This is a genomic window from Nonomuraea typhae (genome assembly GCF_009760925.1).
Classification (GTDB): domain Bacteria; phylum Actinomycetota; class Actinomycetes; order Streptosporangiales; family Streptosporangiaceae; genus Nonomuraea; species Nonomuraea typhae.
This window is the reverse complement of sequence record NZ_VRLV01000001.1, coordinates 786783-841363: the sequence shown is the minus strand read 5'-3', so window position 1 is coordinate 841363 and position 54581 is coordinate 786783. Positions and strand designations below refer to the sequence as shown.

62 protein-coding genes (2 of these 62 cut by a window edge) are annotated in these 54581 nt (G+C 69.4%); 28 read left to right on the top strand and 34 right to left on the bottom strand.

Annotation, left to right across the window (positions count from 1 at the left end; all coding sequences use genetic code 11):
- The 5 genes from FVE25_RS04015 to FVE25_RS03995 form a co-directional block, all read right to left on the bottom strand.
- A protein-coding gene (locus tag FVE25_RS04015; protein WP_246266590.1) for a serine hydrolase domain-containing protein crosses the window boundary here: on the bottom strand, positions 1–909 show its 5' portion. It extends 339 nt beyond the left edge of the window; only the first 909 of its 1248 coding nucleotides appear in the window; it begins with the start codon at positions 907–909; its stop codon lies off the left edge, out of view.
- Between the two features lie 53 nt (positions 910–962).
- Entirely contained in the window at positions 963–2171 is a 1209-nt protein-coding gene (locus tag FVE25_RS04010; protein WP_157244982.1) for a cytochrome P450, read from the bottom strand.
- Between the two features lie 39 nt (positions 2172–2210).
- Positions 2211–2975 (bottom strand): ABC transporter permease, encoded by a 765-nt coding sequence (locus tag FVE25_RS04005; RefSeq protein ID WP_157244981.1) that lies wholly within the window; start codon positions 2973–2975, stop codon positions 2211–2213.
- Positions 2972–3790: an ABC transporter ATP-binding protein gene (locus FVE25_RS04000; protein ID WP_157244980.1), complete on the bottom strand. Its 819-nt coding sequence runs from the start codon at positions 3788–3790 to the stop codon at positions 2972–2974. The genes FVE25_RS04005 and FVE25_RS04000 overlap by 4 nt, the downstream gene beginning before the upstream one ends.
- Positions 3791–3990: 200 nt before the next feature.
- Complete coding sequence (locus FVE25_RS03995) at positions 3991–5265, bottom strand: serine hydrolase domain-containing protein (protein ID WP_157244979.1); 1275 nt, start codon at positions 5263–5265, stop codon at positions 3991–3993.
- Between the two features lie 421 nt (positions 5266–5686).
- Here FVE25_RS03995 and FVE25_RS03990 point away from each other — a divergent pair, with 421 nt between their 5' ends.
- From FVE25_RS03990 to FVE25_RS03980, 3 genes are read left to right on the top strand one after another with little or no spacing between them, the layout of a single operon-like run.
- Positions 5687–5881 carry a DUF5999 family protein gene (locus FVE25_RS03990; RefSeq protein WP_157244978.1) on the top strand — a complete coding sequence of 65 codons (195 nt, stop codon included), beginning with the start codon at positions 5687–5689 and terminating at the stop codon, positions 5879–5881.
- Complete coding sequence (locus FVE25_RS03985; RefSeq protein ID WP_157244977.1) at positions 5878–6270, top strand: ATP-binding protein; 393 nt, start codon at positions 5878–5880, stop codon at positions 6268–6270. Before FVE25_RS03990 ends, FVE25_RS03985 begins: the two co-directional genes overlap by 4 nt.
- Before the next feature lie 48 nt (positions 6271–6318).
- Positions 6319–6804, top strand: coding sequence for a hypothetical protein (locus FVE25_RS03980; RefSeq protein ID WP_157244976.1), 486 nt, complete (start codon positions 6319–6321; stop codon positions 6802–6804).
- Between the two features lie 470 nt (positions 6805–7274).
- On the opposite strand, the gene FVE25_RS03975 is transcribed toward FVE25_RS03980, so the two are convergent.
- Together FVE25_RS03975 and FVE25_RS03970 are read right to left on the bottom strand one after the other, a co-directional pair.
- Positions 7275–8279: a zinc-dependent alcohol dehydrogenase family protein gene (locus FVE25_RS03975; RefSeq protein ID WP_157244975.1), complete on the bottom strand. Its 1005-nt coding sequence runs from the start codon at positions 8277–8279 to the stop codon at positions 7275–7277.
- Positions 8272–8661 carry a nuclear transport factor 2 family protein gene (locus tag FVE25_RS03970; RefSeq protein ID WP_157244974.1) on the bottom strand — a complete coding sequence of 130 codons (390 nt, stop codon included), beginning with the start codon at positions 8659–8661 and terminating at the stop codon, positions 8272–8274. Before FVE25_RS03970 ends, FVE25_RS03975 begins: the two co-directional genes overlap by 8 nt.
- Before the next feature lie 95 nt (positions 8662–8756).
- On the opposite strand from FVE25_RS03970, the gene FVE25_RS03965 reads away from it, so the two are divergent.
- Complete coding sequence (locus FVE25_RS03965; protein ID WP_157244973.1) at positions 8757–9323, top strand: TetR/AcrR family transcriptional regulator; 567 nt, start codon at positions 8757–8759, stop codon at positions 9321–9323.
- On the opposite strand, the gene lgt is transcribed toward FVE25_RS03965, so the two are convergent.
- Positions 9320–10126 (bottom strand): prolipoprotein diacylglyceryl transferase, encoded by an 807-nt coding sequence (gene lgt, locus FVE25_RS03960; RefSeq protein WP_219825291.1) that lies wholly within the window; start codon positions 10124–10126, stop codon positions 9320–9322. The genes FVE25_RS03965 and lgt overlap by 4 nt on opposite strands.
- Before the next feature lie 172 nt (positions 10127–10298).
- Here lgt and FVE25_RS03955 point away from each other — a divergent pair, with 172 nt between their 5' ends.
- From FVE25_RS03955 to FVE25_RS03945, 3 genes are all read left to right on the top strand, one after another.
- Complete coding sequence (locus FVE25_RS03955) at positions 10299–11381, top strand: sensor histidine kinase (RefSeq protein WP_219825290.1); 1083 nt, start codon at positions 10299–10301, stop codon at positions 11379–11381.
- Positions 11378–12013 carry a response regulator gene (locus tag FVE25_RS03950; RefSeq protein ID WP_157244971.1) on the top strand — a complete coding sequence of 212 codons (636 nt, stop codon included), beginning with the start codon at positions 11378–11380 and terminating at the stop codon, positions 12011–12013. Before FVE25_RS03955 ends, FVE25_RS03950 begins: the two co-directional genes overlap by 4 nt.
- A gap of 142 nt (positions 12014–12155) precedes the next feature.
- The gene (locus FVE25_RS03945; RefSeq protein ID WP_157244970.1) at positions 12156–14927 is read left to right on the top strand and encodes a caspase, EACC1-associated type; all 2772 of its coding nucleotides are present in this window, start codon (positions 12156–12158) and stop codon (positions 14925–14927) included.
- Between the two features lie 448 nt (positions 14928–15375).
- On the opposite strand, the gene FVE25_RS03940 is transcribed toward FVE25_RS03945, so the two are convergent.
- The 5 genes from FVE25_RS03940 to FVE25_RS03920 form a co-directional block, all read right to left on the bottom strand.
- Complete coding sequence (locus FVE25_RS03940; RefSeq protein WP_157244969.1) at positions 15376–15672, bottom strand: hypothetical protein; 297 nt, start codon at positions 15670–15672, stop codon at positions 15376–15378.
- A 63-nt stretch (positions 15673–15735) separates the two neighbouring features.
- The gene (locus FVE25_RS03935) at positions 15736–17052 is read right to left on the bottom strand and encodes an RNA polymerase sigma factor (RefSeq protein ID WP_157244968.1); all 1317 of its coding nucleotides are present in this window, start codon (positions 17050–17052) and stop codon (positions 15736–15738) included.
- On the bottom strand, positions 17049–17387 hold the full coding sequence (locus FVE25_RS03930) for a YciI family protein (protein ID WP_181019434.1): 339 nt from the start codon (positions 17385–17387) through the stop codon (positions 17049–17051). The genes FVE25_RS03935 and FVE25_RS03930 overlap by 4 nt, the downstream gene beginning before the upstream one ends.
- Positions 17388–17430: 43 nt before the next feature.
- Entirely contained in the window at positions 17431–17829 is a 399-nt protein-coding gene (locus FVE25_RS03925) for a VOC family protein (RefSeq protein ID WP_157244967.1), read from the bottom strand.
- 168 nt (positions 17830–17997) lie between these two features.
- Entirely contained in the window at positions 17998–18963 is a 966-nt protein-coding gene (locus FVE25_RS03920) for a coiled-coil domain-containing protein (RefSeq protein ID WP_157244966.1), read from the bottom strand.
- Positions 18964–19090: 127 nt separating this feature from the next.
- Between FVE25_RS03920 and FVE25_RS03915 the strand changes: the two genes are divergently transcribed.
- The 9 genes from FVE25_RS03915 (at position 19091) to FVE25_RS03875 (ending at position 27136) form a co-directional block, all read left to right on the top strand.
- A complete protein-coding gene (locus FVE25_RS03915; protein ID WP_157244965.1) occupies positions 19091–19498 on the top strand; it encodes an ArsR/SmtB family transcription factor in 408 nt (135 codons plus the stop codon).
- 511 nt (positions 19499–20009) lie between these two features.
- A complete protein-coding gene (locus FVE25_RS03910) occupies positions 20010–20804 on the top strand; it encodes a transporter substrate-binding domain-containing protein (protein ID WP_219825289.1) in 795 nt (264 codons plus the stop codon).
- A 20-nt stretch (positions 20805–20824) separates the two neighbouring features.
- Entirely contained in the window at positions 20825–21472 is a 648-nt protein-coding gene (locus FVE25_RS03905) for an amino acid ABC transporter permease (protein ID WP_157244963.1), read from the top strand.
- Positions 21469–22266 (top strand): amino acid ABC transporter ATP-binding protein, encoded by a 798-nt coding sequence (locus FVE25_RS03900; protein WP_157244962.1) that lies wholly within the window; start codon positions 21469–21471, stop codon positions 22264–22266. Before FVE25_RS03905 ends, FVE25_RS03900 begins: the two co-directional genes overlap by 4 nt.
- 501 nt (positions 22267–22767) lie before the next feature.
- Entirely contained in the window at positions 22768–24282 is a 1515-nt protein-coding gene (locus FVE25_RS03895; protein ID WP_157244961.1) for a multicopper oxidase family protein, read from the top strand.
- 1 nt (position 24283) lies between these two features.
- Positions 24284–25129, top strand: coding sequence for a F510_1955 family glycosylhydrolase (locus FVE25_RS03890; RefSeq protein WP_157244960.1), 846 nt, complete (start codon positions 24284–24286; stop codon positions 25127–25129).
- A 260-nt stretch (positions 25130–25389) separates the two neighbouring features.
- Entirely contained in the window at positions 25390–26376 is a 987-nt protein-coding gene (locus tag FVE25_RS03885; protein WP_157244959.1) for a cation diffusion facilitator family transporter, read from the top strand.
- A gap of 34 nt (positions 26377–26410) precedes the next feature.
- The gene (locus tag FVE25_RS03880; RefSeq protein WP_157244958.1) at positions 26411–26557 is read left to right on the top strand and encodes a hypothetical protein; all 147 of its coding nucleotides are present in this window, start codon (positions 26411–26413) and stop codon (positions 26555–26557) included.
- 78 nt (positions 26558–26635) lie between these two features.
- Entirely contained in the window at positions 26636–27136 is a 501-nt protein-coding gene (locus FVE25_RS03875; RefSeq protein WP_219825288.1) for a signal peptidase II, read from the top strand.
- A gap of 48 nt (positions 27137–27184) precedes the next feature.
- Here the strand turns inward: FVE25_RS03875 and FVE25_RS03870 are convergent, their stop codons facing one another.
- Both FVE25_RS03870 and FVE25_RS03865 read right to left on the bottom strand, forming a co-directional pair.
- Positions 27185–27904: a cation efflux transmembrane domain-containing protein gene (locus FVE25_RS03870; RefSeq protein WP_157244956.1), complete on the bottom strand. Its 720-nt coding sequence runs from the start codon at positions 27902–27904 to the stop codon at positions 27185–27187.
- Positions 27901–28308, bottom strand: coding sequence for an ArsR/SmtB family transcription factor (locus tag FVE25_RS03865; protein WP_157244955.1), 408 nt, complete (start codon positions 28306–28308; stop codon positions 27901–27903). Before FVE25_RS03865 ends, FVE25_RS03870 begins: the two co-directional genes overlap by 4 nt.
- Before the next feature lie 184 nt (positions 28309–28492).
- Between FVE25_RS03865 and FVE25_RS03860 the strand changes: the two genes are divergently transcribed.
- Together FVE25_RS03860 and FVE25_RS03855 are read left to right on the top strand one after the other, a co-directional pair.
- Positions 28493–29176 carry a HemK2/MTQ2 family protein methyltransferase gene (locus tag FVE25_RS03860; RefSeq protein WP_157244954.1) on the top strand — a complete coding sequence of 228 codons (684 nt, stop codon included), beginning with the start codon at positions 28493–28495 and terminating at the stop codon, positions 29174–29176.
- Positions 29173–29727, top strand: coding sequence for a cysteine hydrolase family protein (locus FVE25_RS03855; RefSeq protein WP_157244953.1), 555 nt, complete (start codon positions 29173–29175; stop codon positions 29725–29727). Before FVE25_RS03860 ends, FVE25_RS03855 begins: the two co-directional genes overlap by 4 nt.
- A gap of 43 nt (positions 29728–29770) precedes the next feature.
- Here the strand turns inward: FVE25_RS03855 and FVE25_RS03850 are convergent, their stop codons facing one another.
- The 4 genes from FVE25_RS03850 to FVE25_RS03835 all read right to left on the bottom strand — a co-directional run bounded on the left by FVE25_RS03850 (position 29771) and on the right by FVE25_RS03835 (position 32634).
- Positions 29771–30190 (bottom strand): CBS domain-containing protein, encoded by a 420-nt coding sequence (locus tag FVE25_RS03850; RefSeq protein ID WP_157244952.1) that lies wholly within the window; start codon positions 30188–30190, stop codon positions 29771–29773.
- Between the two features lie 365 nt (positions 30191–30555).
- Positions 30556–31365 carry an STAS domain-containing protein gene (locus tag FVE25_RS03845; RefSeq protein ID WP_157244951.1) on the bottom strand — a complete coding sequence of 270 codons (810 nt, stop codon included), beginning with the start codon at positions 31363–31365 and terminating at the stop codon, positions 30556–30558.
- A 155-nt stretch (positions 31366–31520) separates the two neighbouring features.
- Complete coding sequence (locus tag FVE25_RS03840) at positions 31521–32204, bottom strand: STAS domain-containing protein (protein ID WP_157244950.1); 684 nt, start codon at positions 32202–32204, stop codon at positions 31521–31523.
- 22 nt (positions 32205–32226) lie between these two features.
- Positions 32227–32634, bottom strand: a complete 408-nt coding sequence (locus FVE25_RS03835; RefSeq protein ID WP_157244949.1) for an ATP-binding protein — start codon at positions 32632–32634, stop codon at positions 32227–32229.
- A 282-nt stretch (positions 32635–32916) separates the two neighbouring features.
- Between FVE25_RS03835 and FVE25_RS03830 the strand changes: the two genes are divergently transcribed.
- A complete protein-coding gene (locus tag FVE25_RS03830) occupies positions 32917–33924 on the top strand; it encodes a chemotaxis protein CheB (protein ID WP_157244948.1) in 1008 nt (335 codons plus the stop codon).
- Positions 33925–33954: 30 nt separating this feature from the next.
- Positions 33955–35811, top strand: a complete 1857-nt coding sequence (locus FVE25_RS03825) for a CheR family methyltransferase (protein ID WP_157244947.1) — start codon at positions 33955–33957, stop codon at positions 35809–35811.
- Positions 35812–35977: 166 nt separating this feature from the next.
- On the opposite strand, the gene FVE25_RS03820 is transcribed toward FVE25_RS03825, so the two are convergent.
- Positions 35978–36334 carry an STAS domain-containing protein gene (locus FVE25_RS03820; RefSeq protein WP_157244946.1) on the bottom strand — a complete coding sequence of 119 codons (357 nt, stop codon included), beginning with the start codon at positions 36332–36334 and terminating at the stop codon, positions 35978–35980.
- 224 nt (positions 36335–36558) lie between these two features.
- Here FVE25_RS03820 and FVE25_RS03815 point away from each other — a divergent pair, with 224 nt between their 5' ends.
- Complete coding sequence (locus FVE25_RS03815) at positions 36559–36726, top strand: hypothetical protein (protein ID WP_157244945.1); 168 nt, start codon at positions 36559–36561, stop codon at positions 36724–36726.
- Between the two features lie 442 nt (positions 36727–37168).
- Here the strand turns inward: FVE25_RS03815 and FVE25_RS03810 are convergent, their stop codons facing one another.
- On the bottom strand, positions 37169–37783 hold the full coding sequence (locus FVE25_RS03810) for a dihydrofolate reductase family protein (protein WP_157244944.1): 615 nt from the start codon (positions 37781–37783) through the stop codon (positions 37169–37171).
- 90 nt (positions 37784–37873) lie between these two features.
- Between FVE25_RS03810 and FVE25_RS03805 the strand changes: the two genes are divergently transcribed.
- From FVE25_RS03805 to FVE25_RS03795, 3 genes are read left to right on the top strand one after another with little or no spacing between them, the layout of a single operon-like run.
- Complete coding sequence (locus FVE25_RS03805) at positions 37874–38206, top strand: ArsR/SmtB family transcription factor (RefSeq protein WP_157245496.1); 333 nt, start codon at positions 37874–37876, stop codon at positions 38204–38206.
- On the top strand, positions 38203–38709 hold the full coding sequence (locus tag FVE25_RS03800) for an SRPBCC family protein (RefSeq protein ID WP_157244943.1): 507 nt from the start codon (positions 38203–38205) through the stop codon (positions 38707–38709). The genes FVE25_RS03805 and FVE25_RS03800 overlap by 4 nt, the downstream gene beginning before the upstream one ends.
- On the top strand, positions 38706–39146 hold the full coding sequence (locus FVE25_RS03795) for a VOC family protein (RefSeq protein WP_246266588.1): 441 nt from the start codon (positions 38706–38708) through the stop codon (positions 39144–39146). The genes FVE25_RS03800 and FVE25_RS03795 overlap by 4 nt, the downstream gene beginning before the upstream one ends.
- Before the next feature lie 166 nt (positions 39147–39312).
- On the opposite strand, the gene FVE25_RS03790 is transcribed toward FVE25_RS03795, so the two are convergent.
- The gene (locus FVE25_RS03790; protein WP_219825287.1) at positions 39313–39474 is read right to left on the bottom strand and encodes a hypothetical protein; all 162 of its coding nucleotides are present in this window, start codon (positions 39472–39474) and stop codon (positions 39313–39315) included.
- A 39-nt stretch (positions 39475–39513) separates the two neighbouring features.
- On the bottom strand, positions 39514–39678 hold the full coding sequence (locus tag FVE25_RS03785) for a hypothetical protein (RefSeq protein WP_157244942.1): 165 nt from the start codon (positions 39676–39678) through the stop codon (positions 39514–39516).
- Between the two features lie 481 nt (positions 39679–40159).
- Here FVE25_RS03785 and ppk2 point away from each other — a divergent pair, with 481 nt between their 5' ends.
- Positions 40160–41116: a polyphosphate kinase 2 gene (ppk2, locus tag FVE25_RS03780; protein WP_181019432.1), complete on the top strand. Its 957-nt coding sequence runs from the start codon at positions 40160–40162 to the stop codon at positions 41114–41116.
- Between the two features lie 118 nt (positions 41117–41234).
- On the top strand, positions 41235–41888 hold the full coding sequence (locus tag FVE25_RS03775; RefSeq protein WP_157244941.1) for a GPP34 family phosphoprotein: 654 nt from the start codon (positions 41235–41237) through the stop codon (positions 41886–41888).
- 267 nt (positions 41889–42155) lie between these two features.
- On the opposite strand, the gene FVE25_RS03770 is transcribed toward FVE25_RS03775, so the two are convergent.
- The 3 genes from FVE25_RS03770 to FVE25_RS03760 form a co-directional block, all read right to left on the bottom strand.
- Positions 42156–42389, bottom strand: a complete 234-nt coding sequence (locus FVE25_RS03770; protein WP_157244940.1) for a three-helix bundle dimerization domain-containing protein — start codon at positions 42387–42389, stop codon at positions 42156–42158.
- A gap of 72 nt (positions 42390–42461) precedes the next feature.
- On the bottom strand, positions 42462–42626 hold the full coding sequence (locus FVE25_RS54270; protein WP_219825286.1) for a helix-turn-helix domain-containing protein: 165 nt from the start codon (positions 42624–42626) through the stop codon (positions 42462–42464).
- Between the two features lie 85 nt (positions 42627–42711).
- The gene (locus tag FVE25_RS03760; RefSeq protein ID WP_157244938.1) at positions 42712–43257 is read right to left on the bottom strand and encodes a carboxymuconolactone decarboxylase family protein; all 546 of its coding nucleotides are present in this window, start codon (positions 43255–43257) and stop codon (positions 42712–42714) included.
- A gap of 86 nt (positions 43258–43343) precedes the next feature.
- On the opposite strand from FVE25_RS03760, the gene FVE25_RS03755 reads away from it, so the two are divergent.
- Both FVE25_RS03755 and FVE25_RS03750 read left to right on the top strand, forming a co-directional pair.
- Complete coding sequence (locus FVE25_RS03755) at positions 43344–44267, top strand: MmyB family transcriptional regulator (protein WP_157244937.1); 924 nt, start codon at positions 43344–43346, stop codon at positions 44265–44267.
- A gap of 182 nt (positions 44268–44449) precedes the next feature.
- Positions 44450–45220 carry a sulfite exporter TauE/SafE family protein gene (locus FVE25_RS03750; RefSeq protein WP_157244936.1) on the top strand — a complete coding sequence of 257 codons (771 nt, stop codon included), beginning with the start codon at positions 44450–44452 and terminating at the stop codon, positions 45218–45220.
- 36 nt (positions 45221–45256) lie between these two features.
- Here the strand turns inward: FVE25_RS03750 and FVE25_RS03745 are convergent, their stop codons facing one another.
- The 8 genes from FVE25_RS03745 to FVE25_RS03710 all read right to left on the bottom strand — a co-directional run.
- Positions 45257–45835, bottom strand: coding sequence for a TetR/AcrR family transcriptional regulator (locus tag FVE25_RS03745; protein WP_219825285.1), 579 nt, complete (start codon positions 45833–45835; stop codon positions 45257–45259).
- A gap of 96 nt (positions 45836–45931) precedes the next feature.
- A complete protein-coding gene (locus tag FVE25_RS03740; protein ID WP_157244935.1) occupies positions 45932–46252 on the bottom strand; it encodes a hypothetical protein in 321 nt (106 codons plus the stop codon).
- A gap of 43 nt (positions 46253–46295) precedes the next feature.
- Positions 46296–47906 carry a glycoside hydrolase family 13 protein gene (locus FVE25_RS03735; protein WP_157244934.1) on the bottom strand — a complete coding sequence of 537 codons (1611 nt, stop codon included), beginning with the start codon at positions 47904–47906 and terminating at the stop codon, positions 46296–46298.
- A complete protein-coding gene (locus FVE25_RS03730; RefSeq protein ID WP_157244933.1) occupies positions 47900–50302 on the bottom strand; it encodes a right-handed parallel beta-helix repeat-containing protein in 2403 nt (800 codons plus the stop codon). The genes FVE25_RS03735 and FVE25_RS03730 overlap by 7 nt, the downstream gene beginning before the upstream one ends.
- Before the next feature lie 3 nt (positions 50303–50305).
- Positions 50306–51259, bottom strand: coding sequence for a carbohydrate ABC transporter permease (locus FVE25_RS03725; protein WP_157244932.1), 954 nt, complete (start codon positions 51257–51259; stop codon positions 50306–50308).
- Positions 51259–52149 (bottom strand): carbohydrate ABC transporter permease, encoded by an 891-nt coding sequence (locus tag FVE25_RS03720; protein WP_157244931.1) that lies wholly within the window; start codon positions 52147–52149, stop codon positions 51259–51261. Before FVE25_RS03720 ends, FVE25_RS03725 begins: the two co-directional genes overlap by 1 nt.
- 2 nt (positions 52150–52151) lie before the next feature.
- Entirely contained in the window at positions 52152–53492 is a 1341-nt protein-coding gene (locus FVE25_RS03715; protein WP_157244930.1) for an ABC transporter substrate-binding protein, read from the bottom strand.
- Between the two features lie 104 nt (positions 53493–53596).
- Positions 53597–54581, bottom strand: the 3' portion of a protein-coding gene (locus tag FVE25_RS03710) for a LacI family DNA-binding transcriptional regulator (protein WP_157244929.1). 5 nt of this gene lie beyond the right edge of the window; only the last 985 of its 990 coding nucleotides appear in the window; its start codon lies beyond the right edge, outside the window; the stop codon is at positions 53597–53599.

Genomic DNA, 54581 nt, shown 5'->3' with positions numbered 1-54581 from the left:
CCGCTGACCGTTGTGCACTCCGCCGTTGAGCAGCATCCGGAAGTAGGCGTGGTAGTCGTCAACGGTCGACACCAGCCCGCCACCACCGGACTGGAACACCGGCGGCTTGCTGACCCGCCCGCCCACGGCCTCGTCCCACACCACGAGCTTGCCGCTGACCGGGTCAGGAGAATACAACGGCGGCAGCCGGTCGATCTTGCCCGCCGGCACGTGGAAGCCGGTGTCCTTCATCCCCAGCGGATCGAAGATCCGCTCCCGCAGGAACGTCTCGAACGGTTTGCCCGTCACCCGGGCCACCAGCACGCCGAGCACGTCATGGCTCATGTTGTACTGCCAGTGCTCGCCCGGCTGGTACATCAGCGGCAGCGTGCCCAGCCGGCGCATCCACTCGTCCGGGGCCAGGTTCGGCGCCCCCTCCTGCGGATACAGCCCCCGCTCCACCGGGTCATCCAGCCGGATCCTGCACTCATCCAGCAGGACCATCGCCGCCGCCATCGAGACCGGCTTGGTCGTCGAGGCCATCCGGAAGATCGTGTCCCGCCGCATCGGCGCGCCGCCCTCGGCCCGCATCGTGCCCAGCGCCTCGACGTGCGTCTGACCGCCCCGGCTGACCAGCGCGACCAGCCCGGGAATCCGCTTGGACGCCATGTGCCCGGCCAGAACCTCACGCAGCCTGCGCAGCCCCGCCTTGGAGATGGGGGCGTCTTTGGAGCTCGGGTTCCCGGGGCTCGAGACGGAGGCCCCCGAAGCGGTGGCGGTCGAGGCCGTGGTGCTCGCCTCGGCGGTTGACGAGGCGGCCACGAGGCCACCGGCCGCCAGCGGGACGGCGCTCAGCGCTCCGAGGACCGAACGGCGGGAAGGGCCGTGGCCCGGCGCGTCCGTGAAGCCGCTGCCGCTGTTTCCCATCATGGGTCTCCTTGAGTCGGTGTTCGCTCTTGCGGATCCCGCGCCCCGGAGCGGGGTCAGGCGTCCCAGGTGACGGGGAGGCTCTTGACGCCGTAGATGTCGGCGGTCTCCGGGCGCAGGGCGACCTCCTCAGCCGGTACGGCCAGCCGCAGCGTCGGGAAGCGCTTGACCAGCGCGGAGAAGGCGACCCGCATCTCGACGCGGGCCAGTTGCTGGCCCAGGCACTGGTGGATGCCGTGGCTGAAGCCCAGGTGACCGCCCTCCTGGCGGCGCAGGTCGAGCAGATGGGGGTCGGTGAAGCGTTCGGGGTCGCGGTTGGCGGTGTTGTAGGACAGGACGACCATCGAGCCGGCCTTGATGGTGTGGCCGCCGAGCTCGACGTCCTCCAGCGCGACTCTCTGGAAGCCCTTGGCGATGCCCAGGTACCGCATCAGTTCTTCCACGGCCGTGTCGATGAGCGCGGGGTCGTTGCGCAGCGCGGCCAGCTGGGCCGGGTTCTGCAGCAGGGCGAAGGTGCCCAGGCCCAGCATGTTCGCGGTGGTGTCGAACCCTGCCGACAGCAGGATCAGCGCGATCCCCTTCAGCTCCTCGTCGGTGAAGTCGCTGTCGAGCAGGTCGCTGAGCAGGTCGTCGGTGGGGTTGGCCCGCTTGGCCGCCACCAGCTCCGCGAGGTACGTCTGGGTGGCCAGGTAGGCCGCGATCAGCTCCTCGTCGCCGACCTCCCCGCTGAGGAACTTGTCGATGTTGTCCTGGAACCGGCCGCGGTCCCCGTACGGCACGCCCAGCAGCTCACAGATGATGACGGCGGGAATCGGCTTGGCGAAGGCGGTCACCAGATCCGTCCCCGGCCCCGCCTTCTCCATGGCGTCCAGGTGCTCGGCGGTCACCTGCTCCACGCGCTCGGTCAGCTGCCGCATCCGCCGGACCGTGAACTTGCCCACCAGCGGCTTGCGGTAGCGGCCGTGCTGCGGCTCGTCCATCAGCAGGAACTCACCCGGCGGTGGCGGCGGGATCTCCATGCCGGCCAGATCCATCGCCCAGTGGTGCCGCATGAGCTCCTTGCGCGAGCTGAACCGCTGGTCGGCCAGCACCGCCCGGAGCAGGTCGTAGCCGGTGACCAGCCAGCCCTGATGCCCGTCCGGGAAGGGGAAGCGGCTGATCGGGCCGTGCTCACGAGCCTCGAGCAGCTCCTTGGGCGGGTCGAACGGGCAACCGGGCTGACGCTCGGCCGGCATCGTGGTGAAGGTGTGGAGGGATTCACTCATGATCATTCCTTCGGGGAGTCGGGTGTGCGCAGGCGGTGCTCAGGAGATCTTGCGGCGGTAGGTGTTCATGGCGAAGACGTAGGCCACGAGGAGGATGCCCGCGCACCAGCCGAGGGCGATCCAGATGTCGGTGCCGACCGGCTGCTGGGTGAACAGGTTGCGGATGGCGTTGACGATGGAGGTCACCGGCTGGTGCTCGGCGAAGAAGCGCACCGGGCCGGGCATGGTGTCCGTGGGCACGAAGGCCGAGCTGAGGAAGGGCAGGAAGATGAGCGGGAAGGAGAACGCGCTCGCGCCATCGGACGTCTTGGCCGTCAGGCCGGGGATGATGGCCAGCCACGTCAGCGCCAGGGTGAACAGGAGCAGGATGCCGGCCACCGAGAGCCAGGCCAGCAGGCCCGCGCTCGAGCGGAAGCCCATCAGCAGGGCGACGAGCTGGACGACCACGAGCGAGATCACGTTGGCGATCAGCGAGGTCAGCACGTGCGCCCACAACACCGCCGAGCGCGCGGTCGGCATCGACTGGAAGCGCTCGAAGATGCCGCTCTTCAGATCCGAGAACAGCCGGAAGGCGGTGTAGGCGACGCCGGAGGCGACCGTGATGAGCAGGATGCCGGGCAGCATGTAGTTCACGTACGACGAGTCCGACCCTGTCTTGATGGCGCCGCCGAAGACGTAGACGAACATCAGCATCATGGCGACCGGCATGATCGCGGTCGTGATGATGGTGTCCGGGCTGCGCGAGATGTGGCGCAGGGATCGTCCCAGCAGGACGCCGGTGTCGCCGAAGAAGTGCTTGCTCATCGTGCTTCCTTGATTGTCTGGAGCGAGACGCGGTGCTTGCCCGCGTCGCTGTCGGGGCCGACGAGGGCGAGGAAGACGTCCTCCAGGGTCGGCTGCTTCTCGACGTATTCGACCCTGGCCGGCGGCAGGAGCTGCTTGAGCTCGGCCAGGGTGCCGTTGACGATGATCCGGCCCTGGTGGAGGATCGCGATCCGGTCGGCGAGTTGCTCGGCCTCGTCGAGGTACTGCGTGGTGAGCAGCACCGTCGTGCCCCGGCCGGCCAGTTCCCTGACGGTCTGCCACACTTCCAGGCGCGCCTGCGGGTCCAGTCCCGTCGTCGGCTCGTCGAGGAAGACGACCGGCGGGTTGCCGACCAGGCTCATCGCGATGTCGAGGCGTCGGCGCATGCCTCCCGAGTACGTCGACGCCTTGCGCGCGCCCGCCTCGGTCAGAGAGAAACGCCTGAGCAGGTCGTCGGCGATCGTGCCGGGATTCTTGAGGTGGCGCAGCTTGGCGACCAGCATCAGGTTCTCGCGGCCGGTGAGGATCTCGTCAATGGCGGCGAACTGCCCGGTCAGGCTGATCGACTCGCGCACGTCCGCGGCCCGCTGGGCGACGTCGAAGCCGTTGACCCGGGCCGTGCCCCCGTCTGCCTTGAGCAGCGTGGACAGGATTCTCACCGCCGTGGTCTTGCCCGCCCCGTTCGAGCCGAGCAGCGCGAAGACGCTGCCCCGCGCGACCTCGAAATCCACGCCACGCAGCACCTGCAGCGTCTTGTACGCCTTCTGGAGGCCCTGTACGCGGATCGCGGGCCCTTGCACTTGATGGACTGTCATCCGGATATCCGTTCTCTCTTCGTTCATGGCGTGTCGCCCACGGCGCGATCGACGCTGGTCAGCCGTGCCCGCTCTCCGGCTACTCGGTATTACCAGCTACCAGTAGAAAGTAACACTGACTACCAGTACATAGCAACACCGAATAGCAGAGAGCCGGCACGGCCTTGGCGCAGAACCGGATCAGGGGGCGGGAAAAGCCGTCAGCCGAGGCAGGACCGGACGGCCTTGATCAGCTCCGCCGCCCGCGGGTCGTCGGCCCGGAAGTTCCACAGGTTCGGGACGTAGCCGAAGCCGACCTCGGCATCGGGATCGGCGAAGCCGACCGATCCGCCGGAGCCCGCGTGACCGAACGACCCCGGCCCGGTCATCGGGCCCATGGGGCAGGCTCGCCAGAACCCGAGCGCCATATAGAAGGATCGGTCGGCCGGGATGTTCAGCCCCGGCGGCAGCCCGTGCATCTGCGTCTTGTCGGTCTGGACGGCCGTCGCCCTCTCCACCGTCGCCGGATTCAGCAGCCGCACGCCGTCGACGTCGCTGACCGTGGCGGCATACATCCGCGCCAGCGATCGCGCGTCCGCGATCATGTTCGCGGCCGGGAACTCGGCCGCCCGCCAGGCACGCGAAAGGGAATAGTCGCTCGTGTTGTCCAAGGCTCCGCCAAGCTCGTTGGCGCGCATCTGGACCGAACCCGGGGCCCAGATGGTGGCGATCCATTGGGTGACCGTGTCCGCGTCGAGCCCGGTCACCTTGATCATCCCGGCGATGAGCTCCTCCAGGCTGAACGGGGCGGCGAAGTGGAGCTTGGACACCCGCTTCTCGTGTTCCTCCGGCAGCCCGATCCAGGCGCTCAGCCCGAGCGGGGCGGCCACCTCCTCGGCGAAGAACGTGCCGAGCGACTTGCCGGTGATCCGGCGCACGACCTCTCCGACCAGGAACCCGTAGGTCATGCCGTGATACAGGTGCTCCGTCCCCGGCCGCCACAGCGGCGGCTGCGCCTCGAGCGCACGGATGACCGGGTGCCACGCGCACGCCTGCTCGAACGTCAGCGGCCCGTCGACGAGCGGCAGGCCGGCCTGGTGTGACAGCAGCCAGCGCACCTTGATGTGCTCCTTGCCGTTGGCGGCGAACTCCGGCCAGTACCGGGCCACCGGCGCATCCAGATCCAGCTCACCGCGTTCTGCCAGCATGTGGGCGCAGATCGCGGTCGCGCCCTTCGTCGTCGAGGCGACCTGGACGACGGTGTTCTTGCGCCAGGGCCGATTCGCCTCACGGTCGGCGAGGCCGTCCCACAGGTTGACGACGGGACGGCCGCCCACGTAGACACTGCACGCCGCGCCGACCTCGCCGGATGCCTCGAAGTTCGCGCGGAACACGTCGGCGACCTTGCCCCAGCCGTGCTCGACGTGGTCTCCGCCATCACTCTCGAAGGAGGTGCCACGCCCGGGCCCTACTGTCCCATTTGTCGCGTCTGTCATGTGATGACCCTTTCTTGGGCGAATCTCAGGGATCGGGGAAATCCGGAAAAGACCAGCTACGGGATCACGCGCCGTCGGCGCCGGATCGACCTCCGCAGGTTCGCGAGCGCCTGCTAGCCCATCGCCCGATCCGTCATATCTCAAGATATACCCGATAGATCTTAGATTTTTCAATGTAGATCTTGATTTTCTTAATCCGCACCCTCTGTACGCGCTCCGCCGGCCCGACAGCTCCCCAAACCGAACAAATCGGACTTTAGGCATGAAAGCTCTTGACACCCGAACACAATCGAACTTTCATGTGATGAAAGACGTTTGATTGTGGTGGATACATGCGAGCCGTGCATGAGCGAATCATCAGGATCCAACGCAAAACCAAGCACGGACTCCGTGGCACGTCCTACTGCAGGAGGTAGGGATCATGTGTCAGCACCGGCCGCAGTGTCCCTCCGCCGACGCGCGAGATCGCGAAGCGGCGCTGGTCGTCGCCTTCCACCCGGAACAGGGGTGGTGGCTGCTCTGCAACGGCGTCGTGATCTTCGACGACACCGGCGAGCTGCTCCCCGACGGACGCAGCGTCCCCGCCCGCCGCGCCCCTTCCCACCAGGCAGCATGAACCCGCGGCACCTCCGCTGGCTCAGCCGTACCAGACCGCCCGCGGCCCGGACCGGCTCCTGGCGGCTCACCCGCGGCCCGACCTCCGCCGGCAGAGCGCTCCACCTGGCCCACGACTGCCTGCACGCCTGGAAGCTGGGCGCCCACGGCCGGGTCTTCGAACTGCTCGTCGGCGAACTCGTCGCCGACGTACTGGAACACACCGGCGGAACCGTCCGGCTCACGCTCTTCTACGAGGAGGGGCTGCTCCGCTGCGCGATCGAGGAAGACGACCCGGGCCGGACCGGCGAGCGCGGGCTCTACCTGGTCGCCCAGCTGTCATGCTGCTGGGGAAGCACGTGCACGCCGGCGGGCAAGGCCACCTGGTTCGAACTGCCGGTGCGGTCCTGAGCCGGAGCGCGTTCAAGGAAGACGTGCGCCATCTGCACAATGGTCGCCATGGACGAGAACATCACGAACGAGGCCGCGTGGAAACGCAAAGCCGCCGCGCAGGTGGAATGGTGGCGCAAGCGCGCGGCGGGGCTGCAGGAGGAGTCCCTCCGGCAGAACAACCTGATGTACGGCGGGCTGATCGCCATCGGCATCGTCCTGGTGCAGCCGTTCCTGACCTCCGGAGCCGCCTCCCTGGATCTGTCCGCCCAGATCTGCGTGATCGCCTTCTCCCTGGCCATCCCGCTCTTGTCTGCCCTGATCGTGCTGAACCGCCAGGAAACCCTCCGCCGGCGCGAGTCGAGGTCCGTTTTCGTGCAGATCGCGAAACAAGTCTCGCTCGGGCTCGGGTACATCGGGGTGGTCGCCGGTTTCTGGCACATCATGCCGATCGCCGGGATCGCGATCCTGGTCGGCACGATCGTCGGCCTGGCCGTTCAGTCCGTGGGCTATGTCCGGGTGGAGGAGGACGACGACGCCCAGACCGCACCGTGATCAGGGAACCGGCCCGCGGCAGAAGACCGCCGGCCGTCCCACGCCGACGGTGATGAGTTCGGCGTCCACGTCGAGGAAGTCCCCGAAGTCCCGCGGGCCGGGGGCATGCACGGAGCGCGCCGAGGGTCCGGCGCGATGCCGGGCACCTCGAGGATCATGTCGCCGCGGACCGCGGACAGCCTGAAGGCCCCCGGACGCCAGGTCATTGGGGGCACTTCCTCGGCAAGCAGGGTGAGGCCCAGGCGGGCAGGGTGGTGCATGGGAGCAGGCACCACCGGTGTGCTTCCCCGTGCCGGCCGCGGCTGCGCCCACCTCCCGCCTCCTCGTGGGGTGACCCGCTCCTGCAAAACCCTCACATGATCTTCTGAGCACCCTGCCTGCCCAGCAGGTGGCCGAGCGCTACAAGGCCGCCGGCGTGGGTACCGCCGTGGTCGTGTGGACGCCTTCCGAGCCGCAGCCCTTCCCTCTCGTCAGCCGGAGATGACGACCTTGCCCAGCGCCCCGCCCGAGGCGTAGTAGCGGTAGGCGTCCTGGGCCTGGTCGAAGGGGAAGACCCGGTCGATGACCGGGCGGAGCCGGTGGGCTTCGATGGTGCGGTTCATCGCCAGGAACTGGGCGCGGCTGCCGACGGCGACGGCGCGTACCGTGGCGCCGGAGGCGAACAGCGTCCGGGGGTCGAGCGGTGGCGCGGTGTCGGAGACGAAGCCCACGCAGGCGACGTGGCCCGCCACCGCCACCGCCTTCAGCGACTGCTCGAGCAGGCCGGCCACGTCGATGACGCGGTCGGCCCCGCGGCCCTCGGTCAGGCGCCGGACCTCGGCCGCCCAGTCGGGGGTGGCCCGGTAGTCGATGACCGCGTCGGCGCCGAGCTCGGTCAGGCGCGCCGCCTTGGCCGGGCTGCTGGTCGTGGCGATGACCCGGGCGCCGAGCGCCTTGGCGAACTGCAGCGCGAACAGCGACACCCCGCCCGATCCCTGGACGAGCACGGTCTGGCCCGCCCGCAGTCCTTCACCGTCGCCGGTGAGGGCGTTCCAGGCGGTGACCGCGGCGCAGGGCAACGTCGCGGCCTCCGCGTAGGACAGGTGATCGGGGATCGGGACGAGGGAGTCCTCGTCGAGCACGGCCAGCTCGGTGAGCATGCCGTCCAGGGATCCGCCCCGCTGGGCCAGGTGCTGGAGGCCGAACGGGCCGTCCTGCCAGGTCGGGAAGAGGGTGGCCGTCACCCGGTCGCCTACACGCGTGCCGGTGACGCCGGGGCCGGCGGCGACGACCTCGCCGGCGCCGTCCGAGACCGGCACCACGTCCGGTTTGACCGGGAGGACGTAGTCGCCGCGCGCCACCATGAGCTCGCGGTAGCTGAGCGAGGTGGCGTGCACCGCGACCAGGACCTGCCCGGGGCCGGGGACGGGGTCGTCGTGCCGCCGGATCGCCAGGCCGTCGATGCCGGCGCCGCTGTCGAGGTGGTAACTACGCATGGTCGGTCGCCAGGGGGACTTCGCCGGCGGTCTTGCTGTAGCCGAGGGCTTCGACGATCACGCCGTCGCGGACCCGCATGAGGTTGACGCCGCTGACCCAGTCGGCGGGGCCGGTGCCGTAGCGGTAGTGCCAGCGGATCGTCGCCCGGTCGGCGGCGATCACGACTTCCTGGGGCTCGAACTGGGTGGTGCGGTCCTCGACGAGCGCACGCCACCAGGCGACGCAGGCTTCACGCCCTTCGACGCGCTCCCCGGTGGGGGCGGGCTGAACGGACTCCATCACGCAGTCCTCGCCGACGAGGTCGTTGAGCAGGTCGGGGTCGCGGTCGGTGAAGGCGCGGTTGAAGCGGTCGATGACCTCGGTGGTGGTGCGGAAAGACACGTTCACTCCCTCGATAGATAGACCATTCGGTCTACTGAGAGGAATTTATATAGACTGGTTGTTCTACCTGTCAACCGCTGGAAAACTGGACCACCATGAGCGCCCCTGCCAAGCCCGGACCTCGGGAGCGTCTGCTGGACGCGGCCCAGAAGCTCACCTACACCCACGGCATGAACGTCGGCGTCGACGCCCTGCTCAAGGAGGCCAACGTCGCCCGCCGGTCGCTGTATGAGCACTTCGGCGGCAAGGACGGCCTGATCGCCGCTGTGCTGCGCCGTACCACCGCCGAGGACGAGGCCGACTACCGGCGCGTGATGAACGCCGCGGGCGAACACCCCCGCACCCGCCTGCTGGCCATCTTCGACCGGCTGGACGAGGTCGTCGCCGGACCGGGCTTCTGCGGCTGCCGCTACCTGGCCGCCGACCTGACCCTGGTCGAACCCGGCCACCCCGCGCACGAGATCACCCGCGCCTACCGCCGCACCGTGCACCAGATCCTCGAACGCGACCTCGTCGCCCTCGGGCACCCCCGCCCCGAGCACGCCGCCGACCAGCTCCTGCTGCTCATCGACGGCACCCTGGCCGCCGGAGCCACCCGGCCCGGCATCGCTCCGGGGGCCCTGGCCCGCGAGCTCGCCGAGCACATCCTCGCCGCCGCCTAGGAGCCGACAGGCTCCCGCGACTTCCTGGTGGCCACCAGGTAGACGACCGCGCCCGTGAAGATCAGCAATGCCGTCCAGTCGTTGAGACGCAGGCCCGCGATGAGGTGACTGGGGTCGATGCGCAACCACTCGATCCACGCCCGGCCGGTGGCGTAGGCCGCGGCGTAGACGGCGAACGTCCGGCCGCGGTCGAGCCGGAAGCGCCGCTCCGCCCAGATGACGAAGCCGGCCACGCCCAGGTTCCACAGCGACTCGTAGAGGAACGTCGGATGGTAGGTGGCCGTGGATTCCAGGCCGGGCTGCCGGTGGGCGGGGTCGATGTCCAGCGCCCATGGCAGCGTGGTCGGCCTGCCGTACAACTCCTGATTGAACCAGTTGCCCCAGCGGGCGATCGCCTGCCCGATCGCGATCCCGGGTGCCACGGCGTCGGCGAAGTCGCGCAGGGCGATGCCGCGCCGGCGGCAGGCCAGCCACGCGCCCACCGCGCCGCCGGCGAGGGCGCCGAAGATGCTGATCCCGCCCTCCCAGATCGCGAAGGCGCGCAACGGCTCCCGGCCGGGGCCGAAGTACAGCTGCCAGTCGGTGGCCACGTGGTAGAGCCGCGCGCCGAGCAGGCCGAGCGGCACGGCCCACGTGGCGATGTCGCCCACCACACCGGGGTCGCCGCCGCGGGCGGCCCACCGGCGCCGGGTCAGCCAGATGCCGACGAGAACGGCGAGCACCATCAGCAGGGCGTAGGCGCGGATCGGGATCGGGCCCAGATGCCAGACGGCTTGGGACGGGCTGGGGATGGCTGCTGTCACGCCGATGAGTCTGCTTTCCGTACGGCTGCGCCCGCATCGAGCGGTGTGCCGATTGTGCGATCAGTCGACTGGTTGATGCGGATCCGACGGAAGGCTGAATATGGTCGGCGGCGTGGAGTCCTGGGAGAGATCGCGGCGCAGGTGGCAGCATGCCTTTTTCATCTCATGGCTGGTGCTGACCTCCGCGGGGCCGGTGATGGCGGGGGGCCAGGTTCTCCCGGTGGTGCTGGTGGCCGGGCTGGCCGCCTGGTACGCGGTCTGGTTCGTGCTGCGCACGCCGCCGACCTCGGGTGACGTGCCTCTGCCGTACATGCTGGGCGGCGGGTTGCTGTGGCTGGGGCTGTTCGCCGTCGACTCCTCCTTCCTGGTGGTCGGGCTGAGCGTGCTCGTGCCGTACTGCATGGACGCCGTGCGGGTCGGGCTGGTCGCGGTGGTGTCGTGCGCTGGGGGCTGGCTGTGGCACCGTTACCACGCGACCGGGTCGATCACCTGGACCGAGATCGCCATCAGCGCGATGGTCGCGATCAGTGCGGGCACCGCTGTGGGTTACTTCAACTCCGTGGCCCAGCAGAGCGACGAGCGCAAGCGGCTCATCGACGAGCTGCAGGCCGCGCAGGAGGCCCGGGCGGTGGCCGAACGGCAGGCGGGAGTGGCGGCCGAGCGGCAGCGGCTGGCCCGCGACATCCACGACAGTCTCACCCAGGGGTTCGCCAGCGTGGTGATGCTGCTGGAGGCGGCACAGGCCACGCTGCCGGACAACAAACACCTCAGCCAGGCATTACGGGCGACCCGGGAGAACCTTGCCGAAAGCCGCCGCGTGGTGCAGGCGCTGCGCCCCGGCGACCTCGACGAATGCGGCCTGCCGGAGGCCCTGGAGCGGCTGTCCGGCCGGCTGTCCGACGAGACCGGCATCGCGGCGCACACCGTGATCACCGGCGCGCTCCAGCCGCTGGACGCCCAAGCCCAGGCCGAGCTGCTGCGCGTGGCGCAGGAGGCGGTCGCCAACGCCCGCCGCCACGCCGGCGCCGAACGGGTCACGCTGACCCTGTCGTACATGGAGGACCTGGTCGTGCTGGATGTCCACGACGACGGCGGCGGCTTCGACCCCGAGCGGGCCGCCTCCGGGCACGGGCTGTCGATCATGCGGGAGCGGATGGAGCAGATCGGCGGCACCCTGCTCGTGGAAAGCGCCCCCGGCGCGGGCGCCACGGTCGTGGCCAGCCTCCCGGCCGCGGTGCTGAGCGGGGCGCGATGAGCGTCCGCGTCCTGATCGCCGACGACCACCCGGTGGTCCGCGACGGCATCCGGGCCATGCTCGGCACCCAGGACGACCTGGAGGTGGTCGGCGAGGCGGTGTCCGGCACGGACGCGGTACGGCTGGCGCACGACCTGCAGCCCGACGTGACCCTGATGGACCTGCAGATGCCCGAGATCGACGGCGCGACCGCGATCAACCGGATCCGCGAACACGACCCCGCCGCCAAGGTGATCGTCCTGACCACGTACGACACCGACAGCGACATCTCACGCGCCATCGACGCCGGAGCCATCGGCTACCTGCTCAAGGACACCCGCCGTGAGCAGCTGTTCGACGCGATCCGGGCGGCGGCCCGAGGAGAGAGCGCCCTGTCACCGGCGATCGCCACCCGCGTGCTGTCGTGGGCCCGCGCCGACGCGCCCGGCACCCTGAGCGGCCGGGAGATCGAGGTCCTCGGCGCCGTCGCCCAGGGCATGAGCAACAAGGCCATCGCCGCCCACCTGTGCATCAGCGAGGCCACGGTCAAGACCCACCTCCTGCACATCTTCGCCAAACTCGGCGTCGACGACCGCACCGCCGCCGTGACGGTCGCCGCCTCCCGCGGGATCATCCGCCTCGGCCTCGGCTGAGCCCCGCAGGACCCGAGTGCGGTACGGCGGGCCCCAAGGTCAGCCGGTGTCCACGTGACCCCCGGAAAAACGTGGCGCGCGGCTGGTTCCTCGGGCAGCATCGGGATGTCTGCCACGTTCACCACCCTGATCCGGAGCCGCGATGTCCGAGGGGCACGATTTCTCACTGCGGATCACGCCGGCCGGGGCTGGTGTGGATCAGGCGGAGGTCGAGGAGCTGGCCCTCCAGCTCCGCCGGGACCTGCTGGCGTCGGGGCTCCCCGGGATCACGCGTGCGGTCGAGGGGACGGCTCCCGACGGGACCCGGTCGGCCGAGCTGATCACCGCCGGGATCGGCTTCCTGGTGACGGGACTGTCCACGGCGGCGTCCGTGGCACAGATCGCCGACTACGTCCAGCGGTGGCGGGAGGCACATCCGCGTCGCCGCCGGGTGGCGGTCTCCGTCGAGGCCGCCGGTGGCGCGACCGCTTCCGGTACGGCCGGCCGGCGTCGCGCGCTCCTGGTGGCCAACGCGGCCTACCAGGACCCCGGGCTGAGCCGGCTGCGCTCGCCCGTCTCCGACGTCAGGGCGCTGGCCGAGGTCCTCGGCGCGCCCGGCATCGGCGCCTTCGACGTCGAGACGCTCACCGATGCCCGTGAGTCCGTGTTGCGCCGCCGGGTCGCGGCCCTGTTCGCCGACCGGCAGCCCGACGACGTCCTGCTCCTGCACTTCTCCTGCCACGGGCTCAAGGACCAGCGCGGCCGGCTCTACCTGGCTGCGGCCGACACCGAACTCGGCTCACTCGCGGCGACCGGGCTGCCGGCGGCGTTCGTCTCCGAGCAGATGAGCGAGTCCGTGTCGCGATCGGTGCTGCTCATCCTGGACTGCTGCTACAGCGGGGCGTTCGCGCGGGACACCGCGGTGCGCGCGGACCGTACCGTCCACCTCGGCGACGAGTTCCGCGGGGGCGGGTCCGGGCGGACGGTGCTGACCGCGTCCAGCGCGACCGAGTACGCGTTCGAGGGCGGGCAGCTCACCTCCTCCGAAGCCCAGCCGTCCGTTTTCACGGAAGCGCTGGTGCACGGGCTCCGTACCGGGGGCGCCGATCTGGACCACGATGGCGAGATCACCGCCGACGAGCTGTTCGACTACGCTGCCCGGCGCGTTCGCGAGGCCGGGGTCGGGCAGGTGCCGCGCAAGTGGAGCTTCGAGACGACCGGCGCGCTGGTGGTCGCGCGCAGCGTCCGCCCCGCCACGCTGCCGGAGGAGGTTCGCGCCGATCTCGGCAGTGATCGGCCCGTCCTGCGGGTTGAGGCGGTCCGCGCGCTGGCCGGGCTGCTTTCCGGGGGGCGTGAGGGCTATCGGCGGGCCGCTCGCGAGGCGCTCGTCCGGTTACGCGACCACGACGACAGCACGCAGGTGCGGGGGGCCGCCGCGGCCGCCCTGGGTGAGGTCGCGCCGCCCCGGCTGCCGCCGCCTGCCGCACCTCCGCCCGCGATCGAGACACCCGCCGCGGAGACACCCGCCACCGAGACACCCGCCGTTAAGACGCCCGCAATCGCGGCGCCCGCGCTTGAGACGCCCGCAACCGAGACGCCTGCGATCGAGACGCCTGCGATCGAGACGCCTGCGATCGAGACGCCTGCGATCGAGACGCCTGCGATCGACGCGCTCAGGGTCGAGGCGCCTCCGCCGCAGCCGCCCGGCGGTGGCTCGGCGCCCGTCACGAGGCGCCAGCGCGCATGGATCATCGGCGCGACCGGGCTCGTCGCCGCCATCGCGGCGACGATCGGCATCGTGTCCGCGCTGCCCAGACAGCGCGATGCCGCAGGGTCCGAGAGCGCGAAGCCGAGCTTCGGAGCGGCGCTGGGGACGGTCACCCTGAGCCACGAAGGCTCGATCCAGTCGGCCAAGCTGAGCCCCGACGGCCGCTGGGTGGTCACGCTCGACCCACCGGCCAACAAGGCCGCCGCGCAGGTCACGAAGTTATGGGACGCATCGACCGGCCGGATGGTGACGAGCTTCGAGTCGGACTACGACATCGTCTTCAGCCCGGACGGCAGCGCCGTCGCCAGCGCCTACTTCGAGGGCAAGCGCGAGGTCGCCACGGTGAACGGCGAGTCGATGGCCCTCTTCTCGGACGGCATGACGACCGTCTCACTGCGCAACACCAACGGGGGCAACGTCACCGCCTCGTTCCCCGGCTTCGAGGGCGGCGCGGCCATGGCGTTCAGCCCGGACGGCAAGACGATCGCCGCGGCCGGCACGTTCGCCTCCTCCACGCCGTTCGACGCGCCGATCCGCTTGTGGGACACCTCGACGGGCCGGCAACTGGCCACGTTGAACGGCCACCGCAACGGGATCCAGGACATGCGGTTCAGCCGGAACGGGAAAGTGCTGGTCACGAGTGCCGCCGGCGGAGTGACGAAGGTGTGGGACGTGGCCACCGGCGAGCCCTCGGCGACGCTGAACCCGGCTTGGTTCCCGGTATGGATCAGCCCCGACGGCAAGACCCTCGCCGACGCGCTGCCGGGTGGCAAGGGCGGCTTCGAACTGAGGCGCCTGCCCGGCGGGAATCAACTGGCTTCGGTCACCAAGGCCGGAAGCTTCGCCGGCTTCACGCCCGACTCCAAGGCGTACGCGACCAGCAACAAGGGAGCCGTCCGCCTTTACGACCTCGCGACCAGGAAGACCCGGGGGCTCTTGACCGCGAACGTGCAGGGCGACCTGGTGTTCAGCCCGGACGGCAAGTTCATCGCCGCCGTGGCGAAGGAGCACGGACCGGCTCTGTTCGATGCCACGACCGGCCAGGGCCTCACGCCGCTGTCGGGCCACTCCGGCAAGGTCACCGACCTCGCGTTCACGGCCGACGGACAGGCGCTCATCACCACTGGGACCGACAAAACCGTGCGAAAGTGGAACATCAAGTACTGAGCATGCCCAGCGGCCGCCCCGGTGTCCGGCGTCATCCCGATCGTGTGCGTCCCCGCGAGCAGGAACGCGATCGTCCAGGCCGACGTCCGGCCCCAGGCAGGCGCGTTGGCCAGGGCGAAGATGGGGAGCGCCGGTCCCGCGGTGGCCGCCATCGCGCCCGGCAGGTCGAAGCCGCCTCCGCTCGGACGCCACACGCAGCCATACCGCGATCCGGCTCCGCGGGCGATCAGGCCCGCGACCAGCAGGTCGCGGTTATGCCATCGCAGGATCCCGATCGGGCCTACCGCCGAGCCCGGTGCTCCCGGACAGCGCTCCGGTTGGCGTCGCCATCGTTCTGGTAGCACGATGGTGGCATGCAACGGTGGGCGAGAGTGGTCTGTGTCGTGCTGGTGGTGGCGCTGGTCGGCGTGGCCCTGCTGTCCGCGCTCAACGCCGTCGTCGGCTCCCTTTAGCCCCCGGATCGCAGAACGAACGGCACGAGCAGGAACGCGGCGCCGGCGGCGAGAAAGGCGCCGGTTCCGACCGTGCCCGCGGCAACGGCGGCGAGGGCGGCCAGCGGAGGGACGACGGGCGGGGCCACACCCCAGGACGATCCGTGGAAGGCGAACCAGCGGGGCCGGTCCGGCTCGGCGCGGCGTCGGCGCGTCCGCTCAGCCAGGGGCCACAGCCGCTTGGGCGGTTTCCAGCGGGCGCGGCGCCGTACCTCACCGAGCTGGTTGAGAACGCGCACCCCTATCACTGCCATCGTGGCAGACGTCTCCGACATTCACGGGGGCGTGCACAGGGGCGGCTGAACGCTGCTCCCCTGTCAGTTCCAGGTGAGCCGCTCGGTCAGCAGCGCGTGCTGGGCCGGATTGGCGGTCAGCTCCAGCGCTCGCTCGTCGCAGGCCCGCGCCTGTACGGCCCGGCCCAGTTCGCGCAGCAGCTCGGCGCGGGTGGCGTGCCAGAGCGCATAGGAGGTCAGGTCGCTCTCCAGCGCGTCGGCCTCGGCCAGTGCCGCCGCGGCGCCGTGCACATGGCGCAGGGCGATCGCCCGGTGCAGCCGGGTGACCGGCGAGGGAGCCAGATGGAGAAGCATGTCGTAGAGCACCAGGATCTGCGCCCAGTCGGTGTCGGCGAACGCGGGCGCCTCGGCGTGACAGGCGGCGATCGCCGCCTGCAGCTGGTACGGCCCCGGCCGCCGATGCGTCTGCGCCGCCCGCGTCAACTGCGTCGTCGCCTGCTCGATCGCCTGCCGGTCCCACAGGGAGCGGTCCTGATCGGCCAGCAGCACCAGCCGGCCCCGCTCGTCGAAACGAGCCGCCCCGCGAGCGCGGTGCAGCCGGATTAGCGCCAGCAGCCCGGCCACCTCCGGCTCGCCCGGCACCAGGCCCGCCAGCAGCGCAGCCAGCCATTCGGCGTCATCGACCAGGTCACGCGCCTGCGACCGGTCGGCGGTGGTGGACAGGTAGCCCTCGTTGAACAGCAGGTAGATGACCGCCAGCACCGAGGCCAGCCGCTGCGGCAGTTCCTCGGCCGCGGGGATGCGGTAGGGGATGCCGGTCTGGCTGATCTTCTTCTTCGCCCGGGTGATGCGCTGGGCCACCGTGGCCTCCGGGACCACGAACGCCGCGGCGATCTGCGCCGTGGACAGCCCGCACACCACCCGCAAGGTGAGGGCGATGCGCGCCGCCGGGGCCAGCGCCGGATGGCAGCAGGTGAAGATCAGCCGCAGCCGGTCATCGGCGGCCTGCGGCTCCGGCCAGCGCAGCTGAGCCAGTTTGGCCCGGTAGTTCGACTCCCTGCGCAGCACATCCAGGCCCCGCCGCCGGGCGACCGTGTACAGCCACGCCTGCGGCCGCTCCGGGATGCCCTCGGCGGGCCAGCGGCGCAACGCGGCCTCGACCGCGTCCTGTACCAGGTCCTCGGCGGCGGAGAAGTCGCCCAGCAGCGAGATCAGGCTCGCTGCCAGCCGGCCGGCGTGCTCGCGCACCACCCGGGCGAGCACCCGCTCGCTGTCGCCGGCCGAGACCTGCCCTGCCTCGCCGGTGAGCCCCCGGCCGGCGAGGCCGGGCCGTTCACCGGGCCGTTCGCCGGGCCGTTCGCCGGGGAGGCCGTCGGCGGGCAGGTCTGCGGAGCCGGTCATGAGGCGGGGCGGATCTCCACGACCGGGCACGCCGGCCAGGAGCGAGCCAGCTTCAACGCCTCGTCCAGATCGGCCACCTCGACCTCGGCGAACCCGCTCACCACCTCCTTGCCCTCCATGTACGGCCCGTCGGTGACCACCGATTCGGCGCCGTCCAGGCGCAGCGTGGTGGCGGTGTGCACCGGCGCCAGATGCACATGATGCGTGATCACGGCGGCGTTGTCGGCGAACCACCGGCCCACCGCCTCATATGCCTGGCGCTGCTCCAGCTCGCCCATCTCCTCCAGTTGCCGGGCGAACTGCTCGGTCTCGACGAACATCAGCACGTACTTCATCCTGGTGAACCTCCTGCTCGATGGTTGATGTACCCAGGTGCGCTCACCTGGCCGGAAGCGCCGCATACAGGTCGACGCCACACCCGTCCGGGTCGGCCACCGTGGCGTAGCGCATCCCCCAGAACGCGTCGAACGGCTCGGCGACCCCCCGGTGTCCGGCCTCCACGAGCTCGCGATACTTGGCGTCCACCCCGGCCGGGGTCTCGAACTCGAAGCACAGCAGGGTACGCGGCCCGCCGTACGGCTTGCTCCAGCCCGGCAGGAACGGGGTGCGGAAGCCCTCGGTGTCGAGCATCACGTGCAGCCCGTTCGGCAGGTCACAGCCGGCGTGCTCGGGCGAGTGCTCGTCGATCTTGAACTCCAGCCCGAGCCGGGCGTAGAAGGTCATCGAAGCCTGTAGATCGGAGACCACGATGTCGATGATGTTCAGCGTCGGATTCATGATCGGACTCCTGTCGTCCTGTGATCGTCGCGGGCCACCGCGCCGCCTCGACGGCGAGAAGGCGGGAAGGCGGACCCTCTTTATCAGCACGACGATCGGGACCGGCTCCGATACGACACCTCCCGCGTTCTCCCGTGAAGTGCCGCACACCGTGTCAGCCCGCCCCCGTCAATACATCGACACATGAACGTGATCTTGATGGTTCTGGGTGATGCCACCCCGGTCGGACATGGAGCTCCAGCCGGATCCCTGCCAGATGCGCCGACGGTAGATGACGTACTTGACGCCGAGCCGCCGCGCGTTGGCGATCGCCCATGCCGCCAACCGGTCGCCCTCGTCCCGCTGACCCGCCGACGGCCAGGACCCGCCACGCGTGATCATGAAGTCGCAGGCACGCCCCTGTGGGTGCTCACCGCCGTCTTGCAGGGACCGGTAGCAGCCGACGGCCGGCAAGATGAAGCGCCGTTTCACTTGATCGCGGACCAGCCGCATGCGGGGAGTGATGTTGTCGGCCCCACCGGGGATCTCCGGCACCCAGGTGCCGTCGGATCGCCGGAACCCCGGCGCCACGAGGAGCTGATCGAGCTTGCCGCGGATGGTGGCGATCAGTTGCTCGACCTCTTGCCGCTCCTCGCGCAGTTGCCGTGCGCTCCGCGTGAGCTCGCCGGTGACGCGGGCGGCGGCGTCACGAGCCTGCCGGTAGGCATCGCGCGCCGGCGCGACCGAACCGAGCGCCTCGGTCTTCTCATCGGCCTGGTAGCGCAGGATGGTGGCGGCGTGGATGGCCGCGTGTTGATCGGCGGTGCCCAGGAGGGACATCTCGAGGGGCGGGTTCTGATAGCTGAGGGACGCGATCTGTCCGGCCAGGCGCTGGGCGGCGGCGTAATCGCGTTGCGCCGCGCGGAGCCGTACCTGAGCCGACTCCTGGCGCTTGCGGGCGGTGCGCAGCTTCTCCTGGTTGGCGTTGTATCCGGCCACGACGGCATCGAACCGGGCCTGCAGTCTGGCCAGCTGGGCGCGCAACTGCTTGGCGGTCGGCTTCGGCTCTGCCCGTGCCGCTGCCGGGGCGGCCAGCAGGAACACGCATACGATGGCGAGGACGCCACGCAGGCGGACATGGTGCTCGACGGTCACTCCCGAACGTTCCCTTCCGTCGGCCAACTTCTTCTACATTGAGTAGAAGTTACCGTGGAGTGCGCGTGCGCCCAGGTTGGTCCGGGAAACTTGATGATTTCCCCGGGCGGACGCCTAGAGTCTTCGTATGAAGAGTTCTTCAGCCGACAACGTGACGGCCATTGAGGCGTGCGCGACCCGGATCGTCGACCCCGAGAGGGTGAAGGCGGTCATCTCCCGCATGCCGGCGGAGACCGACCTGGCCGACACCGCAGACGTCTTCGGGCTCCTGGCCGACCCCGGCCGGTTGCGGCTGTTGCTGGCTCTGCTCGAAGGCGAGCTGTGCGTCTGCGATCTCGCGGTCGTCAGCGGGCTGAGCGAATCATCGGCGTCGCACGCCCTTCGCCTGCTGAGAGCGCACCGCGTGGTGTCGGTACGGCGGGCCGGCCGCATGGCCTACTACCGGCTTGACGACGCCCACGTGCGGATGCTGCTGGACGTGGCGGTGGCGCACACGGAGCACACCCAGGCCATTCACCCCGAGCGAGATGAGTAGCGGCCCGGATCACCGGGGCTGACCGTCAACGGCGGCCGACCGGATCGCACGCCCGGCCCAGGACGCCATGGTTACCGGTGGCGACGCTCATGCCCGGCCCGCCCACCACAGGGCAACCTCACATCTGAATAAATGTTCATGCGTGGACGATAGCGAAGGAGCATGCGAATAGCCAGGTAGACGTTCCGCGAACTCCCCCTCCATCCGCATCCAGTGCGACACGAGACGCCATCGCGTCACGTCAGGGCGGCGGCAGGCGCCCGAAGTTACGAGTGGGGACCCCTTGACGGCGGAGTCCGGCGTGACGCACCGTATACGCCATAGCTGGTCATATGAACCAACGTACGTATGTCGCTGGGTCATGAGGCGCTCACGGATGGTTCCGACTGTGTCGGGGCCATGCGGGGCGGAGCGAGGGCTCAAGGCCGACCGACTGCCGGACCAAGGCGCGGAGAGGAGCCGGCACATGTCAATTCGAGGGTTATTCCGTCCACGCGGTATCCATCTGGCGGTGACCGCCGCCCTGATGGGCACGCTGGTCACCGGATGCGGATCGGGCCAGGCGGACAGCGCCGACCTGCTGGAACGGGTCAAGGCGGCCGGTGTCCTCAGGGTCGCGCAGACGCAGGCGAACCCGCCGTGGAACTTCCTCGACGGCGGCAAACCCGCCGGCTACGACGTAGACGTCACCAACGAGCTCATCAAGCGCCTGGGAATCGCCAAGGCCGAGTTCGTGGCCTCCAACTTCCAGAGCTTCATCGCCGGTGTCCAGGCGGGCCGTTTCGACGCCGTCATCGCCGGTCAGACCATCACGGCCGAGCGGGCCAAGCAGGTGGACTTCTCCCGCCCGTACCAGGTGAACGGCATCTCGATCTTTGTGGCGAGCGCCAACATGACGATCACCGGGGTGTCCGACCTGAAGGGCAAGAAGGTCGCGGTGACCGCGGGCACCACACAGGCGGCCTTCGCCAAGAAGAGCATCCCGGGCGCCGACCTCAAGACCTACGAGAACGCCACGCTCGGACTCACCGAGGTGGCCGGCGGACGGGCCGATGCCGTCCTGGTCTCGCGATTCCAGGGCGCGTTCCTGGCCGAGAAGAACGACCTGCCGGTCAAGCCCACAGGTGAACTGCTGGAGTCCGAGGTCAACGGCATCTCCTTCGCCAAGGGCGCGACCAGCTTCAAACAGGCCGTGGACAAGGCACTGGCCGACATGATCGCCGACGGCAGCCTCGCCGCCATCTCCCGCAAATGGCTGGGCGGCCTGGACATGACGAAGGAACTGGCCAAGCTGCCGAACGGCTGAGCACCACAGGAGCACCCCCCATGGATCTACTCGTCGACTCCTTCCCCGAACTACTCGCCGGCCTCGTGGTCACCCTCTTGCTCGGCGTCGTGTCCTTCATCCTCGGCAGCGTCCTCGGCGCGCTGATCATGCTCGCCCGCATCTCCGGCAACGTCGTGCTGCGCGGGCTGGCGACGGCGTACGTCTCCGTCTTCCGCGGGACGCCTCTCCTCATCCAAATAATGATCATCTATTTCGGGCTGCCGCAGATCGGCCTGCAGATTCCCCCGATTCCGTCGGCCATCATCGCCTTCACCCTGTTCAGCGCCGCCTACCTGAGCGAGAACTTCCGGGCCGGCGTGCTCGGCGTCGACTCCGGCCAGTGGGAGGCGGCCGCCTCGATGGCCATGCCGTACTGGAAGACACTCAGAAGGATCATCTTCCCGCAGGCCATCCGCATCGCCCTCCCCCCGGTCGGCGGCCGCTTCATCGCCCTGATGAAGGACACCTCCCTCGCCTCGGCCGTCACCGTGGTGGAGCTGACCCGGGTGGCCGAGGGGATCGGCACCTCGACCTTCCGCTACATGGACGCGCTGCTGGTCGTCGGCCTGGTGTATTGGCTGATCAACACCTGCCTCCAGGTCGGCCAGCAAGCATTGGAACGCCGGATGGGCAGGGCCTACGCATGAGCGTCGTCAAGGCACACCAGGTGCACAAACGCTTCGGAGACCTGGACGTGCTCAAGGGCATCGACCTGGAGGTGGAGCGCGGCGAGGTCGTGGTGTTGATGGGCCCGTCGGGCTCGGGCAAGACCACGCTGATCCGCTGCCTCAACCTGCTGGAGGAGCCGGATGCCGGGCGGATCGAGGTGTGCGGGCAGCAGATCGAATGCGGGCCGCGGCATGGCCGCCGCGGCCGGGCCGCACAGGTGCGCGACCTGCGCCGCCGTACGGCGATGGTCTTCCAGCAGTTCAACCTGTTCCCCCATCTGACGGCCCTGCAGAACGTCATGGAGGGCCCGATCGCGATACGGCGGATGCCGCATTCCGAAGCCGACCGGCTGGCGAGAACCCTGCTGGCCCGGGTCGGGCTCGCCGACAAGTGCGACAGCCACCCGGCCAAGCTGTCGGGCGGGCAGAAGCAGCGGGTCGCCATCGCGAGGGCACTGGCGATGGAGCCCGAGGTCATCCTGTTCGACGAGCCGACCTCGGCCCTCGACCCCGAACTGCACAGCGAGGTGCTGCAGGTGATGCGGGAACTCGCCGCCGACGGGATGACGATGGTGATCGTCACCCACGAAACCGCCTTCGCCCGGGAGGTGGCCGATCGCGTCGTGTTCATGGACGGCGGCAAGGTGATCGAACAGGCGCCCGCGAACCGGTTCTTCACCGCTCCCGCCCACCCACGCGTCCAGGCATTTCTCCACCTGGTCGGACCGGCCCGCAACGGCACGCTGCCCGCGGCCCGAGCAGGGGAGCCGTGATCGACGCCCGCGGAGGAGTTCGAGCAGCTGCGCGGCCAGCCATCTACTATCTAGTATAGTATTTGTGGCGGGAGCGAGGCAGGAGGAGATGTGAGCGGCAGAGGAGCGCGTTCCGCGATTCTGCCGCACCTCGCTCTCCTGGCCATGGTGCTCACGGGCATGGTCGTCGGCTACACCACGGTCCACTTCTGCGGGTCCGCGATGAGCGACCGTTCGTCCGTCGTGAGCCCGGCACCTGACATGCCTCCGGCCGGCACCGGCACCCACGACAATGGCCCGCTCGTGCTCTGTCTCACGGCGATCACCGCGATTCTTGCCGCGCTCGTGCTCATCGTGAGCGGTACCGGCGGGGCCGGCGGTCTCAGGAGACGAAGGGGCAGGCCGTCCACCGTTCGCGGCCCGCCCCGGCACCTCGCACGACCACTCCAGCGCATCACCGTTCTACGGATATAGAAGCCGCAGCTCAGCCCGCTTCCATCCGTATCGAACCGTGAGCGATTCATGACATTTATCGATCGACGGTTCTTCCTGCGCGCCGCCCTCGCCGCGGCAGGAGGAACCGTGTTGACGGCATGCTCGAACCCCGGGAGCGCCACACTGGTCCGCCCCTCGGGCCCGCAGGTCGAGGACGCCGAGGCGGCCCGCCGTACCGGCCGGATCAAGGAGTTTCAGCTCCTCGCCCGCCAGGGCCAGGCCGACCTCGGCGGCCCGACCGCGGCCACGTGGATGTACGGCGAGCGGCTGCCCGGCCAGGAGATCCGCGTGAAGGCCGGAGAGGTCGTCCGCGCCCGGCTGACCAACCGGCTCCCCCAGCGGACCACGGTGCACTGGCACGGCCTGGCGCTGCGCAACGACGCCGACGGCGTCCCCGGCGTGACTCAGCCGCCCATCGAGGCGGGCGCGGAGCACCTCTACGAGTTCACCGCCCCGCACCCCGGCACCTACTGGTTCCACCCCCACCACGGCACCCAGCTCGACCGCGGTCTGTACGCGCCGCTGATCGTCGAGGACCCTGGCGAACCGCTCGCCTACGACCAGGAGTGGATCGTCGTCCTGGACGACTGGATGGACGGCGTCACCGGCACGCCCGACGAGGTCCTGGCCGAGTTGACCGCGATGTCCGGCATGACCGGCGGCCACAACGGCCACGGCGCCATGACCACCCCCACCCCCGGCACGTCACCGAAGTGGCCGCACATGATGATGAACGCCGAGAGCGACGCGCTCGGCGGCGACGCGGGTGACGTCTACTACCCGCACTACCTCGTCAACGGCCGGGTGCCCACCGCGCCCGAGACCTTCACCGCCAGACCCGGATCCCGGGTCCGGATCAGGCTGATCAACGCGGGCGGCGACACCGCCTTCCGGGTGGCGCTGGGCGGTCACACGCTCACCGTCACCCACGCCGACGGCTTCCCCGTCGAACAGGTGGAGACCGACGCGCTGCTCCTCGGCATGGGCGAACGCTACGACGTCCTGGTCACCCTCAAGGACGGCGCGTTCCCGCTGGTCGCCCTGGCCGAGGGCAAGCGCGCCCTCGCCCGCGCGATCGTGCGCACCGCCAAGCGCGCCCGCGCCCCGCACGCCGATGCCCGGCCGCGCGAGCTGACCGGCCGTCTGCTCACCTACGACCTGCTCAAACCCACGCCCGCCGTACGGCTGGCCGGTCGCCGGCCCGATCGCACGCTCACCCTCAAGCTCACCGGCAGCATGGCCGCATACGACTGGGCGATCAACGGCAAGAAGTACGACCCCGAGGTCATCGAGCCGATCGCGCCGGGCGAGCGCGTCAGGTTGTCGTTCGCCAACGAGAGCCCGATGTGGCACCCCATGCACCTGCACGGCCACACCTTCGCCCTGGCGGGCGGGGCCCGCAAGGACACCGCGATCGTCCTGCCGGGCACGACACTCAACGTCGACTTCGACGCCGACAACCCCGGCATCTGGATGATCCACTGCCACAACGTCTACCACGCGGAGGCCGGGATGATGAGCCTCCTCGGTTACGAGGCCTGACATGACCAAGAAGATCGCGATAACGCTCTCCCTCGTCTTCGGCCTCACCGCATGCGGGTCCGCCACCCCACCGGCGCAGCCCGCCCAGCCGCCCACCGACCAGGGCGCCGGCCACATCCACGGCCTGGGCGTCGACCCCGCCACCGGAAAGACGTACGTGGCCGGTCATTACGGCCTCTTCACCCTGGACGGCGGCAAACTGCGCCGCGTGGGTGATCGCGACGCCGACCACATGGGCTTCACGGTCGCCGGCCCGAAGACCTTCTACACCAGCGGCCATCCCGCTGCCGGAGACATCGCGGCAGGCCGACCACCGCATCTGGGGCTGATCCGCTCAGCCGACGCCGGGGTGACGTGGCAGCAGGTGGCGCTGGCCGGCGAGGCGGACTTCCACGCCCTGCAGGTCGCCGGAACGACCGTCTACGGCTACGACTCCCAGAGCGGCCAGATCTGGCGCGGGAAGGGAGCAGACCTCACACCCATGGCCAGGCTCGACCTCCTCGACCTGGCAGCCGGCGCCGACCAACCCGAGCGGCTCTACGCCACCACCCCGGAGGGCGTGAAGGTCAGCACCGACTCCGGCAAGACCTTCGCCGCCCAGAAGGGAGCGCCTCTGCTGTCGTTCCTCGACGTGACCGGCAAGGGCCGGCTCGTCGGCGTCGCTCCCGACGGCCGGGTCCACACGAGCACGGACAACGCCTCCAGCTGGCAGCCCGCGGGGCGCCTGCCGATGCAGGCCGTCGCCTTCACCGCGGTGTCCGCCGACCGGCTGCTGGCCGCCGGCATGGACGGCACCGTCTACGAATCCACGAACGCGGGAAAGGACTTCACCAAGATGACCCAGTAGTCCGGGAAGCGGATGCCGTCAGGGTGGGTGATCGCCGGAACCCCACGGTCAGCACCGTGCTGGGGTAGCCGGCGGCTCTGGCGGCCCCGCCGAGGCGGGGCGGCGTCCTCGGCAACGCCCCGCCGGTGCCGCCGTCGACCCCGGCCGGGTCGTCGCCCTCGCGCAGGCGCACGACACCGAAGACTTGGTTGACAGTCCGATGATCAGCACCGCACACTCACATATGAATATTCGTTCAGATGTATAGAGGTGGAGGTGTGATGGGCGAGCACGGCCACGGGCACGGTCATGGGCACGGTCACGGCGTCAGCGCGGAGACCGATCGCCGGTATCTGACCGGCGCCCTGACGCTGATCGTCGCCTTCATGGCGATCGAGGTGGTCATCGGCTTCATCGCGCAGTCCTTGGCGCTCATCTCCGACGCCGGGCACATGCTGACCGACGCCGCCGCCATCGTGTTCGCCCTCATCGCGATGCGAATCGCGGCCAAGCCGCCCCGTGGCGGCTTCACCTACGGGCTCAAGCGCGCCGAGATCATCTCGGCCCAGATCAACGGCATCACCCTGCTGCTGCTCGCCGCCTACTTCATCGTCGAGGGCATCCGTCGGCTCATCGAGCCGCCCGAGGTGGAGGGCCTGTTCGTCGTGGCCACCGGGCTGGCCGGAATCGTGGTCAACCTGGCCGCCACCTGGCTGCTGTCCAAGGCCAACCGTTCCAGCCTGAACGTCGAAGGCGCCTACCAGCACATCCTCAACGACCTGTTCGCCTTCATCGCCACCACCGTCGCCGGCGCGGTCGTGTGGCTGACCGGCTGGGCCCAGGCGGACGCCATCGCCGCGCTGGTCGTGGCCGCGCTCATGCTGAAGGCGGGCTGGGGGCTGGTCAAGGAGTCCGGCCGGGTGTTCATGGAAGCCGCGCCGGTCGGCATGAACCCCGACGAGATCGGCCGCAAGACCGCCGCCCTGGACCATGTGGAGGAAGTGCACGACCTGCACGTGTGGGAGGTCACCTCCGGGTACGCCGCCCTGTCCGCGCACATCCTGGTCACCCCCGGTGCCGACTGCCACGCCGTCCGAGCCGCGGCCGAAAAGCTCCTGCACGACTCCTACGGCATCGAGCACACCACACTCCAGGTCGACCACGCGCAGCCCCGGGTGCTGGCCATCGGCGAGCACAGTCAGACCCATTGCGCCGACCCGCACGGCCCCACGCACACCAGCGCCACCACCGCCGGCCCGCGTCGGTGACACCCCGGGACGGTGGGGCGGTGCGCTGTTCGTCGTGGCGGTCGGGCCTGACGACGACCAGCGCGTCGCCGGTGGCATGGCCTGGGTCTTCGGCGGGATATCCACGATGATCGTCGTCCTCGCCATCGCCGTCCAGTGGGCACTCGGTCGCCGCCACCGCTCTCAGCGCTCGCACGCATGATCCGGAAAACTTCCATCTCCGGCAAGCCGTAGATTTGGGCAGCAAGAAGACCAGGGAAGGGTTCATATACGGATGAGCGTGACAGAACACGAAGCCGGCCCCACGCGCCGGCGAGCCTCGCTGATCGTTCTGGCGGCCTTGCTGAGCGTGCTGCTGGTCGCCGCCAAGATCGCCGCGGACCAGTTGCTGCCGGGGCGCATCATCGAGGTGGGGCTCATCCAGTTGCGGCTGCTGTACAACCCCGGCGTGGCCTTCGGCCTGGGCGCCGACCTGCCGACATGGACGCGACTTGCCGTGCCGGCCGCGATCACCGTCGGCATCGGCGTCTACGGCTGGCGAAGGTCGGCCGCAGCGGCAGGCCGGATCGAGCTCGGATGCCTGACCGTCATGCTCGCCGGCGCTCTGGCCAACGTCATCGATCGGCTGCCGGACGGGGTCGTCACCGACTACCTGCACACCGGGTGGTGGCCGACGTTCAATCTCCCCGACACTTTCATCGTGGTGGGAGCGCTCGTTTTCGCTTTCACCGCGCGACGCTCAGATTCACCGGACCGTGCCGAGGCCGAACGCCGCGACTAAGCCAGGTCATGGTTTCGGAACAGGAGCCGGATCCGCCGTCGCGTCCGGTCATCGGCCGCTCTCACTCTCCGAGCTGCAGCAGCCGTCGGCGCAGCCCGTCTCGGCCGTGGCCGCGCCGGCGGTGGCGATCGGGGGTACGGCGCAGCAGGCGTCACCGCGCCACGCCTCGCGACCTTCCTTGACGGCCACGGCCGCGATGACCAGGGCGGCGATCAGGTCGGCCCAGGACCAGCCGAACAGGCTGTTCAACGCGAGCCCGACCAGGAGCACACCGGACAGGTAGGTGCACAGCAGGGTCTGCTTGGAGTCGGCCACCGCGGAAGCGGAGCCGAGTTCGCGGCCCGCGCGCCGCTGGGCGGCCGATAGGAACGGCATGATGACCAGGCTGAGCGCGGCCAGGATCAGACCCGCGGCGGAGTGCTCGGCCTCGCCGGCGCCGAACAGGGCGCGTACCGCGTCGAAGGCGACATAGGCGGCCAGCGCGAAGAACGAGATCGCGATGACGCGCAACGCGGCCTTCTCCCGCCTCTCGTGGTCGGCGGCCGAGAACTGCCAGGCGACCGCGGCGGCGGAGGCCACTTCGACGATGGAGTCGAGGCCGAAACCGATCAGCGCGGCGGAGGAGGCTATGGTTCCGGCGGTGATGGCCACGGCGGCTTCGATCACGTTGTAGGTGATGGTCGCGGCGACCAGCCATCGGATCCGGCGCTGCAGCAGGGTACGCCGCGCCGGGGTGAGACCGAGGCCGGGCGGGTTGAGCGCGGTCACACCGTCACCTCTCCTGTCTCGAGCGCGCTACGGTCGCCGCCGTGGCCGGAGCTGGGCATGGGGCAGATGGTGACCGCATGGCCGGTGGCGCGCAGCAGGTGCTCGGCCGCGCTGAGAAGGTCCATCAGTTCGGGCCGGGTCAGGGAGTAGAAGGACTGGCGGCCTTCGGCGCGGTAGTCGACGAGGTGGCAGTCGCGCAGGCAGGCCAGGTGCTTGGACACCGTGGACTGGGCCAGGCCCAGCTCGGCGGTCAGGTCAACCACCCGGGCCTCACCACGGGCCAGCCGGGCCACGATGCGCAGCCGGGTCTCGTCGGCCAGGGAGTGGAAGAGCGCGGCCGCCGGGGTGATGCCGGCGGCGATTTCGGCACTGACGCAGAGTCCGGCATCCCTATCAATCGCCATATGGCGATGATAACCATACATGGCGATGTCATGGCAAGAACGGAGCGGCATCGGGTTCCAGCGATCTTGTGTCGCGACTGCCCGAGGGCCGTCGCCCGGCCGGCCTCGGACAGGGAAGTACGGCACGCCTGCGACGGGTGCCGGCCAGGCGCGTGGTTCGTCCGTTTTGGGGTAGCTGGGCGACATGTTCTTGCTGAGGCCGCCGGGGGTCTACCGGCCGAAGGGTGACACCGCCCTCCTCGCCGCCGCGCTGGCCGCCGACGTGCTACCGACCGGTGCGAGGGTGCTCGACCTGTGTACGGGCACCGGGGTGCTCGCCCTGTGCGCGGCGCGTGGCGGGCACTCTCGGGTGACGGCGGTGGACCTGTCGTGGCGTGCCGTGCTGGCCGCACGGATCAACGCGCTGGCCCACGGACTGCGGGTGAGGGTGATGCGGGGCAGCCTGTTCGCCCCGATCGGCGACGAGGTCTTCGACCTCATCGTGGCCAATCCGCCCTATGAGGTGGGCAGTGAGGCCCGGCCCGGCCGGCAGAGCAGAGCGCGCGCCTGGGACGCGGGACTGGACGGGCGGCGGCTTCTGGACGAGATCTGCGCCGGGGTTGCGGCGCACCTGCGTCCCGGCGGACGTCTGCTGATCGTGCAGTCGGCGTTGAGCGGCGTCGCCGCATCGCTGTCACGCCTGCGTGCGGCTGGTTTGCGTGCCAGAGTGGCGGCGCGCAAGCGGGAGGCGTTCGGGCCGGTCATGTGGGCGCGCGCGGCCTGGCTGGAGGAGCAGGGTCTGATCCTGCCGGGTCAGCGCTACGAGGAACTGGTGGTCATCCGTGCGGACCGCTCGCGGACGCCGCAGCCCCTGGAGCCACGACAGTGAGCGGGATCGCCCTGGTCGTGGTAGATATGTTCAACCCCTACGAGCACGAGGACGCAGCGCTTCTGACCCGCAGCGTCGAGGAGACGATAGAGCCGCTGACCCGGCTGGTACGCACCGCCGGCGCCCGCCCGGACGTCGAGGTGATCTACGTCAACGACAACTATGGGGACTTCACCGCCGGTCCCGGCCTCATCCAGCGGCGCGCCCTCGAGGGGCAGCGGCCCGACTTGGTCAAACCTCTCCTGCCCGCCGATTGCGCCTTTCTGCCCAAGGTACGGCACAGCGCCTTCTTCGGGACGCCGCTGGAGTACCTGCTCCGTCGGCAGAAGGTGGACACGTTGGTGCTGGCCGGGCAGGTGACCGAGCAATGCATCCTGTACACGGCGCGGGACGCCTACGTGCGCGAGTTCACCTTGCACGTGGCCCGGGACTGCGTGGCCCACATCGATCCCGGCCTGGCCGAGGCGGCGCTGGAGATGATGGAGTGCAACATGCGCGCCACGATCGGGCCGGGTGACCGCAGTTTGAATCGGGGAGAGCCGCCGTGCTGAACCGGATCCCGGCCCTCCACCGACCCTCGACCGCCGCTGTGCTTCAGTCGTCGTGGGTCAGCGCGTCGAGCAGGTCGCTGATCGGGGCGTCGGGCATGGTCTTGGTGACGTCGGCCAGGGCGACCATGCCGACCAGATCGTGGCCGTCGATGACGGGCAGGCGGCGGACCTTGTGGCTGGCCATGGTGCGCAGGATCTCGCGGGCGTCGTCGTCGGCGCCGATGGTGACCGGCTTACCCTGGGCGAATTCGCCTGCCGTACACGACTTGGGGTCTTTGCCCTTGGCCAGGGCCTTGATGACGATGTCGCGGTCGGTGAGCATGCCCTTGAGACGGTTGTCCGGGCCGCAGATGGGCAGCGCGCCGACATCCAGCCGGGCCATCTTCTCGGCGGCCACGGCCAAGGATTCGTCGGAGTTCACGCACTCGGCGTGCGGGGTCATGATGTCTCGTGCGGTCGGCATGAGATCTTCCTTCCTGTCAGTTCCTGCCGCGGCCGCTGATGGGGTCGCGGACGCGATCGATTGGCCTTCATGAAGGCGGTGAAGTGCAGATCCTGCACGTCTGTGTCCTCCAGGTCCTTCGTCAGGCACTCGGCCTCGGCGTGCCCCGTGCGAGGCGCGTCCCAGATGGCCTCCGGTGCCCGCAGGGCGACGTGCGGCGTGCGGGTGCTCCTCCTCGCCGCGCACCCACATGGTCCTCGTCGGCAAGAACGTCGCCTGCCCATGTGCACGCCTTTCATGCATGTACGGCATGAGCCGTCCCGGCCGATTCGACATGAGCGTCGCGGGTAGGGCGCCCCATGAGCACCAGCAGGACGAGCCACGGGTCAAAGGGCGTTGGCGACATCCAGCGCCTCAGCCAGGCTCAGGTCCGTGGGCAGGATCTCGGCCAGGCCGGAGATCTCCAGCGCGCGGGCGACCAGGCCGCCGGTCCCGGCCAGGCGCAGGCAGCCGCCCGCCGTATGGGTGATGCCGGCGTACAGGATGAGCACGTGCAGGCCGCTGGAGTCGCAGCTGTTCAGCCGGGTCACGTCCAGGACCAGCCGCAGGCACGCGAGGTCGGTGTGGGCGGCCAGCGCGCCGGACAGGTGGCGGCTGGTACGGGTGTCGAGGTCGCCGCGCAGGGTGCACACAGCCACGTCGCCGTCGTGCTGGGAACGGATCTGCAGACCCGGGTGATGCAGATGGATGGCGGGCGGCTCGGCCAGGTGGCGGTGCAGCGCGGCTTCGGCTCTTGCTCGCGTGGCCCCGGCCAGGTAGCGGCGGGCCGAGACCGTGGGGTCGTCCTTGACGTGGGCATCGTACAGGCGGGCCAGCCGTTCCAGCGCGGCTGCGGTCTCCAGGTGTGCTTCGCAGGCGTGCTGCCGGGCGGCCTGAAGGCTCCGCACGGCCTTCAGAGCCTGATCGCGGGCGGTGGCGGCGGGTGACGCCGGCGACGAGTCCGGCGGCTGATCCGGCTGCGCGGGGTCCGCGGTCTGGGGATCCACGGCGTCAATGCCCGTGGCCGCGGCCAGCTCGGTGAGCCTTTCGGCGGCCTGCTGGGCGCGCCGCCGGGCTTCCTGTGCCCGTTCGGCCGCGAGTTTGGCACGCAGGATCGGCCGTTCCCCACTCATCAGCCGCGCGCCTACCCTGGCCATCGGCCAGAAAACACCCCTGCAGCCCCCGCTACGACGCCGATGCGGCCGTCTTGCGGGCCGGTGACGTTCCAGGTAGACGTTCGGTTCGGCGCCGATCCTGCGGTTGAAGTCGGTGATGGCGGTGACGTCGGGCAGCGGTTGAGGATCGCGCGGCCTCAAGCGACGACGTGGTCAGCCCGGGCCCGGAAGGCTTCGGCCTTGGCGGGATGCGTGGCCGTACACGGCCGGAGCGGGCTTGTGTCGGCTTGGACGTGGTGGGTGATGACGAAGGCGTCGTGCAGGGCGGCCAGGGCCTGGCAGGAGCGGCGGACTTGCTCGCATGCGATCACGGTCAGGGTCTCGGCATGGTGGTGAAGTCGCCTGGAGCGCTCGATGGCGGCGGCGGTGTCGATGGGTGGCCGTGCGGGTGTGATGGCGGATTCCTTCTTGGCCGACGCTCGTCCGCGTTTGACGCCGAGCGTTCGCATGGTGGGCAGGTGCCGTACGGGTGCGACGGCAGGCAGGGTGACGACGTTGGGAAAGGCGCGCTCGTGGCGTGGCCAGAGCAGCTCCAGCATCCGGGCAACCGGAGGTGAGGGCGTCATGGTGAGAGCGCCACCGGCGGCGTACAGCAGCGCGTGCGCCTCTTCCAGCACGCGGGCGCCGCTGACGTCGCAGAAGTCCAGCTCGGTCGCCTCTATCAGAACGTGGACGATGCCGGAGGGGATCAGGTTCGACAGGACCGTCTGCAGCACGTGTCGCGTGCTGCGGTCGAGGGTGCCCGTGACGACGACGGTGGCCGCCTGTTCGCCGATGCGGGCGATCCGGGCGGACAGCGGCCGCCGGTGGCCTGTTCTCATGATTGGTCGGCTCGTGCATGGTTCACGACTCCGAAGTTCGGCGCATACGCAGGCGTACCCGTGACCAGCCAGGCATCTGGGTGATGGTCGCCTCGTCGCAGAGACGCCGCATCAGCCACAGGCCGACTCCGAAACCACCGGGCTCGCGGGCACGGCCGGCGATCTCCGGCAACTGAGCGGGGAAGGCGCCGGGAGCAAGCAACCCGGCCTCGTCGTAAATGTCGACGGTCAGATGCTCGTCATCCATGTGGAGGCGGACCTGACCTCGGCCGCCGGCATGGTCGAGAACGTTGGTGACCGCTTCGTTGACCGCCAGTTGCAGGTCCTCTCGCTTGCGAGAGATCAAGCCCGCCCGGTGGGCGTAGGTGTCCACCAGCTGTCGAATACCGGCCAAGTCATCGCTGACCGGCCAGACGGTGGTCGGGCTCACCCTCATGCTCGCTGACCCTCCTCGTGATCGGCGATGCCGTTCACGCGGCCGGCTCTCCTCCCCCAGCATGCGGTTCGCGATAACGCTCCGGCAGGCGACGAGGGTCGCGGAGAGCCTGGAAACGGGCCCTCACCACGAGCCGGAGCCTTTCCCTCTCAAAACGCCATGCCCCTCCGGGGGATGCTAAACCACCCCTGCAGCAGCCGCCATCGGGTAGCCGACGCGCGGCCACGAGATGCGCCGGAGCCGTGCATGGGCGGCAGATCTGGGCAGGGGGCATGAGTGGACAACCATCAGGCAAGAGACCTCGTGGTCGTGGCCGCCTCAGCCGGCGGGGTCGAACCGTTGCGCGTGCTGGTCTCGCGCCTCCCTCCCGGGCTGCGAGCAGCGGTTCTGGTTGTCCTGCACGTCTCGGCCAGCGCGGGCAGCGCCCTGGCCGGCATCCTCGACAGATCCGGCCCGCTCAAAGCCATGCCCGCCGAAGACGGGACCCCGATCGCCCTGGGCGAGATCCGTGTGGCGATACCGGATCACCACCTGCTGGTCGACGCCGGCAGGCTGCACCTGACCCGCGGACCGCGCTACAACGGCTACCGCCCGGCGGCCGATCTGCTCTTCATGAGCGCGGCGATGGACGCCGGGCCGCGCGTGTCGGGGATCGTGCTCAGCGGCACGCTCGACGACGGCGCGCGGGGCTGCGCGGTGATCGAGCGCCACGGCGGTAGGGTCGCCGTTCAGGATCCGCGTCAAAGCGACTTCACCGGCATGCCCGTGGCGGCTGCCAAGGCGGCGGAAGGGGCGCAGGTCCTCCAGGTGACGCAGTTGGCGGACTGGGTGGTACGGCAGAGCCGTACCCCTGCACCGCGGAGGGCGGCGAGTCCGGACGAGGAACTACGGCGGGAGATCTCCCGCTATCTGCGGCCGCAGTTGCCGGACACCCCGGCGGGCGAGCTGACCGGCTTCACCTGTCCCGAATGCAACGGCCCGCTCTATGAGCAGCATGGCCCGCGCGAGCAGCGCTACACCTGCCGGGTCGGGCACTCGTGGTCGCTGAACGCCATGACCTCCGGACATGCGGCCGTCGTCGAACGGGCTTTGTGGGTCGCCATCCTGCGCCTGGAGGAGCGCCAGAGGCTGCTGGAACGCATGATCGACTCTGCCGCGGGGCGGGGCCACAGGGTGGCGGTCGCGCGCCTGGCCGAGCAGGCTCGCGAGACCCGGGAAGCGGGTGAGACGATCCGGGCACTGCAGGCCACGCTCGAGGTCGAGGGCGGGCTCGCCAGCCTCTGAAAAGGGTGGTCAGGCGTAAACTGGTTGGCTGTGACGGCGGCGGAGGAACGCGAATTCGACGATCTCCTGGTCATGCTCAAGGAGACGCGCGGCTTCGACTTCACGGGGTACAAACGCACGACGCTGATGCGCAGGATCAGCAGGCGCTTGGAGGAGCTCAAGCTCAGCGCCTATGCCGAGTACCGCGACTATCTGGAGCTGGTGCCGGAGGAGTTCAACCGGCTTTTCGACAGTCTGCTCATCAACGTCACCAGCTTCTTCCGCGATCCGGCCGCCTGGCAGGCGCTGCGCGAGAGCGTGCTTCCCACGCTGATGGCGGCCAAGCCCGCCGGTAAGGCGATCCGGGCGTGGAGCGCCGGCTGCGCCACCGGCGAGGAGGCTTACAGCCTGGCCATGGTGCTCGCCGAGGAGCTCGGCGTCGAGCAGTTCAAGGAACGCGTCAAGATCTACGCCACGGACCTCGACGAGAAGGCCCTGCAGGTGGCCAGGGCGGCCACCTACACCGAGCGGCAAATCGGCGAGCTGCCGATGGAATTGCGCGAGACGTACTTCGAGCGTGTCGAGGACGGGTTCGCGTTCCGCCGCGACCTGCGCAGGCAGGTCATCTTCGGGCGCAATGACCTGACGCGCGACGCGCCCATCTCACGGGTCGACCTGCTGCTCGCGCGCAACACCTTGATGTACTTCAACACCGAGACCCAGCTCAACGTCGTCAGGCGCTTCCACTTCGCGCTGGCCAATCCGGGCTATCTCTTCCTCGGCAAGGCCGAGATGCTCCTCAACCACGGAGACAGGTTCCAGCCGGTCAACCTGCGGATGCGACTGTTCACCAAGAGCGGGACGGCGCTGCCCAGCTCGCGCACGCCGTGGTCGTCGGACGAGACGTACGGCCCACACGTGACTACGGGCGAGCTCACGACCACGGCCCTGGCCTCAGGGCCGGTGGCCCAGATCGCGCTCGACCTCAACGGACAGCTGGCCCTGGTCAACTCGCGGGCAGAGCTGCTTTTCAACCTCAATCCGCGAGACCTCGGCCGGCCGTTCCAGGACCTTGAGGTGTCGTACCGGCCCACCGAGCTCCGGTCGGTGATCGAGCAGGCGCAGGCGGAGCTGCGCACGGTGGAGCTGCAGGAAATCGTCTGGCAGCGGCCCGGCCACCCCGAGTCCGGCGTCTACGACATCTCCGTGGTACCCCTGCAGAACAGCGAGGGCGCGCTGGTCGGCATCAGCGTCAACTTCTACGACGTCACCCGCTACCACAGGCTCCGCGACGACCTCGAGCAGGCCAACAGAGAGCTCGGGCACGCCTATGAGGAACTCCAATCGCTGAACGAGGAACTGGAGACGACCAACGAAGAACTCCAGTCCACCAACGAAGAACTGGAGACAACGAACGAAGAGCTCCAATCGACCAACGAAGAGCTCGAGACGATGAACGAGGAGCTCCACTCCACCAACGACGAGCTCCAGCAGCTCAACGACGAGCTGAACGCCCGCAGCCACGAACTCGACCGGGCCAATGAGTTCGTCTCCTCCATGGTGCGCAGCCTCGGCGACGCCGTCGCAGTGGTCGACTCCGAGCTGCGCGTGCTGGTCTGGAGTCCCGGCGCGGAGGAGCTGTGGGGCGCCCGCGCCGACGAGAGCACGGGCCGGCCCTTGGGCGACCTGGACATCGGGCTGCCGTACGACGCGCTGGCGCCACACCTTCACGTCCTGCTGGCCGACGGCTCGGACCCCCGGGACTGGCCGGACGGCGTGGTGCTCGACGCCGTCAACCGCCGGGGGAAGGCGACCCGGCTCGCGGTGGAGTTCTCCCGGCTGCGCATGGAGGACAACAAGGTCGTCGGCATCATCATGGTGATGGACATCCTCGAACCGTCCGAGTGAACCATCGCCGTGCGACGTCGCCCGTCCGGATCCCAGCACGCGTCTGCCGGTGGATGCGCTGGCGCGCCGCTGAAACGCGCACAGGGCTTCGGCGTAGTCATGCCGGTGATGATGGCCGGCGGCACTGGCGAGCACCGGCCTGTCGGCGGCCACTCCCCCAGCGTGCTCAGCGAGCGGTCAGGCGCGCGGCGGTCAACGCCTGTTCGAGGGTGGGGTAGGTGTGCAGCAGGCGGTCGGTGCCGGTGATCCGCAGGACCCGGGTGACGCGCTCGTGTGGTGTGGCCAGGTGCAGGCTGCCGCCGTGGCGGTCCTCGTAGTGGTGCAGGTCGAGGAGCAGGTGCAGGCCGGTGCTGTCCAGGAAGGTCAGTGCTGCCAGGTCCAGTATCAGAGGGCGGGCGGCGTCGGGGTGCGCCTGGGTGATGTAGGCCGCCAGGTCGCCGATGGTGGCGCAGTCGAGTTCACCGGTTACGCCGATCAGGGTGCCGCCGTCGATGGGCGGGCGGGTGAGATGCAGGGGGATCATCGGGGCCTCGTCCCTGGCTGGAGGCCGAGGCTCCCAGTCGCGTTGGGGGCAGGTGCCGGGAATGGGCTTCCTGTCCTTGGCTCACCATAACCTGAAAGGCATTTCATATCTCCGTGTCAGGGGCCTCTCGGACTGCCCTGCGCGCAGACCGGCGTTAGAGCGCCCTTTCTCCGGCAACAGGGATGGTCGGCACCATCGACGGCCGATCATTCAGGAGGAAGCGCATGGCGGGTAGGAAGCGGATGCTGGCGGTGGCGGCGATCGTCGCGACGGTCGGCCTGGTGGGCGCGTGCGGCGGCAGCGGAGACGGAGACGACGACCCCGACGTGGTCAACACGCAGTCTCCGGGTGTTGACAACGACCAGGACAACGACCAGGACGACAACAACTGACGCAGCCACGCCCACCCGACTGCAGGCACCAGTTGTCGCCGCCATGGTCAAGTCTCCTGCGTTGAAATCGGTAACAGTTGAGGAACGGCCCGTGACCAGATGGCCAAACGGCGAGCAGCATGACGGCATGGCACGGCCTTTCCTGGACCTGCTCCTCGCCCTGACCAGCCTCGCCATCAAAGCTCACGCCGGTGGTCTGGATGCCGTCCAGCCGCAGTTACGGCTACGACCTGCTGCGGTGGTTCGGGGTGCTATGGGCGTTGGACGTGGGTTGGGAGGGCGCGACCGGCTCGGAGGTTGACGTTATGGCCGGTTGGATGAGGACCGCGCCCAACCCCCGGCGCAGGCGGACCCGGGCCAATGGGATCACGCCAGGGGCAGTGAAGATCCGCGATGTTGTTGGCAGACGCGCGCGCCAAGCGGCATGAGAGGGTCTCTGGCGTTACCTGAGGTTCTGCGTCGCGCGGCGATAGATCAGGTGAGTCACGCCGATCCCCTCGATGATCTCCGCCAGGTCGAAGCCGATCGGCGCTGTGTCGCCAAGCCCGGTCAGCATGGGTGTACCGGCACCGAGAACCACCGGCACGACGTCCATCCGCAACTCGTCGAGCAGGCCGGCCCTCAGCGCGTCGGCCACGGTGCCGCCGGGGCCGACACCGACGTCGCGATGCCCTGCCACCTCACGGGCCCGCGCGATCGCGTTCTCCACGCCGTCACTGACGAACGTGAACGGCGTCGCAGTGGCCTCCCAGCCGGCCGGCGGTGGACGGTGGGTGACGACGAACACCGGCACGCCGCTCGGGTGCCGCCCGTTCCAACCCGCGGTGAGGTCGAACAGATTGCGGCCGACGACGCAGGCCCCGATCCGCTCTTGGAGGTCACGCAGGTACCGGGCGGTCGCCTCGGAGGTGAGGTAGGTCAGCCGGTCCGGATCGGCCGTGGGGGTAGCGACGGTGCCGGCCGTACACCATGCGAACAGCCGGTCGAACCCTGTCTGGCCAGGCCCGGAGATGTACCCGTCCAGCGAGACCGACGCCTGTGTGAAGACCTTTCCCATGATGCCCCCAGAGCGTTCGCGATCTTGACAAACCCGGACTCTAGCACATATAAAACCATCAGGTTATCGAACCGAAAGGTTATCGACATGGTGGCAAGCGACACGCTGGACGCGACGTTCGCGGCACTGGCCGACCCCACCCGGCGGGCCATCCTGGCCCGGCTCGCGACCGGTGATGCCACGGTCACCGAGCTGGCCGCGCCGTTCGCGATGAGCCAGCCGGCCGTCTCCAAACACCTGCGGGTGCTTGAACGAGCCGGCCTGGTCAGTCGCGGCCGCGACGCGCAACGCCGGCCGTGCCGGCTGGTGGCCGAACCGCTCAGGACGGCCACGGACTGGCTGGCCGACTACCGCGACTACTGGGAGTCGAGCTACCAGCGACTGGATGCCCTGCTGGGCGATCTGCAGGACGGCGAAACGTGACATCTCCGCACCCCGGCCTCGGGCTGCGGGTCGTCGCGTCCGGGACCACCGACCTCGTCCTCACCCGCACCTTCGACGCTCCCGCGCCGCTGGTCTTCGCCGCGCTCACCCAACCGGAACTGCTCCGCCGCTGGCACGGCGCCCGCGGCTGGCGGCTCACCGTCTGTGAGGTCGACCCGCGCCCTGGCGGTGCCTGGCGGTTCGTCTCCACCGGCCCGGCCGGCGCCGAGATGGAACTCCATGGGGTGTTCCGCGAGGTCGTGCCGCCGGTGCGCCTTATACAGACCGAGATCCACCGTGACTGGGCCGACGGTGAGGCACTGGTCATCACCGTTCTGGACGAGACAGACGGACGCACCGCCATGACCGTCACCGCGCGGTATTCCTCGTCCGAGATCCGCGACGCGGTCGTGCGCAGCCCGATGGAACTCGGCGCCGGCGAAGGATACGACCGTCTTGCCGCCCTACTCGCCACCCTCATCCACGAAAGGCGCCATCCGTGACCGACACCTCCACCCCCGCCAACGAGATCTCCAAGGATTCCGGCGACCCGCCCGTGCCGCCCGGCACACTGTTGCTGGAGCTGGTGCCGGTGCCGGTCACCGATGTCGAGCGGGCCAAAGCCTTCTACCAGGACCAGCTCGGGTTCCGCCTCGACGTCGACGTCAACCCGAAGCCCGGTATCCGCATTGTCCAGCTCACTCCACCCGGTTCGGCATGCTCGATCACCCTCGCCGAAGGTCTCCCCACCCTCGACATGCCTCCGGGAACACTGCGCGGTCTGCACCTGGTGGTCGCCGACATCGAGGCGTCCCGCGCTGAACTCGTCGAACGCGGCGTCGAGATCAGCGAGGTCGAGGACCTCGGCGGAGTGTTCTACGCGTACTTCGCCGACCCCGACGGCAATACCTGGTGCCTCCAGCACATGCCCTGGCGTTAACCCCGCGGACGCGGCATAGCCGTCGTCAGATACGGCTGCCGCTGCGCCGCTCCGTAGGCGGGCGGGCGCAGCGGCAGTCTCAAGTTCCCTTCGGCGTGTCGGCTTGCTTAGTGCAGAGAGGTCGGGGTTAGCCGAAAGGTGAAGTAGTCGACATTCCAGCCGTCTCTCATGAGGCCGTGGTGGGCGTCGGTGAGTCACGATCGGAGTCGCGCCCAAGGACGGTGAACGGCAGAAACAGGCCGGCGCAGGTCAGCAGCATCAGTCCCAAGGCGAAGGGATAGCCGTAGGCCCAGCGCAGCTCGGGCATGCCCGGCGGCTCGAAGTTCATCCCGTAGACGGTGCCGATCAGCTTCGGGACCGCGCGCCATCAGGTCGGCGTTGGCCTCCAGGCGTTCGCGTACCGGGCGCAGCGGTGGCGCATTGCCATGCCGGACGGTGAGCACGAAGTCCGGGCCACCACGGCGTCCTCGATGGCCAGCTCGTGCAGCCCGAACTCCTCGCCGAGGGCGGCCAGGTATGCCTCGCCCGCCAATCGGACATCATCACGAAACCTCCGGACAGCTCGCCAAGGGATGCCCACGCCGGCCACCACGCAGCCTCCGCGCAGGGCGGTACAAGGCTCGGTGCGGCGGCGGAGGGGGTAACCGGCGGGGAGGGAAGGTGCGCCAGCTCAGCTGGTGCGACTAGGAGGTTGACTGCTCATGCAGCCTCACCTCCTTGCCCTGTGGCCAGTGACGGCCGTATCCGGTAGAACCCGCCGAAGATACCGCACATCACCGCTGCGCGGCAGGCGTATTGGATCATCAGGTGGTTACCTGACGAAGATCTTCCGCGTTCCCGGTCCGGCGCCGACCTCATCGACGGTTCCCTGGGCGTTGGTGTGGTGTTCGCTGCGGTGTTGCCGTTGTCTGGCCTGCTCTGGTGGCCGCGCGGTGGCGACCGGCGCACGTGGGCAGTGTCAACGATGAGCAGGGCGGCGGGCTCGCCCATGAACTGATTGTGGAAGGTGCCGCATGACAGGCGTGAACGACGACAACGGCCCGGCCTTCATGGAGCCGCAGGCCGCAGCCGAGCACAGCGAACTCCTTGATGCCACCCCCGGGCTGTGGGTCGATGATCGCGATGACGACGACCCGACGCTGCTGCGCGCCGACGGCGAACCGGTGGACACCTGGCGCCAGCACTACCCCTACGACGAGCGCCTGCCGCGCTTCGCGTACGAGAGAGACAAGCGCCTGCTGCAGATCGAGCTGCTGAAACTGCAGTACTGGATCAAGGCCACCGGGCGACGGCTCGTGGTGCTGTTCGAGGGACGTGACGCGGCGGGCAAGGGCGGCACGATCAAACGCTTCATGGAGCACCTCAATCCTCGCGGCGCCACGGTGGTCGCTCTGGAGAAGCCCAGCGAGCGCGAGCAGAAGCAGTGGTACTTCCAGCGCTACGTCGCCCACCTGCCCGCCGACGGGGAGATCGTGCTGTTCGACCGCTCCTGGTACAACCGGGCGGGGGTGGAGCGGGTCATGGGCTTCTGCGACGAACACCAGTACCTGGAGTTCATCGACCAGGTGCCCCGGGTGGAGAACCTGCTCGTGCAATCCGGCCTGCATCTGGTGAAGCTCTGGTTCTCCGTTTCGCGGGCCGAGCAGCGCACCCGCTTCATCATCCGCCAGGTCGATCCGGTGCGGCAGTGGAAGCTGTCGCCGATGGACCTGGCCTCCCTGCGCAAGTGGGACGACTACACCGAGGCCAAGGAGGACATGTTCCTGCACACCGACACCGACACCGCGCCGTGGACGGTCATCAAGAGCAACGACAAGAAACGCGCCCGGCTGGAAGCCATGCGCCACGTGCTCAGCCTCTTCGACTACGCCAACAAGGACGACGAGGTGGTCGGGGTCCCGGACCCGCTCATCGTGATCTCGGCCGCCGACATCGTCGACGAAGACCACACCGCGGCCGGCGGAAGCTGATGCACGCAGGCCCTCCAGCAAGACGGTTACCGGTCACTCGATCTTCCTTCTCCCGAAGCCACAGAGCCTCCCATCCACTTCGTCTTCCTGTCCCCGGCCCGTGGAACATGATGGGTTCATGCGGCACTTATCCCTGCCCGAGGAGTTCCTCCTGCTCGCGCACCGAGAGTCCGGCAAGGTCCGCGATCGGGATCAGACCGCGTACGGCTGCGCCGCCGCCGAACTCGGCGAGCTCGCGCTCCGGCGCAGGCTACTGGTGCGCGCCGGCAAGTCCCGGGCGTTCGGCTTCGAGGTCTACCGCGGCAACGGCAGGATCCAGCTCCTGGACACATCCCCCACCGGCCTGGACTGGGCCGACGGCGTCCTGACCGCGCTGGAGGCCGGGCAAGGACTGAACCGGTGGCTGCGGAGGCGCCGCCGTACGGCACTCTCCCTGCACCGCGACGCGCTGGCCGAACGGAGGCTTCTGGCGCGGCAACCCGGCGGCTTCCTCTCGCGAGAACGGCACTACCCCGACCTGCCCGCCCGCGGCCTGCTGCTGTCCCAGCTCCGCGACGTCTACGAGGAGCGCAGGCCGCTGGACGAGCACATGCTGTTCCTGTCGGATCTCGTCGACGGCGCCGAGCTGCGCGGCGATCTGCACCTGCGGCTGACCTGGCGGCAGCGCAGGGAACGCGCTCGCGGGGTGGGAGCCGTCGAGGCCCTGCCCGAGGAACTGCGCGACACCAGCACCGTGCTCGGCGCCGCCATCCCGTCCGCGAACGACGGCTGAGGCGCTGAACGTACCGACCGTGCCGACCACCGCGGCCTGGTCGCATCCCGGCGTCAGCACCGGCGGGTGAACCTCTTCCGGTCCGTACGGCCGGCGGATCTGCTCCGCCTGGGCGGGCCGTACGAGCCGGATGAGGTGCGCCCGCTCGTCCACGCTCAGCCTCGTCCCGGCGCAGCCCGTAGGACGGCATGTCGTTGTTCTCGGGATCCAACGCGGCACGGAACGCCCCCACCTGATCACCCATACCGCGATAGTCGCGACGTCAGGTCATTTCTGGTTCTCCACCCCTTGCCTCGAAGACTCGACCTGGCGGTGCAGTTCGCTGCGAGCGCGCTTGCCCGCCAGAAGCGGGACGAAATCACGGATGGGCGCCTTGTCGAAGTGGTGCCAGGCGCGGTCGACGGCGTCGAGGACTTCGTCCTCTTTGTACTCGCCCACGAAGTCCGCGGTGAGCTGATCTCCCAGATGGGCTCGAGCCTGTTCCTCGTGCGCGGATGGCATCTCCCGACCCTTTCTCTGCGACTATCTTCGATAGTCGCCTCTCGGGACAACGATGGCCAGAGTCACCGACAGCTACGCGATCGAGCCGCCCGTTCCGCTGCGGCCGAGCTGCCTGCGTGATGTGGGCTCGAGCTTGCGGAACACCCGGCTGAAGTGGAACTCGACGGTCGAGGTGGTGACGAACAGCCGGGTGGCGATCTCCGCGTCCGGCTGCCCGGCGGCGGCCGACCTCGCCACCTGGTGCTCCTGCAGAGGCATGGCGGAGGCGACTGCCGGGCGCGCGGGGCAGTTCTCCAGCTCGGGAGCGGGCCGGCAGGCGAGGCTACTTCCATGCCTGTGGGCGCAGGGGCTCATCCAGCTCGATCCGTCCGGCGAGGTTGTCGACCAGCCCGACCAGCGTGGCGAACACGCACTCGGTGACCAACTGCAGCAGGTCAGCCGGTCCGAGCCCGGCGGCCGTGGCCCGCTGCACCACTGCGTCCTGTACGGCGCCGCGGTCGATCACCAGGGCCCTGGCGAAGGCGTAGACGGCGGCGTGGACCTCCTCGCGGGGTTCGGCACCGCGCCGCATCGCCTCGATGTCGTCCTGACCGACGCCCAAGCGGCCCAGCACGGTCGAGTGGAAGGCGACACCGTAGGCGTTGCCCACGGCGACGCCTACCGCGACCCCGGCGACCTCCCGATGCACCGCGTCGAAGGATCTGTCGCCGACTGCGCGGCGCAGCCCGTCGAAGCCCGCCAGGAGGGTGGGACTGGCCGCGATCGTGGCGGCGAGGTTGGGGACGAAACCGAGGTCGGCCTCGATGCCGTCGAGGATCGGCCGGGACTCGGCCGGAGCGGCCTCGGGAGTGAGAATCGGAAGGTTCATGAGGGGACCTTCCCTCGGGCGGGTGTCCGGTCGCCATTCCCTCGCGGGGAAGGGCCGCGCGCGCCCGCCGGCCGTAGGGTCGGCCCATGGAGTCGTCCTTCGGCACCCTGGTGCGCTATTGGCGTCGGGTACGTGCGATGAGCCAGCTCGCTCTCGCCTCGGCCGCGATGACGACGCCGCGGCACATGAGCTTCCTGGAGACCGGCCGCTCGAACCCGAGCCGGGAGATGGTGCTCAGGCTGGCGGCCGCGCTGGACGTCCCGCTGCGCGACCGCAATGGGATGCTCCTGGCGGCCGGGTTCGCTCCGCTCTTCGCGCACAGCGGGCTCGACGACCCGGCGCTGCGGCGGGTCGCGGCGGCCATCGGCCAGATGCTCGACCGGCACGACCCGCTGCCCGCCGTCGTGCTGGATCGCGGCTGGAACCTGGTGCGCGCCAACCGGGGTGCGGTGCGCCTGTTCGGGACGTTGTTCGCGCCCGCACCGATCCCTGACAGCGCCAACGTACTGCGGCTGATCATCGAGCCCGGTCCGGTCCGCGACGCGATCGCCAACTGGGACGAGGTGGTACCCGCCCTGCTCGAACGCGCGCGACGCGAAGCGGTGGGCGGGGTGCTCGACCTGAACACCGCCGAGCTGGTACGGGAGCTGCGTGCGCGTGCGGAGGTCGAGGCGCTCATCACGGCGCCGCGGGCCGCACCGCCGCCGATCCCGATCGTCGATGTGCACTTCCGGCTCGGTGATGGCGTCGTGCGGTTCTTCTCGGTCGTCTCCACCATCGGCACACCGATCGACGTCACGGCGCAGGAGCTCCGCATCGAGGCGTTCTTCCCGTCGGACGACCAGAGCGCTGAACGCTGGCGCACCACCGACCCTGGGGCTCAAGCGCACGCTCAAACGGTGCCACGTGCTTCCACCGCACCCCGGCCGACGAATGACCCTACGCCCGCCGCACCGCCTTGCCAGCCTGGCTGCACCTGCACAACCATCACCGCGGACACACCGCCCTAGGAGGCCGGCCAGCGGCGCAGCGCGGTGGGTAGGATTGATCGCGAGTGCCTAGGGTTCCGTCGCCTTGCCGGCGAGTCTGGTCCGAGCGGTACCACTGACGGTCACCGATGGCGGTCGGTCAACTTAAGGGACAAAAGCCCGGAGGTCCGGTTTTCGCGAACGCGGAAACCAGTGAGGCCCTCATGTACTCGGCTGTTGTCTTTGCGCACCTGTCCGCCGCGGTGTCCGCCGATCTCGTCGGCAGGCTGCTGCTGGCCTGTTTGCTGGCCTTCGTCGTGGCCTGGTTGTCGTCGGTGGGCGGGGTGGGCGGTAGCGTCCTGATGTTGCTCGCGTTCACCATGCTGTTCGGCATGCGGATCGCCCTGCCGGTCCTGGCCTTGGCCCAGCTGGTCAGCAACGGCGGCCGTGTCTGGTTCAATCGGCGCGCTGTCCGGTGGCGGCTCCTCATCTGGTACGCAGCCGGAGCGGTGCCGTTCGCCGTCGCCGGCGGGCTCGTGATGCCCTTGCTGCCCGTCGAACCTCTCAAGCGCCTGCTCGGCATGTTCCTGATCGCTGTCATCGTGTGGCGGCGGGTGCAGACCTCGCCTGGCGTGCCCCGGGATGGAGCGTTCGTCGTCATCGGGGCCGGAACGGGGCTCGGCTCCTCCCTGTTCGGCGCGGCCGGCTCGCTCGCTGCGCCGTTCTTCCTTGCCAAGGGGCTGGCCGGCGCCGCATACATCGGCACGGAAGCCGCCGCTTCCTTGATCATCCATGTGAGCAAGGTCGCCGCCTACGGCGCCGGCGACCTGCTATCCCAGCATGTGATCGTGCTCGGCCTGGGACTGACGCCGGCCATCGTGGCCGGAGCCTGGCTGGGCAAGAAGACGCTGGCGCGGATGAGCGCCGGCATCTTCGGCATGGTTGTCGAGGCCGGAACTCTCGCCTCGGCGGTACTCCTGATCGCCGGGGTTTGAGATTCGGCCGTCGTGTACGCGGTCGAAGTCGACGGGTCAGGATGTTGCGGGGTTCAGGACCGCATCGACGGCCATGTAGAGCGTGTCGTTCTCGGACTGCAAGATCGAGCCTTCGGAGGGGAGGGCTCGCTCCAGCGCGAGGCCGTTCAGGACGGTAAGGAGGAACTTCGCGCGCCGGGAGGTGTCGCCGGGGGCGAGGGCGCCTTCCTGGGTGAGCACCGTCAGCCAGTACTCCACGCGACGCCGGCCCTCTCGTTCGAGGGCGAAGTACGCCTCCCGCACCTGCTCGGTCGGTTCCGGGGCGATGAACTGCTCGTGGATGGTGCGGTGCGCCTGCCGTGCGCCGGCGCCGACTCCGGCGGGGGCGAGGACCTGGCGCAGGCAGTCGACCAGGCGGTCCCGGGCCGGCACGCCCCGATCGTGGATCCGCTCGTCGGAGACGACGACGTCGTACAGACGGGTGAGTACCTCGTCCTGGAGGGCGCGCTGCGTCGGGAAGTGGAACTGCCGTCGACGTGCGGCACTGGGGCAACCAGTCGGGCGGCGAGCGGACAGGGCGACTGACAGGCCGGTGACACTCAGGGCCCGCTCCAGCAGGGCGTCGATGACCCTCACCAGAGAAACGGACCCGACAATCATGAACCGTCTTCGCAGACCGTTCCAGATCATCCGCGCCGACCTGCGCGCGTACCTGCTGATCAATGCTCTCGTCTACGGGGTGTTCCTCCTGGGCATGGCGCTGGCCGTGCTCTTCCCCGATCTCCACGCCGCGCGGACGTCCTCGTTCGTCGACGGCGACCAAGGGGCGCTCGTCAACACCGTGATCGGCAGCCCCTGGGCCTTCGGCGCGACCATCTTCCTGGTCAACGTGTTCGCGACAGCGCTGCCGCTCATCGTCCTGCCCTCGCTCGTGATCCCCTTCGCGGGCCTTGTCGTCTTCGTGATCAAGTCGATCGACCTGGGGATCATCCTGGCACCCGTCGACCGGACCTCGGCGCTGATCCTCATCCCGCACTCGCTGACCATCCTCATCGAGCGAGTACCACCACGCGGCTCAACCGCAGCTCACGTCCCGTTACTCAAGTGGGCCGGCCATCAGCCACACCGCCGTGTCGGGGGCGAGCAGTTCTCCGGCGAGTGGAGTGGACGCCAGGACGAGCTCGGCGTGCTCGGGCAGCGCCACGGCGGCCGGCGACAGGTTGACCATGCAGGCGAAGCCCGCTCCCCTGCTGAAGGCGAGCACCCCGTCCGGGGCCGGCAACCAGGTCATCGTGCCGTCGCCGAGCGCCGGGTGGCCGGCGCGGATGCGCAGCGCGGATCGATACAGGCTGAGCATCGAGGCGGGATCGGGCTCTTGGACGGCGACGCTCAACGAGGACCAGGCGTCCGGCTGCGGCAGCCACGGCGGGGCGGCGCCGTTCGGGCTGAAGCCGTACGGCTCGCGCTCCCCCGACCAGGGCAGCGGCACCCGGCAGCCGTCGCGGCCCGGGTCGTCGCCCCCTGTGCGGTGGTAGATCGGGTCGTCGCGGCGCTCGGCGGGGATGTCCTCCACCTCGGGCAGGCCGAGCTCCTCGCCCTGGTAGATGTAGACAGAGCCGGGCAGCGCCAGGGTGAGCAGCGCCGCCGCCCTGGCGCGGCGGGTGCCGAGCGGCACGTCCACGACGGGGTTGTACTGCCGGATCCCCGCCGCCGTGCTGGTGTCGGGGCGGCCGTAGCGGGTGACGTGCCGGGTCACGTCGTGGTTGGACAGCACCCAGCTGCCCGAGGGGTGCCAGGTCATGGTCTGGTCGATGCAGGCGCGTAGCGCGGCGGCGTCCCAGGCGCAGCCGAGAAAGTCGAAGTTGAACGCGGCGTGCATCTCGTCAGGGCGCAGATACCGGGCGAAGCGCTCCTGGTCTTCCAGCCAGACCTCGCCGATCAGCGCACGCGGGTCAGGATAGGAGTCGGCCACGGTCCTCCAGCTTCGGTAGATCTCGTGCACCTCCTCGCGGTCGATGAAGGGGTGGGATGCCGAAAGGCCGGGCTCGGGCAGCGCCGGGTCCTTCGCGCACAGGGCGGCGGAGTCGACGCGGATGCCGTCCACGCCCCGGTCGAACCAGAAGCGCAGCACGTCCTCGAACTCCGCGCGCACGTCCGGATGGTTCCAGTTGAGGTCAGGTTGCTCCGGTGCGAACAGGTGCAGGTACCACTGCCCGTCGGCGACCTGGGTCCACGCCGGGCCGCCGAAGATCGACTGCCAGTCGTTGGGCGGCAGGTCGCCCCGACCCGGCCGGAACCAGAAGCGTTCCCGGGCGGTCTGCGAGGTCAGCGCCTCCTGGAACCAGCGGTGCCGGTCGGAGCAGTGGTTGGGGACGATGTCGACGATGATCCGGATGCCGCGCTCATGCGCCTCCTGGATGAGCTTCTCGGCCTCGGCCAGCGTGCCGAACAGCGGGTCGATCTCCCGGTAGTCGGCCACGTCGTACCCGGCGTCGGCCATCGGGGAGAGATACCAAGGGTTGAACCAGATGGCGTCGATGCCCAGCTCGGCCAGGTAGTCCAGGCGGGATCGCGCACCGGCCAGGTCTCCGACGCCGTCGCCGTTTCCGTCGGCGAAGCTGCGCGGGTAGAGCTGATAGATGGCGGCGTCGCGCCACCAGGTCGGGGACGGCAAAATGCCTCCTTGCTTGTGCGTGGCGGCTACCATCCGGAGTTCCCGGGGCCGCGGTTGATCGTGTAGCCGGTGGTGTTGAGCAGGCCGCCCGAGGCCGCGTTCTCCACGGTCACGTGGGCGGCGGTCATGCTGCCCGCCGCGTGGATCTCGATGCCGTAGGTTCCGGCGCCGGAGATCGCCACATGGTCGAGCGTGAGGCCGGTGATCGTCTTCTGCCAGCTCAGCTGGATCGCCTGGTAGCTGCTGCCGGTGATGGTGAGGTCCTTGAGCAGCACCGGGGCGGTGATGTCGCGCGACTCCGCGTAGATCCACACGGCGCCTTGGCTGCTGTTCCAGTCGTTGTTCCAGCCGCCGGTCCTGGTGAGCGTGTTGCGCTGGATGGAGGTGGTGCCGCTGAACGGCTGCGCCTGGTGCCAGGTGCTGACCGCGATCCCGGCGGAGGTGTAGACGGTGTCGGAGAACAGGTTGTCCTCGATGCGGTTGCCGTTGCCGCCGTAGACGGCCGCGGTGTTGGCCAGCGCGGGCAGGGCGGCGGTGTTGAAGGTGAAGGCGCTGTTGGTCACGGAGGCGGTGTGCGACCACATGGCCAGGGCGTCGTCGCCGGTGTTGCGCAGCGTGCTCTGGTCCACGCGGGTGTTGCTGACCTGGTCGTTGAGGTTGACGCCGTCGGCGAAGGTGTCGCGGATGCGCGTGCCCGCGACGTAGAGGCCGTCGGCGCGGTTGACCCACAGGCCGACCTTGGCGTGCTCGACCCAGACGTTGTGGATCAGCGAGCCGGTGCCGAAGTCGCCGCGCATGGCCGCGTCCGTGGTGTCCGCGCCGTCGGGGTCGCGCTGCCGTACGTCGCCCGCGAGGGTGAAGTCGGCCAGTTGCACGTTGGAGCCGGTGGCGATGAAGCCGCCCTTGCCGTCGTTGCCGCGCAGCACGCTGTGCCACATGCCGGTGCCGCGAATCGTCACGTTCTCCACGTTGATCCGGGCGGAGATGTCGAAGGTCCCGGCCGGGATCCAGACGGGTCTGCCCTGGGACTTGGCCACTCCGATGGCCGCGTTGATCGCGGCGGTGTCGTCGCCGCCGCCGGGGGTGGCGCCGTGGCCGGTGATGTCCACCGCGTTCGCCGGCGCGGCCAGCGGGGCGGCGGCGACCTCGGTGTCGATCAGGTCCACGGTGATCGGGGTGGCGGTGTCGTTGCGCAGCCTGAGCACCGTGCCCGCCGGATAGCCGGGCAGAGTGGAACGGACCTCGTCGAAGAAGCGGTGCCCGCCGCCGTCGGCTGGGTCGTTGGTGAACGGGTAGTTCCCGTAGACCCAGCTGTAGACGGAGGTCAGGTCCAGGTCCTTCGCCTTCGTGCCGTTCGCGACCACGGCCAGCCGGGTCGAGGCGCCGTCGGGGATGGAGTATCTGACCACGATCGAGTTGGCGGGCTTGGTCAGCGTGAACTCCACGTGCCGGCCCTGCTCCAGCCGTACGGCCCGGCGCCCCGACGCCTCCGAGGGCAGCGTGCGATAGGTCCGGTCGGGCCCGATGACCGTCCCGTTGGTGCTGCCCGCCTCGGCCTCGTACTCGGTGTAGGGCACCGTCGCGCCCCGGACGGCCAGGGCGGCGCCGGTGGTGACGGTGACGTTGTCCAGCGCGAGGCCCCCGCTGTCGAGCTGATATCCGACGAGGTTGAGCCCGGCGCGCAGCGGCACCGGGTGCGTGGCGGTCAGCCAGCCGGAGCCCGCGGGCAGGTTGAGCGTCTGTGTCTGGACGCCGTTGACCTGGACGGTGACGGTCTTGGCCGAGCCGGTGCCGTTGGCGTAGCGCAGTGTGGCGTTCTGGCCGCCCGCGGCGGGCACGTTGACCGTGCGGATCACCCGGCCGGCGGACTGGGCGTCGAGGTAGCCGGTGCCGGTGAACCCGCCGAGGCTCGTGGCGGTCCTGAGCCCGCCGGAGAAGAAGGCGGTTTCCGTCTCGTAGGTGCCGGGACCGGTGGCCGGTGCGTCGCCGAGGGTGATGTTGTCGAGGTTGACGTTGCCGGAGTCGGTGGCGTCGAAGCGATAGGCGATCGTGTTCGCGCCCGAACCCAGCTCCACGCCCTGCGCGACGCTCCCCCACGTGTCCCAGTTCGCCAGCGGCGGCAACGAAATCTGGCGCAACTTGCCGCCGTTGACATACAACGACAACGTCATCGTCGCCCCGGTCCCATTCGCATAGCGCAGCGTCACGGTCTTCGACCCGGGCCCGTTGACGGTGAACGTGGTCGCCGCCGAACCCTTGTTGCCGTCGGTGTAACCGCCGACGAAACCGCTGCCCGTATAGCCGGAGTGGTCGGTGGCGACGGCGGCGCCGCCCGAGAGGGATGCCGATTCAGCCTCTAAGGAGACGGCCGTGACGCCCGCCGTACCGGAGAAGGCCAGGGCGACGGCCAGGATCAGATTCTTGAACATGCGTCAGCCTTTGAGTGCGCCGGCGGACAGCCCGCTGAGGATGCCCTTCTGGAAGATCATGAAAATGACGATCATGGGGATGCTCGCGATGGCCAGCGCGGCGAACATCTCGTTCTGCGGCACATAGCCGGTGAAGGCCAGGCGGCTCAGCGCGACGCTGACCGTCTGTGCTTCGGGGTCGCGCAGCACGAGCAGCGGCCACAGGAAGTCCTTCCAGCCGCCGACGATCGCGAAGATCGACACGACGGCCAGCACGGGCCGCGACAGCGGCAGCACCACGTGCCACAGCAGTCGCAGCCGTCCCGCGCCGTCGATGCTCGCCGCGTCCAGCAACTCCTGCGGGATGCGGTCGAAGAAGCGTTTGAGCACGTAGATGTTGAAGGCGTTGGCCGCGGCCGGCAGCCAGAGCGCCCACGGGGTGTCCACGAGGTTGATGCCGAGGAGCGGCACGTCCACCACGGCCAGGTACTTCGGGACGAGCAGCGCGTCGGCCGGCAGCATGAGGCTGGCCAGGATGAGCGCGAGGATCACCCTGCTGAAGATCGGCCGCAGCCGCGACAGCGCGTAGGCGGCGGCCACGTCGACGACCACCGTGAAGAGCCAGATGCCGGTGGTGTAGAAGGCGGTGTTGAGCATGAATCGGCCGATGTCCAGCCGGCTCCACGCGGTGGCGAACGTCTCGGGGTGCCAGCTCTGCGGCAGGAGCGTGGGCACCGGCTCGGCCAGTTCCTGCGGCGTCTTCATCGCCCCGGTGACCATCCAGTAGAGCGGGAAGATGAAGATCGCCGCGAAGAGCACGGCCATCGCGACCAGCACGATCCGGTAGAGCAGCCGGTTGCGGCCCCGGTCGAGGTCGGCGTCGGAGATCAGCGTGCGGGTGGTGGAGCCTGTCTCGGCGCGGCCACGCCGTACCTTTTCATGACCTTGTACGGCGGGGCCGGCCGCGGTCAGCGTCATCAGGCGCCCTTCTCGCGCGTCAGCCGCAGGTAGGCGGCGGAGAAGGCGCCCAGCACCACGAACAGCAGCACGCTCATCGCCGCGGCCAGGCCGAAGTCGTTGTTGACGGTGAAGGCGTAGCGGTAGACCAGCACCATCACCGTGATCGTGTCCGGGTTGGTGGTGCCGGTGAGCTGGTAGGGCTCGATGAAGACCTGCATGGTCGCCACGACCTGCAGGAGCAGCATGACCAGCAGGATGAATCTCATCTGGGGCAGCGTCACGTGCCGGATCCGCTGCCAGAGGCTCGCGCCGTCGAGCTCGGCCGCCTCGTACAGCTGGCTGGGGATGCTCGCCAGGCCGGCGAGATACATGATCGCGGTGCCGCCCATGTTGGCCCAGGTCGACACCAGGACGAGCGAGATCATCGCCGTCGACGGCGACTGGGTCCAGCCGGAGGTGGGCAGTCCCAGGGCGGAAAGCACCGAGTTGAACAGCCCGGTGCCGGGGTCGTAGAAGTACTGCCAGAGGATGACGCTGACGATGGGCGGCAGCATCACCGGCATGTAGACGGCGATGCGGAAGAAGCCCTTCAGGTGGCGCAGCTCGTTGAGCACGATGGCGGTCACGAAGGGCACCACGTAGCCGAACAGCAGCGCCAGCCCGGTGAACTTCAGCGTGTTGCCCCAGGCGGTGAAGAACAGCGGGTCGTCCAACAGGGCGCGGAAGTTGTCCAGGCCCACCCAGATCGGGTCGCTGACGAAGTTCACCTGCTGGAAGCTGAGGATGACGCCTTTGACCAGCGGATACCAGGAGAACAGGGCGAAGCAGGCGAGCCCGGCGGCCAGGAAGGCGTAGGCGTACAGGTTCTCGGAGACCTTCCGGCGCAGCCGGACGGGGATCGGGGCCATGGCTATTTGACCGTGGCGAGGATCTGGTTGACCTGCTTCTCCGCCGCGGCCAGCAGCGCGTCGACGTCGGCGTCGCGGTCGGTCAGGACCTTGCCCATGGCGGTGTCGAGCACGGCGTAGATCTGCTGGGCGTTCGGCGGCTCCAGCTTGACCGGGATGCGGCTCATCGCCGCGGCGAAGGCGGCGAAGTTCTCGGTGGGGATGGTGGCGTGCTTCTTGGTCGCCGCGAGCAGCTTCTGCTCCGAGGCGCCGGTCCACACATTGGGTTCGGGCAGGCCGACCGGCTGACCTTTGGCCGCGGCCTTGGCGTTGTCGGCGTCGATGCGGTCGGGGTTCTTCTTGAACGTCAGCCAGGCCAGCCCGGCCTTGATCTTCTCCGGGGAGAGCCCGGCCTTGAACATGTAGCCGGAGCCGCCCCCCAGCGTGCCCTTGCCGTCGGGGATGGGGCCGAGGCCGAAGTCGGCGAAAGTGCCCTTGAAGCGGTTGACGATGTTGGCCAGGTCGCCGGTCGAGCCGATGTACATGCCGAGCTTGTCTGTGGCCATCAGCTTGACCAGGTCGTCGTATTCCAGGAGCTGCCGCTGGCCCATCGTGTCGTCGCTCCAGCGCATGTCCTTGAGCTGCTGCAGCACCTGACGGCCCTGGGGACTGTTGAAGGCGGCCTTCCAGCCGTCACCCGACTTGACGGCGACGTCGCCGCCCAGGGAGTAGATCTCGGCGGTGAAGTGCCAGCCGCCGGTGTTGGACTTGCTGTAGTCGCCGTAGCCGACGACGCCGCCGCCCAGTGCGGCGAGCTTCTTGGCCTGCTCGCGGACCTCGGCCCAGGTGGCAGGCGGCTGGGCCGGGTCGAGGCCGGCCTTGGTGAACAGCTTGCGGTTGTAGAGCAGGCCCAGGGAGTAGTTCTCGTCGGGCAGGCCGTACACCTTGCCGTTCTGGTCGGAGAAGACCTGCATCAGGCCGGGCTTGTAGTCCTTGGTGGTGGGGAACTCGCCGAGGTGGGCGCCGATGTCGGAGACCTGGCGCTTGGCGATGAGGTTCTGCGCGTCGGTGAGGTAGACGTAGAAGACGTCCTCTAACTGGCCTCCGGCGATCTTGGCGCTGAAGGTCTGCGGATCCATCAGCCCCTCTTTGGCGTCGATCTTGATGTTCGGGAACTTCGCCTCGAACGCCTTGACGTCGGCCTCGAAGTTGGCCCGGTTGTAGGTGTCCGTCGCCGGGGGCAGGCCGTTGACCGTGACGGTCACGGGGCCGCTCGCGGTCTCCGGCGCCTTCTGCCGGCCGCCGCAGGCGGAGCCGAGCAGAGCGACCCCGATGCCGACCGCGAGCGCTACGCCACGCCTCATGGGAGCTCCCTTCCGTGTACAGCGGTGTTGCCGCCAAACGGTAAACGCCCGCGCAACAGACGTCCAGAGGGAAGCGCAAAAACCTTCGCGACTTACGCAAATTCCTAACAGATCGGCGGAGCGGTGGAAGCCCTGACGATCAGCTCGGGCGCGCACAGGATCTCGTCGGCGTTGACCGCGTGCCCGCGTATCTGCGCCGTGAGGGCGGCCATCGCGGCGGCGCCCATGACCTGGACGGGCTGGCGGATCGTGGTCAGCGGCGGGTCGGTGAAGCCCATGTAGAGCGAGTCGTCGAAGCCCACCACGGACAGGCCGCCGGGCACGTCGAGGCCACGGCGGCGGGCCGCCCTGACCGCGCCCATCGCCAGGGCGTCACTGGCGCAGATCACCGCGGTCACCCCTTCGTCGAGCAGCCGGGCGCCCGCGCTGGTGCCGCCCTCGACGGAGAAGATCGTGTGCGCGACCAGCCGCCGCCAGTCGCCGGGCCGGGCCTGCGCGAACGCGCCCAGCTTGCGGGCCGAGGGCACGTGCCCGGCCGGGCCGGCGATCAGGCCGATCCGCTCATGTCCCAGCGCGGTCAGGTGCGCCAGCGACTGCTCGACGGCCAGCGCGTCGTCCACGCGCACCCGGGGCACGCCCGGGTTCTCGTCGGCCGCGTTGATCAGCACGATCGGCACCTCGCGCTCGCGCAACTCCCGGCCGTGCGCCGCGCCCGCGTCGGCGAAGGAACTGCCGACGAAGACGATGCCCATCAGGTCTTGCTTGAGCAGCATCTCGAGGTAGTTGGCCTCGGAGACCCCGTCGGCGGTCCTGGTGCACAACACCGCGGACAACCCCTGCCTGACCAGCGCCGCCACCAGGACCTCGGCGAACGCCGGGAAGATCGGGTTCTGCAAATCGGGGATGACCAGGCCGACCAGGCCGTGCCGCTGCTCGCGCAGCGCCGCCGGGCGCTCGATGCCGAGCACGTCGAGCGCGGTCAGCACGGCGTCCCTGGTCGCCCGGGCCGTGCCCGGCCGGCCGTACAGGACCCGGCGGACGGTGGTGGGGCTGACTCCGGCGAACCTGGCGACGTCGGCGATTCTGTTG

Bases quoted from the DNA above. Each gene is read 5' to 3' on its own strand.
- FVE25_RS03990 (WP_157244978.1), top strand. From the start codon at position 5,687: ATGTGTCAGCACCGGCCGCAGTGTCCCTCCGCCGACGCGCGAGATCGC.
- FVE25_RS03730 (WP_157244933.1), bottom strand. From the start codon at position 50,302: ATGTTCAAGAATCTGATCCTGGCCGTCGCCCTGGCCTTCTCCGGTACG.
- FVE25_RS03995 (WP_157244979.1), bottom strand. From the start codon at position 5,265: ATGACAGACGCGACAAATGGGACAGTAGGGCCCGGGCGTGGCACCTCC.
- FVE25_RS03735 (WP_157244934.1), bottom strand. From the start codon at position 47,906: ATGGTAGCCGCCACGCACAAGCAAGGAGGCATTTTGCCGTCCCCGACC.
- FVE25_RS03895 (WP_157244961.1), top strand. From the start codon at position 22,768: ATGACATTTATCGATCGACGGTTCTTCCTGCGCGCCGCCCTCGCCGCG.
- FVE25_RS04000 (WP_157244980.1), bottom strand. From the start codon at position 3,790: ATGACAGTCCATCAAGTGCAAGGGCCCGCGATCCGCGTACAGGGCCTC.
- FVE25_RS03925 (WP_157244967.1), bottom strand. From the start codon at position 17,829: ATGAATCCGACGCTGAACATCATCGACATCGTGGTCTCCGATCTACAG.
- FVE25_RS03840 (WP_157244950.1), bottom strand. From the start codon at position 32,204: ATGAGAACAGGCCACCGGCGGCCGCTGTCCGCCCGGATCGCCCGCATC.
- FVE25_RS03865 (WP_157244955.1), bottom strand. From the start codon at position 28,308: ATGGCGATTGATAGGGATGCCGGACTCTGCGTCAGTGCCGAAATCGCC.
- FVE25_RS03930 (WP_181019434.1), bottom strand. From the start codon at position 17,387: ATGAAGTACGTGCTGATGTTCGTCGAGACCGAGCAGTTCGCCCGGCAA.
- FVE25_RS03905 (WP_157244963.1), top strand. From the start codon at position 20,825: ATGGATCTACTCGTCGACTCCTTCCCCGAACTACTCGCCGGCCTCGTG.
- FVE25_RS03850 (WP_157244952.1), bottom strand. From the start codon at position 30,190: ATGCCGACCGCACGAGACATCATGACCCCGCACGCCGAGTGCGTGAAC.
- FVE25_RS03810 (WP_157244944.1), bottom strand. From the start codon at position 37,783: ATGGGAAAGGTCTTCACACAGGCGTCGGTCTCGCTGGACGGGTACATC.
- FVE25_RS03980 (WP_157244976.1), top strand. From the start codon at position 6,319: ATGGACGAGAACATCACGAACGAGGCCGCGTGGAAACGCAAAGCCGCC.
- FVE25_RS03915 (WP_157244965.1), top strand. From the start codon at position 19,091: ATGAAGAGTTCTTCAGCCGACAACGTGACGGCCATTGAGGCGTGCGCG.
- FVE25_RS04010 (WP_157244982.1), bottom strand. From the start codon at position 2,171: ATGAGTGAATCCCTCCACACCTTCACCACGATGCCGGCCGAGCGTCAG.
- FVE25_RS03775 (WP_157244941.1), top strand. From the start codon at position 41,235: ATGCGGCACTTATCCCTGCCCGAGGAGTTCCTCCTGCTCGCGCACCGA.
- FVE25_RS03935 (WP_157244968.1), bottom strand. From the start codon at position 17,052: ATGACCGGCTCCGCAGACCTGCCCGCCGACGGCCTCCCCGGCGAACGG.
- FVE25_RS03945 (WP_157244970.1), top strand. From the start codon at position 12,156: ATGTCCGAGGGGCACGATTTCTCACTGCGGATCACGCCGGCCGGGGCT.
- FVE25_RS03845 (WP_157244951.1), bottom strand. From the start codon at position 31,365: ATGGCCAGGGTAGGCGCGCGGCTGATGAGTGGGGAACGGCCGATCCTG.
- FVE25_RS03950 (WP_157244971.1), top strand. From the start codon at position 11,378: ATGAGCGTCCGCGTCCTGATCGCCGACGACCACCCGGTGGTCCGCGAC.
- FVE25_RS03790 (WP_219825287.1), bottom strand. From the start codon at position 39,474: ATGAACTTCGAGCCGCCGGGCATGCCCGAGCTGCGCTGGGCCTACGGC.
- ppk2 (WP_181019432.1), top strand. From the start codon at position 40,160: ATGACAGGCGTGAACGACGACAACGGCCCGGCCTTCATGGAGCCGCAG.
- FVE25_RS03885 (WP_157244959.1), top strand. From the start codon at position 25,390: ATGGGCGAGCACGGCCACGGGCACGGTCATGGGCACGGTCACGGCGTC.
- FVE25_RS03720 (WP_157244931.1), bottom strand. From the start codon at position 52,149: ATGGCCCCGATCCCCGTCCGGCTGCGCCGGAAGGTCTCCGAGAACCTG.
- FVE25_RS03715 (WP_157244930.1), bottom strand. From the start codon at position 53,492: ATGAGGCGTGGCGTAGCGCTCGCGGTCGGCATCGGGGTCGCTCTGCTC.
- FVE25_RS03755 (WP_157244937.1), top strand. From the start codon at position 43,344: ATGGAGTCGTCCTTCGGCACCCTGGTGCGCTATTGGCGTCGGGTACGT.
- FVE25_RS03750 (WP_157244936.1), top strand. From the start codon at position 44,450: ATGTACTCGGCTGTTGTCTTTGCGCACCTGTCCGCCGCGGTGTCCGCC.
- FVE25_RS03815 (WP_157244945.1), top strand. From the start codon at position 36,559: ATGGCGGGTAGGAAGCGGATGCTGGCGGTGGCGGCGATCGTCGCGACG.
- FVE25_RS03975 (WP_157244975.1), bottom strand. From the start codon at position 8,279: ATGCGTAGTTACCACCTCGACAGCGGCGCCGGCATCGACGGCCTGGCG.
- FVE25_RS03725 (WP_157244932.1), bottom strand. From the start codon at position 51,259: ATGACGCTGACCGCGGCCGGCCCCGCCGTACAAGGTCATGAAAAGGTA.
- FVE25_RS03965 (WP_157244973.1), top strand. From the start codon at position 8,757: ATGAGCGCCCCTGCCAAGCCCGGACCTCGGGAGCGTCTGCTGGACGCG.
- FVE25_RS03770 (WP_157244940.1), bottom strand. From the start codon at position 42,389: ATGCCATCCGCGCACGAGGAACAGGCTCGAGCCCATCTGGGAGATCAG.
- FVE25_RS04005 (WP_157244981.1), bottom strand. From the start codon at position 2,975: ATGAGCAAGCACTTCTTCGGCGACACCGGCGTCCTGCTGGGACGATCC.
- FVE25_RS03900 (WP_157244962.1), top strand. From the start codon at position 21,469: ATGAGCGTCGTCAAGGCACACCAGGTGCACAAACGCTTCGGAGACCTG.
- FVE25_RS03740 (WP_157244935.1), bottom strand. From the start codon at position 46,252: ATGAGGATGGTCAGCGAGTGCGGGATGAGGATCAGCGCCGAGGTCCGG.
- FVE25_RS03760 (WP_157244938.1), bottom strand. From the start codon at position 43,257: ATGAACCTTCCGATTCTCACTCCCGAGGCCGCTCCGGCCGAGTCCCGG.
- FVE25_RS03940 (WP_157244969.1), bottom strand. From the start codon at position 15,672: ATGGCAGTGATAGGGGTGCGCGTTCTCAACCAGCTCGGTGAGGTACGG.
- FVE25_RS03860 (WP_157244954.1), top strand. From the start codon at position 28,493: ATGTTCTTGCTGAGGCCGCCGGGGGTCTACCGGCCGAAGGGTGACACC.
- FVE25_RS03820 (WP_157244946.1), bottom strand. From the start codon at position 36,334: ATGATCCCCCTGCATCTCACCCGCCCGCCCATCGACGGCGGCACCCTG.
- FVE25_RS03985 (WP_157244977.1), top strand. From the start codon at position 5,878: ATGAACCCGCGGCACCTCCGCTGGCTCAGCCGTACCAGACCGCCCGCG.
- FVE25_RS03890 (WP_157244960.1), top strand. From the start codon at position 24,284: ATGACCAAGAAGATCGCGATAACGCTCTCCCTCGTCTTCGGCCTCACC.